The organism is Sphingomonas sp. DMC6 (genome assembly GCF_056314225.1).
Map to the genome: position 1 here is coordinate 1 of NZ_JBQUYT010000015.1, position 49,737 is coordinate 49,737.

General features: G+C 64.5%; 43 protein-coding genes and 4 pseudogenes. 23 read left to right on the plus strand and 24 right to left on the minus strand.

Annotation, left to right across the window (positions count from 1 at the left end):
- From ACT53M_RS19390 to ACT53M_RS19405, 4 genes are all read right to left on the minus strand, one after another.
- A partial coding sequence (locus ACT53M_RS19390) for a DDE-type integrase/transposase/recombinase (protein ID WP_476235532.1) occupies positions 1 to 684 on the minus strand: 684 nt, incomplete at its 3' end.
- A 122-nt stretch (positions 685 to 806) separates the two neighbouring features.
- Complete coding sequence (locus tag ACT53M_RS19395) at positions 807 to 1,712, minus strand: LysR family transcriptional regulator (protein ID WP_476235533.1); 906 nt, start codon at positions 1,710 to 1,712, stop codon at positions 807 to 809.
- A 166-nt stretch (positions 1,713 to 1,878) separates the two neighbouring features.
- On the minus strand, positions 1,879 to 2,934 hold the full coding sequence (locus ACT53M_RS19400; protein WP_476235535.1) for a sugar phosphate isomerase/epimerase family protein: 1,056 nt from the start codon (positions 2,932 to 2,934) through the stop codon (positions 1,879 to 1,881).
- Positions 2,931 to 4,070 carry a Gfo/Idh/MocA family protein gene (locus ACT53M_RS19405; RefSeq protein WP_476235537.1) on the minus strand — a complete coding sequence of 380 codons (1,140 nt, stop codon included), beginning with the start codon at positions 4,068 to 4,070 and terminating at the stop codon, positions 2,931 to 2,933. The genes ACT53M_RS19400 and ACT53M_RS19405 overlap by 4 nt, the downstream gene beginning before the upstream one ends.
- A 463-nt stretch (positions 4,071 to 4,533) precedes the next feature.
- Between ACT53M_RS19405 and ACT53M_RS19410 the strand changes: the two genes are divergently transcribed.
- The 7 genes and pseudogenes from ACT53M_RS19410 to ACT53M_RS19440 all read left to right on the plus strand — a co-directional run bounded on the left by ACT53M_RS19410 (position 4,534) and on the right by ACT53M_RS19440 (position 10,913).
- Entirely contained in the window at positions 4,534 to 5,550 is a 1,017-nt protein-coding gene (locus ACT53M_RS19410) for a sugar phosphate isomerase/epimerase family protein (protein WP_476228173.1), read from the plus strand.
- On the plus strand, positions 5,550 to 5,963 hold the full coding sequence (locus tag ACT53M_RS19415; protein ID WP_476228172.1) for a C-glycoside deglycosidase beta subunit domain-containing protein: 414 nt from the start codon (positions 5,550 to 5,552) through the stop codon (positions 5,961 to 5,963). Before ACT53M_RS19410 ends, ACT53M_RS19415 begins: the two co-directional genes overlap by 1 nt.
- A pseudogene (locus ACT53M_RS19420) lies at positions 5,950 to 7,066 on the plus strand (FAD-dependent oxidoreductase). Before ACT53M_RS19415 ends, ACT53M_RS19420 begins: the two are co-directional and overlap by 14 nt.
- 10 nt (positions 7,067 to 7,076) lie before the next feature.
- Positions 7,077 to 7,979: a VOC family protein gene (locus tag ACT53M_RS19425; protein ID WP_476235539.1), complete on the plus strand. Its 903-nt coding sequence runs from the start codon at positions 7,077 to 7,079 to the stop codon at positions 7,977 to 7,979.
- Positions 7,980 to 7,982: 3 nt separating this feature from the next.
- Positions 7,983 to 9,140, plus strand: a complete 1,158-nt coding sequence (locus tag ACT53M_RS19430; RefSeq protein ID WP_476235541.1) for an alpha/beta hydrolase family protein — start codon at positions 7,983 to 7,985, stop codon at positions 9,138 to 9,140.
- 17 nt (positions 9,141 to 9,157) lie between these two features.
- The gene (locus ACT53M_RS19435; RefSeq protein WP_476235542.1) at positions 9,158 to 9,937 is read left to right on the plus strand and encodes a cyclase family protein; all 780 of its coding nucleotides are present in this window, start codon (positions 9,158 to 9,160) and stop codon (positions 9,935 to 9,937) included.
- A gap of 4 nt (positions 9,938 to 9,941) precedes the next feature.
- Positions 9,942 to 10,913 (plus strand): fumarylacetoacetate hydrolase family protein, encoded by a 972-nt coding sequence (locus ACT53M_RS19440; RefSeq protein ID WP_476235544.1) that lies wholly within the window; start codon positions 9,942 to 9,944, stop codon positions 10,911 to 10,913.
- 32 nt (positions 10,914 to 10,945) lie between these two features.
- On the opposite strand, the gene ACT53M_RS19445 is transcribed toward ACT53M_RS19440, so the two are convergent.
- Complete coding sequence (locus ACT53M_RS19445) at positions 10,946 to 11,620, minus strand: TetR/AcrR family transcriptional regulator (protein ID WP_476235545.1); 675 nt, start codon at positions 11,618 to 11,620, stop codon at positions 10,946 to 10,948.
- 87 nt (positions 11,621 to 11,707) lie between these two features.
- Here ACT53M_RS19445 and ACT53M_RS19450 point away from each other — a divergent pair, with 87 nt between their 5' ends.
- The 4 genes from ACT53M_RS19450 (at position 11,708) to ACT53M_RS19465 (ending at position 16,381) form a co-directional block, all read left to right on the plus strand.
- A complete protein-coding gene (locus ACT53M_RS19450; protein WP_476235546.1) occupies positions 11,708 to 12,811 on the plus strand; it encodes an LLM class flavin-dependent oxidoreductase in 1,104 nt (367 codons plus the stop codon).
- Positions 12,812 to 12,814: 3 nt separating this feature from the next.
- Positions 12,815 to 13,381: an NADPH-dependent FMN reductase gene (locus ACT53M_RS19455; RefSeq protein WP_476235547.1), complete on the plus strand. Its 567-nt coding sequence runs from the start codon at positions 12,815 to 12,817 to the stop codon at positions 13,379 to 13,381.
- Between the two features lie 16 nt (positions 13,382 to 13,397).
- Entirely contained in the window at positions 13,398 to 15,770 is a 2,373-nt protein-coding gene (locus tag ACT53M_RS19460; protein WP_476235548.1) for a glycoside hydrolase family 3 protein, read from the plus strand.
- 449 nt (positions 15,771 to 16,219) lie between these two features.
- Entirely contained in the window at positions 16,220 to 16,381 is a 162-nt protein-coding gene (locus tag ACT53M_RS19465; protein WP_476228162.1) for a hypothetical protein, read from the plus strand.
- Between the two features lie 72 nt (positions 16,382 to 16,453).
- Here ACT53M_RS19465 and ACT53M_RS19470 read toward each other — a convergent pair whose 3' ends face one another.
- The 6 genes from ACT53M_RS19470 to ACT53M_RS19495 all read right to left on the minus strand — a co-directional run bounded on the left by ACT53M_RS19470 (position 16,454) and on the right by ACT53M_RS19495 (position 22,524).
- Positions 16,454 to 17,665 (minus strand): MFS transporter, encoded by a 1,212-nt coding sequence (locus ACT53M_RS19470; protein ID WP_476235550.1) that lies wholly within the window; start codon positions 17,663 to 17,665, stop codon positions 16,454 to 16,456.
- 169 nt (positions 17,666 to 17,834) lie between these two features.
- Entirely contained in the window at positions 17,835 to 18,227 is a 393-nt protein-coding gene (locus ACT53M_RS19475; RefSeq protein WP_476235551.1) for a C-glycoside deglycosidase beta subunit domain-containing protein, read from the minus strand.
- Between the two features lie 12 nt (positions 18,228 to 18,239).
- A complete protein-coding gene (locus ACT53M_RS19480; RefSeq protein ID WP_476235552.1) occupies positions 18,240 to 19,259 on the minus strand; it encodes a sugar phosphate isomerase/epimerase family protein in 1,020 nt (339 codons plus the stop codon).
- 177 nt (positions 19,260 to 19,436) lie between these two features.
- Positions 19,437 to 20,390: a ThuA domain-containing protein gene (locus ACT53M_RS19485; RefSeq protein WP_476235554.1), complete on the minus strand. Its 954-nt coding sequence runs from the start codon at positions 20,388 to 20,390 to the stop codon at positions 19,437 to 19,439.
- 24 nt (positions 20,391 to 20,414) lie between these two features.
- The gene (locus ACT53M_RS19490; protein ID WP_476235555.1) at positions 20,415 to 21,749 is read right to left on the minus strand and encodes an MFS transporter; all 1,335 of its coding nucleotides are present in this window, start codon (positions 21,747 to 21,749) and stop codon (positions 20,415 to 20,417) included.
- Between the two features lie 7 nt (positions 21,750 to 21,756).
- Positions 21,757 to 22,524: a TIM barrel protein gene (locus tag ACT53M_RS19495; RefSeq protein WP_476235557.1), complete on the minus strand. Its 768-nt coding sequence runs from the start codon at positions 22,522 to 22,524 to the stop codon at positions 21,757 to 21,759.
- Positions 22,525 to 22,751: 227 nt separating this feature from the next.
- Here ACT53M_RS19495 and ACT53M_RS19500 point away from each other — a divergent pair, with 227 nt between their 5' ends.
- From ACT53M_RS19500 to ACT53M_RS19515, 4 genes are all read left to right on the plus strand, one after another.
- Complete coding sequence (locus ACT53M_RS19500) at positions 22,752 to 25,067, plus strand: TonB-dependent receptor (protein ID WP_476235558.1); 2,316 nt, start codon at positions 22,752 to 22,754, stop codon at positions 25,065 to 25,067.
- A gap of 61 nt (positions 25,068 to 25,128) precedes the next feature.
- Entirely contained in the window at positions 25,129 to 25,761 is a 633-nt protein-coding gene (locus tag ACT53M_RS19505; RefSeq protein ID WP_476235559.1) for a gluconate 2-dehydrogenase subunit 3 family protein, read from the plus strand.
- Complete coding sequence (locus ACT53M_RS19510; RefSeq protein WP_476235560.1) at positions 25,761 to 27,461, plus strand: GMC oxidoreductase; 1,701 nt, start codon at positions 25,761 to 25,763, stop codon at positions 27,459 to 27,461. Before ACT53M_RS19505 ends, ACT53M_RS19510 begins: the two co-directional genes overlap by 1 nt.
- A complete protein-coding gene (locus ACT53M_RS19515; protein ID WP_476235561.1) occupies positions 27,445 to 28,848 on the plus strand; it encodes an MFS transporter in 1,404 nt (467 codons plus the stop codon). Before ACT53M_RS19510 ends, ACT53M_RS19515 begins: the two co-directional genes overlap by 17 nt.
- Here the strand turns inward: ACT53M_RS19515 and ACT53M_RS19520 are convergent.
- From ACT53M_RS19520 to ACT53M_RS19555, 8 genes and pseudogenes are all read right to left on the minus strand, one after another.
- Positions 28,845 to 29,243: a VOC family protein gene (locus tag ACT53M_RS19520; protein ID WP_476235562.1), complete on the minus strand. Its 399-nt coding sequence runs from the start codon at positions 29,241 to 29,243 to the stop codon at positions 28,845 to 28,847. The genes ACT53M_RS19515 and ACT53M_RS19520 overlap by 4 nt on opposite strands.
- 84 nt (positions 29,244 to 29,327) lie before the next feature.
- Positions 29,328 to 29,519: pseudogene (locus ACT53M_RS19525) on the minus strand (IS3 family transposase); the annotation flags it as partial.
- A gap of 214 nt (positions 29,520 to 29,733) precedes the next feature.
- Entirely contained in the window at positions 29,734 to 30,735 is a 1,002-nt protein-coding gene (locus ACT53M_RS19530; RefSeq protein ID WP_476235564.1) for a LacI family DNA-binding transcriptional regulator, read from the minus strand.
- A gap of 45 nt (positions 30,736 to 30,780) precedes the next feature.
- A complete protein-coding gene (locus tag ACT53M_RS19535) occupies positions 30,781 to 31,962 on the minus strand; it encodes a cytochrome P450 (RefSeq protein WP_476235565.1) in 1,182 nt (393 codons plus the stop codon).
- Positions 31,959 to 33,032, minus strand: coding sequence for a hypothetical protein (locus ACT53M_RS19540; protein ID WP_476235566.1), 1,074 nt, complete (start codon positions 33,030 to 33,032; stop codon positions 31,959 to 31,961). Before ACT53M_RS19540 ends, ACT53M_RS19535 begins: the two co-directional genes overlap by 4 nt.
- The gene (locus ACT53M_RS19545; protein WP_476235567.1) at positions 33,029 to 34,333 is read right to left on the minus strand and encodes an alpha/beta hydrolase; all 1,305 of its coding nucleotides are present in this window, start codon (positions 34,331 to 34,333) and stop codon (positions 33,029 to 33,031) included. The genes ACT53M_RS19540 and ACT53M_RS19545 overlap by 4 nt, the downstream gene beginning before the upstream one ends.
- Positions 34,330 to 35,832 carry a dienelactone hydrolase family protein gene (locus ACT53M_RS19550; RefSeq protein ID WP_476235568.1) on the minus strand — a complete coding sequence of 501 codons (1,503 nt, stop codon included), beginning with the start codon at positions 35,830 to 35,832 and terminating at the stop codon, positions 34,330 to 34,332. The genes ACT53M_RS19545 and ACT53M_RS19550 overlap by 4 nt, the downstream gene beginning before the upstream one ends.
- Before the next feature lie 69 nt (positions 35,833 to 35,901).
- Entirely contained in the window at positions 35,902 to 38,079 is a 2,178-nt protein-coding gene (locus ACT53M_RS19555; RefSeq protein ID WP_476235569.1) for a TonB-dependent receptor, read from the minus strand.
- A gap of 405 nt (positions 38,080 to 38,484) precedes the next feature.
- Between ACT53M_RS19555 and ACT53M_RS19560 the strand changes: the two are divergent.
- Positions 38,485 to 38,776 (plus strand): annotated as a pseudogene (locus tag ACT53M_RS19560) (integrase core domain-containing protein); the annotation flags it as partial.
- A 147-nt stretch (positions 38,777 to 38,923) separates the two neighbouring features.
- Here the strand turns inward: ACT53M_RS19560 and ACT53M_RS19565 are convergent.
- Positions 38,924 to 39,217: a type II toxin-antitoxin system RelE/ParE family toxin gene (locus tag ACT53M_RS19565; protein ID WP_476235571.1), complete on the minus strand. Its 294-nt coding sequence runs from the start codon at positions 39,215 to 39,217 to the stop codon at positions 38,924 to 38,926.
- Positions 39,214 to 39,483 (minus strand): CopG family ribbon-helix-helix protein, encoded by a 270-nt coding sequence (locus ACT53M_RS19570; protein WP_476235573.1) that lies wholly within the window; start codon positions 39,481 to 39,483, stop codon positions 39,214 to 39,216. The genes ACT53M_RS19565 and ACT53M_RS19570 overlap by 4 nt, the downstream gene beginning before the upstream one ends.
- A gap of 161 nt (positions 39,484 to 39,644) precedes the next feature.
- Between ACT53M_RS19570 and ACT53M_RS19575 the strand changes: the two are divergent.
- The 5 genes and pseudogenes from ACT53M_RS19575 to ACT53M_RS19595 form a co-directional block, all read left to right on the plus strand.
- Positions 39,645 to 39,829: pseudogene (locus ACT53M_RS19575) on the plus strand (P-type conjugative transfer protein TrbL); the annotation flags it as partial.
- Positions 39,830 to 39,959: 130 nt separating this feature from the next.
- Positions 39,960 to 40,520, plus strand: a complete 561-nt coding sequence (locus ACT53M_RS19580; RefSeq protein ID WP_476235575.1) for a TetR family transcriptional regulator C-terminal domain-containing protein — start codon at positions 39,960 to 39,962, stop codon at positions 40,518 to 40,520.
- Positions 40,521 to 40,531: 11 nt separating this feature from the next.
- The gene (locus ACT53M_RS19585; RefSeq protein WP_476235576.1) at positions 40,532 to 40,996 is read left to right on the plus strand and encodes a DUF6010 family protein; all 465 of its coding nucleotides are present in this window, start codon (positions 40,532 to 40,534) and stop codon (positions 40,994 to 40,996) included.
- Between the two features lie 22 nt (positions 40,997 to 41,018).
- A complete protein-coding gene (locus ACT53M_RS19590; protein ID WP_476235578.1) occupies positions 41,019 to 41,345 on the plus strand; it encodes a DUF3817 domain-containing protein in 327 nt (108 codons plus the stop codon).
- Complete coding sequence (locus tag ACT53M_RS19595; RefSeq protein ID WP_476235579.1) at positions 41,342 to 41,767, plus strand: CopD family protein; 426 nt, start codon at positions 41,342 to 41,344, stop codon at positions 41,765 to 41,767. The genes ACT53M_RS19590 and ACT53M_RS19595 overlap by 4 nt, the downstream gene beginning before the upstream one ends.
- 223 nt (positions 41,768 to 41,990) lie before the next feature.
- Here ACT53M_RS19595 and ACT53M_RS19600 read toward each other — a convergent pair whose 3' ends face one another.
- From ACT53M_RS19600 to ACT53M_RS19610, 3 genes are read right to left on the minus strand one after another with little or no spacing between them, the layout of a single operon-like run.
- Positions 41,991 to 43,466 (minus strand): efflux transporter outer membrane subunit, encoded by a 1,476-nt coding sequence (locus ACT53M_RS19600; protein WP_476235580.1) that lies wholly within the window; start codon positions 43,464 to 43,466, stop codon positions 41,991 to 41,993.
- Positions 43,466 to 46,612 carry an efflux RND transporter permease subunit gene (locus ACT53M_RS19605; RefSeq protein ID WP_476235581.1) on the minus strand — a complete coding sequence of 1,049 codons (3,147 nt, stop codon included), beginning with the start codon at positions 46,610 to 46,612 and terminating at the stop codon, positions 43,466 to 43,468. The genes ACT53M_RS19600 and ACT53M_RS19605 overlap by 1 nt, the downstream gene beginning before the upstream one ends.
- Before the next feature lie 3 nt (positions 46,613 to 46,615).
- Entirely contained in the window at positions 46,616 to 47,821 is a 1,206-nt protein-coding gene (locus ACT53M_RS19610; RefSeq protein WP_476235583.1) for an efflux RND transporter periplasmic adaptor subunit, read from the minus strand.
- A gap of 167 nt (positions 47,822 to 47,988) precedes the next feature.
- Here ACT53M_RS19610 and ACT53M_RS19615 point away from each other — a divergent pair, with 167 nt between their 5' ends.
- On the plus strand, positions 47,989 to 49,023 hold the full coding sequence (locus ACT53M_RS19615; RefSeq protein ID WP_476235585.1) for a sensor histidine kinase: 1,035 nt from the start codon (positions 47,989 to 47,991) through the stop codon (positions 49,021 to 49,023).
- Entirely contained in the window at positions 49,020 to 49,658 is a 639-nt protein-coding gene (locus tag ACT53M_RS19620) for a response regulator transcription factor (protein ID WP_476235587.1), read from the plus strand. The genes ACT53M_RS19615 and ACT53M_RS19620 overlap by 4 nt, the downstream gene beginning before the upstream one ends.
- Positions 49,659 to 49,737: the final 79 nt, after the last annotated feature.

A 49,737-nucleotide genomic window follows, 5' to 3' on the forward strand; every position in this document is an offset into this window, starting at 1 on the left:
AAGGCGATGCTCGATGCCGTTGTCTTGGCAGGTGCGACCGAAAATGTGGCCAATCCACGTGTGCGACACGCCTTGGTACCGATCGACGAACTGCACACCATTGTCGGTCAGGATGGTGTGGATCGGATAGGGCACTGCCTTGATGAGCACCTTGAGGGACGCGGCAGCCGTCAGCTTGGTCGCTCGGCGATAGATACGGGCAAAGACCAGCTTCGAGGTTCGGTCGACCGCAACGAAGAGGAAGCCTTTCCCGCCCTCATATCCCAACTCGGCGATGTCGATGTGGAAATACCCGATCTCGTAGTCTTTGAACTTCTTGGGCTTCTCGCGATCGGCCTTGGGCAGACGACTGATGCCGTGCGGCTGCAGACAGCGATGCAGGTACGAACGCGTCAACCGCGGGATCACATCCTTTAGCGCGACGAAGACGTCATCCAGTGGCAGCCGGGCCTGCACGCGCAGCGCCAGGATGGCGGCTTCTTCCATCGGCGAGAGCGCCGTGCTGCGGCGTTCCTTCGGCCCCATCGGCATATCTTCCACAGACCGTCGATGCCGCCACTTCAGGACTGTTTTCTCGTTGATCCCGTACCGCTTCGCGAGGTTCGCGGCCGAAGCTTGCGATCGCTGTAGTTCGCCTCGAATGGCGTGCGTGGTCTTGGCGCTGCCGTGAAGAATCTGGCCCATAGCTCCCTCCGCTGCGATGGCGATAAATCCACACCATCACATGCTGGGACCAAACACCTAGCGTGGCCAGCGATACCGGCACCGAAAGACGCGCGCGCTTCAACGATGCCTTTCTAAGCCGATCAGGCGAGCGCTGCCGGCTCGCGGAGGCGTTCGATCATCCAGCGCAGGCCTTCGTCGTTCTTGCGGCTGCTGTGATACTGGATCATTTCGCGCATCGGCTGGAACGGGAAGGGGATCGGCGCGGTGCGCAACGGGAAGGCGGTCAGCACACGCCGGGCGAGCCGTTCCTGCATCAGCGCCAGCCGCTGCGACCCGACCAGCAGCCAGGGAACAACCGTGAAGGACGGAGCCTCCACCTCGATCCGGCGCTCTATTCCCAATTGCCGGACCTGACGATCGGCGAAGGAATAGTCGCGTGGACCACCCAGCCGCACGGCGATATGGCCGGCGCTGCTGAAGTCTTCCAGCGTCAGCACATCGTGGATCAGGGGGTTTTCGGCCCAGCCGACCACGACATAGCGCTCCTCGCACAGCAATTCGCTAGGGTGGTCGCTGAAGATAAATTGCTCGGGCGCAATGAACAGGTCTGCGCGGCCTTCGCGCAGTTCGATACCCGCCTCGGGCCCCGGCAGGGAGATCTCCAGTCGTATGCCGGGTGCCATCGCTGCTACGTTCTGCAGCGCGGGGGCGAGCACGGCGGTCATCACATAGTCGGACAGGATCAGCCGGAAGCGCCGCTGGCTTGTCGCCGGATCGAACCGACCTGAGGTGACCAGCATCGATTCCACTGCATGGAGACATTCGCGCACCTGCGGCACCAGCGCCTCGGCATAGGCCGTCGGGTACATGCGCTTGCCCTTTGGGATGAGCAACTCGTCGCCGAAAAATTGGCGCAGTCGCGTCAGCGCGGCGCTCATCGCAGGCTGGCTGAGGTTCATCTGGCGCGCGGCGGCCGAAACGCTGCGCGTTTCCAGCAGCACATCGAACGCGCCCAGCAGATTCAGATCAAGGCCCTTGAACCGCATGGCATTCCTCTTTGCAGGGTATTTTTGTCGTTTTGATCGATGCTATCGATGGATAGCCGTCCCTGCAAATCGCGGATCAGCGGGTCATGGCATAGTGACAATCACCTGGTGATGCCCTCGCCGACGTCCCCGCCGATAGGGTCGCCGGCCGGCACCAAACCCCTGTTCATTTACGCAATCCCAGGATCTGGCGGTTGGCTTCGGCATCGACGCCACTCGCAGCGAAATCGTCGAAGGCGCGTTCGGTAACGCGAATGATGTGATCGCGGATGAAGGGCGCACCTTCGGCGGCACCCTGTTCAGGATGTTTCAGTGCGCATTCCCATTCGAGCACGGCCCAACCGGCAAAGTCATATTGGGCCATCTTGGAAAAGATCGCTCTGAAATCGACCTGACCATCTCCCAGCGAGCGGAAGCGGCCGGGACGGTCCTGCCAGCCCTGATAGCCGCCATAGACGCCGGATCGGCCATTCGGACGAAACTCCGCGTCCTTCACATGAAAGCATTTCACGCGCGAGTGATAGTGGTCGAGAAATGCCAGATAATCGAGCTGCTGCAGCACGAAATGGCTGGGATCGTAGAGGATGTTTGCCCGGGCATGGTGACCGACTGCATCAAGGAAGCGCTCGAAGGTCACGCCATCGTGCAGATCCTCGCCGGGGTGAAGTTCATACGCGCAATCGACTCCCGCTTCCTCGAACACGTCGAGGATCGGCCGCCAGCGCCGCGCCAATTCGGCGAAGGCCTCTTCCACCAGACCCGCCGGCCGTTGTGGCCAAGGATAGATATAGGGCCAGGCAAGCGCACCGGAAAAGCTGGCATGCGCGCTGAGCCCAAGGCGGGCGCTGGCGCGGGCGGCAAGCTTCACCTGCGCAATCGCCCATTCGGTTCGCGCAGCGGGGTTGCCCCGAACTTCGGGTGCAGCAAAGCCATCGAACAGCGCATCATAGGCAGGATGAACCGCGACTAGCTGGCCCTGAAGATGAGTCGAAAGTTCGGTGATCTCAACGCCGTGCGCGCGCACCCGGCCGAGCAGCTCGTCGCAATAGGCACTGGAGGTAGCTGCCTTTTCCAGATCGATCAGCCGCGGGTCGCAGGGTAGCTGAATGCCCTTGTAGCCGAGCGCGCCGACCCAGGCGGCCAGACTGTCCAGAGTGTTAAACGGAGCCGCCTCGCCGAGAAACTGGGCGAGGAAAATGGCCGGTCCCTTGATCGTCTTCATGCGCAAGCCTCCGTCCCGTCGAGCGACACCCAGGCCATGCCTGCGCGGCTCGCTTCCACTGCACGCTCGACGAACAGCATCGAGCGAACGCCTTCCTCAATGTCGGGCAGTTCTGGTGCGGCGTCGCCGCGAAGGCGCTTGGCGAAGTCGCGATACAGATTGGCAAATGCTTCAAGATACCCTTCCGGATGCCCCGCCGGCAGTCGGGTCGCCGCTGTCGCGGCAGGAAGCAGGCCGACGCCTCCCGCTGTCAGAATCTCGGTGCGGCCGGAAAGGTGATGGAGAAACAGTTGGTTGGGGGTTTCCTGGCGCCAGGCGATCGCCCCCTTGTCTCCATAGACGCGCAGGGACAGGCCGTTGGCCTCGCCAATCGCAACCTGCGACGCGAGCAGGGCGCCGCGCGCGCCACCGGCAAAACGCAGCAGCACGCTGCAATCATCGTCGAGCGCGCGCCCCGGTACGACTGCGGCAAGGTCGGCATTGATTGCCTCGACACGCTGGCCGGTTACGAATTCCGCGAGGTGAAAGGCATGCACGCCGATGTCGCCGATGGCGCCGCCGACGCCGGACTTGCCGGCGTCCGTGCGCCATTCTGCCTGTTTGTTACCGGCGCGTTCGATCGGTGCAGCAAGCCATCCCTGAAGATACTCCACCAGCACCTTGCGCACCGTGCCGATGCCGCCCGAGGCGATCAATGCTCGCGCATGCCGCACCAGCGGATAGCCGCTATAGGTGTAACTCAGCGCATAGGGGCGCGACGTGTTTCGCACCGTGCCGGCCAGTTCCAGCGCCTGGGCGAGGGTCGCCGTCGCCGGTTTGTCGCTCATCACTGCGATACCCGCCTCCAGCGCTGCCTTGGCGATCGGCAGATGGGTGTCATTGGGCGTCGCGATTGTCAGGAAATCGATGCCGTCAGGCCTGGCGCACTCCTGCTCGATCATCTCCGACCAGCTTGCATAGCTGCGCTCAGGCGCGATGCCGTAATGGCGGCCCGCCTGGAAGGACCGTTCGGGCGCACGGCTGAAGGCCCCGGCAACAAGTTCGATCTGCCCATCCAGCGTTGCCGCAATGCGGTGGACTGGGCCGATGAAAGCGCCGAGCCCACCACCGACCATTCCCATCCGGAGGCGCCGCATCAGGCAATGCCTCTGTGAAGGTGCGTGTTTGAACGAGGCGGGTGGATCATGCCCTTGGTCTCTCCTTTGCCGGCCTCTTGCGGGCCCGGCTTTGTGATAGCCATTCGAGGAAATATTGGAAATTTATTATCCAGATTGATTTCCATCCAATTTGTAAATTATGGGTCCTTTGAAATCCATGCGGTCTATTTGAAACGATAGAAACAATCTATTTTTCATATCGCAGTTTATCGACGTAGATTTCTCCCAGAAGCGACAGGCCGTTTTGGGCGGCCCCAAGATCGCTCGATTGCGAGAGGAGTGTCGAAATGCAGCCAGCGATCCCGCGCCCACCGGCGCCGATAGACCTCTCTGCCAAAGGCGCTCGCGTCTCCATCCTATCCTTTGATGTCCGTCCTCGCGCCTGGGTTTTCACCATGGCGCAGGGCGTGGCCCTTTGTCGCCTGTAACTCACGGAGCCATCGTGTCGAAAATCCAGCGGGGCGTGAGCCTCTACAGCTACCAGGAAGAGATGTTCCTCGGCCAGATGACGGTCGAGGACGCGATCGCCCATGCGGTGTCGCTCGGCGCCAAGGGTATCGAAATCCTGCCCGAGCAGAACATGCCGACGTTCCCGAACATCGACGATGCGGAAGTCGTGCGCTGGCAGGAAATGCTTGCCCGCCACGGCGCGCATTTCACCTGCTACGACATGTTCCTTGATACCAAGCTGCGCAAGGGCGAACTGCTCTCGGACGACGAACAGGTCGCCAGCATCCGCCGCGACCTGGTGCTGTGCAACCGGCTCGGCATCAGGAACATGCGCGTGCTGGTGTTTGTGCGTCCCGATATCCTCGCGCGCTGCGTGCCGTACGCCGAGGAGCTGGACGTGCATATGGGGGTGGAGGTCCACGCGCCATGGCATCTGGAGCATGCCTGGATCCTGCGCACGATAGAGGTCGCGGATCGGCTGAACACCCGTCACCTCGGCATCCTGCCCGACATGGGCATCTTCATGAAGCACTTTTCGCCGGTCCATCGCGCGCGCTTCGAGCGTCAGGGCGCGCGGCCCGAGGTCGCCCAGTTCATCGTCGACCAGCACGAGGAAAAGGTGATGGCCGAATACACGATCTACGAAGTTGCGGTGAAGCGGGGGGGCAACAAGGCGGAAATTGCTATGGCCGAAACGCTGCGCCACTCGCCCTATGCCAATCCCAAGCGGCTGAAAGACTACGCCCCGTATTTCCGGCACATCCAGGCCAAGTTCTACGAGATGAACGAAGACTGCACCGATCCGGCGATCGCCTATGACGAGGTGATCCCGGAGCTGGTGAAGTGCGGCTGGGAGGGCACGCTTTCCAGCGAATATGAGGGCAATCGCTGGATCCAGGACGTGATGGAGGTGGACAGTCGCGAACAGGTCCGCCGCCAGCACGTGATGTTTGATCGCCTGATCGCCCAGGCCGAAGCCGCGCTCGGCGCCGAGAAGGAACCCGCCTGATGATGTTCGACAAGTATCTGATCGAAGCCGACAGCGTGCGTAACACCGGCCCGGCTGAAGCGCCGACCGGCTTCGCCTTCGAAGCCAAGCTCGGCTATTATCGCGGCCTGACCTTGTCGATGGTCGAGAAGCTCGACGTCGCGATCGACGGCAATCTGCTGCCACGCGAGGCGGTGCGGTTCGACGAGGGGCGGGGACCGCTAACCCTCGACGAAATGGAAACCGCCTATGACCGGCGCTGGGCGTTCGGCGCCAAGGCGACGATCCTGGTCGAGCGTCCCGGCGGCTTCCCGGCCGGCGAGCATGAGCTGTCGCTCACCGAGCAGCTGCGCATTTCTTATCTGCCCTTCCCCGCCGTCAACGGTGATACCAAGCGCGTGAAGCTGGCCGAGGCGGCCGATGCCGCCGCTTGATATCCTGATCGTCGGCGGCGGGATCGGCGGGCTTACCGCGGCGATTGCGCTGGCGCCGCAGGGCCACCGGCTGACGGTGATCGAGCGCGACCCGAGCTGGTCGGTGTACGGCGTCGGCATCATCCAGCAGGCCAATGTCGTGCGTGCAGTGGCCCAGCTCGGCGTGCTGGACGAATATATCGCGGCCGGCGTCGGCTTCGACGCGGTCGAGATCTTCGCGCCGGACGGCACCAGGGTGGCCCGCGTGCCCCGCCCCCAAGCTGGCCGAGGGCTATCCGGCCAATGTCGGCATTGGCCGCCCCGCGCTGCACAAGGTACTGGGGGACCGCGTGCTCGCCGACGGCGCCGACGTTCGGCTGGGTATCACCGTCAAGACGATGGTCGATGACGGCGAGTGCGTCGCGGTGACTTTCTCCGACGGCACCAGTGGCATCTACGACATGGTGATCGGCGCCGACGGCGTCCATTCGCAAACGCGCGCCGCCATCCTGCCTGAGGCCGAGAAGCCCGAATATACCGGGCAGGCCGTTTGGCGGTACAATTTCCTGCGCCCGGCCGGCATGGATGCGCTCCAGGTCTATAACGGCCGCACTGGTCTGGGGCTGGTGCCGATCAGCGAAGACCTGATGTATATGTTCGTCACCACGCCGGAGCCGGGCAACCCCTGGTATCCGCGCGAGGGCCTGGCCGCGACCATGCGCGCCAAGCTGGCCGAGTGTGCGCCGGCGATCCGCGCGCTCGCCGAGCAGATCACCGACGATGACGGCGTGGTCTATCGGCCGCTGGAAGGCATGCTGGTCACCGGCAGCTGGCATAAGGGCCGCATCGGCCTGCTGGGCGACGCGGTCCACGCCACCACGCCGCATCTGGGGCAGGGCGCCGGCATGGCGATCGAGGACAGCCTGGTCCTCGCCGATGAACTCGACAAGGCCGACAGCGTGGAAGCCGCCTTCACCGCCTATCGCGCCCGTCGCTACGAACGCTGCGCCTATATCGTCAACGCCAGCCTGGCCATCTGCATGGGCCAGCTCGGCAAGGGCCCGGCCATCGATAACCACAAGGCGACCGCGGAGATGTTCGCCGTCACCGCCCAACCGATTTGAGGGAAACCAAATGAGCCGTGTCACTGAAATCCGCTATGTCGGCTATGGCGTGAAGGATCTCGACGCCGAGCGGGCTTTCTATACCGAGCAATGGGGCCTCGAGCCGGTGCCGAGCGAGGACGCCATGGCCTGGTTCAAGACGCAGGGCCATGACGAGCATCATGTCGTCCGGCTGCGCGCTGCCGACGAGAACCGCGTCGACGTAATCGCGCTTGCGGCCGGCAGCCGCGCCGATGTCGAAGCGCTGCACATCAAGGTTGCCCAGGCTGGCTGCCGCATCGTCGGTGCGCCGGCCGAGCTGACGAGCCCCGGCGGCGGCTATGGCTTCCGCTTCTTCTCGCCCGATGGCCTGTTGTTCGAAGTGTCGAGCGACGTGGCGCGCAGCCCGAAGCGCGAACTTGCGCGCTGGGAAGGCGTGCCGCTCAAGATCAGCCACATCGTGCTGCACTCGCCGGACCATCAGGCGGCGGTGAAGTTCTTCACCGACGTGCTCGGCTTCAAGGTGTCCGACTGGCTCGGCGACTTCATGTGTTTCCTGCGCTGCAATTCGGCGCACCACCGCATCGCGCTGCTGCCCGGGCCGCCCTGCCTCAACCATGTCGCCTATGACATGCCGAGCGTTGACGATATGATGCGCGGGGCGCACCGGCTGAAGCAGCACGGCACGATCATCGGCTGGGGCCCTGGGCGGCATACCGCTGGCAACAATACCTTCAGCTATTTCGTTACACCTAACGGCTTCGTCGCCGAATATACGTCGGAGCTGGAGGATGTCGATTTCGAGGCGCACCAGTATAATGTCTACGCGCCGGCGCCGTTGGTGATGGACCAGTGGGGCATCGGCACCGGCGGTCCGCAGACTCTGCCCCACCCGGCGCCCAACCCCGGGCTGTTCGTCGCGGTGGAGGCCTGAGCGGTGGCGTTGTTCGAAGTCTTCCCAAGCTATATCTGGAACCTCTCGGTCGCGATCGCGATGGAGAGCGGCGGCCAGATCGGCGAGATCGTCGACATGTGCCAGCCGATCAAGGATGCGGCCGCCTCGGGCGCCGACGCCGGCACGCCGCAGTTCATGGCGCAGTGGGTCGCGATGGCCGACAAGCTGATCGATATTGCCGCCGAGGACGAGGCGCGGGGCCGCGCCTTCTCCGCGTCGACCAAACTGGAGCGCGCATCGCTCTACCTGCTCACCGCCGAGCGGATGCAGGGCCACGGTCATCCCGGCCGCAGGGAAACCTATGCCAAGGGGCGCGCAGCGTTCGACAAGGCGACTGCCCTCGGCAAGATCAACCGCGAGCGCGTGGAAATCCCGCTCGAAACGGGCACCATGCCTGCGCTCTACACCCGCGCGCCGGGCGCGGGCCCGAAGCCGGTCGTCGTCTATTGCAACGGCCTCGATAGCTGCAAGGAACTGCTCTACTGGTCGCGATTGCCCGAGGCGCTGGCCCGGCGCGGCGTCTCCACCCTCTGCGTCGACCAGCCCGGATCGGGCGAGGCGCTGCGGTTGCAGAACCTGCCCGTCGATCCGCATTCGGAGGCCTGGGCGTCCAAGGCGGTCGATTGGCTGGAGCAGCAGTGCGATGTCGATTCCAAGCGCATCGGCATGACCGGCATTTCGCTCGGCGGCCATTTCGCGCCACGCGCTGTTGCCTACGAACCCCGCTTTGCCTCGGGCGCGTGCTGGGGCGCCAATCACAATTGGGCGGAGGTCCAGCAAAAGCGCCTAAAGCGCGAGGGTGAGAATCCCGTGCCGCATTACTGGGCGCATGTGATGTGGGCGTTCGGCGCCAAGAATATGGACGATTTCTTCACCCGTGCTGCGGACATGAACCTCAACGGCCATATGGACGGGGTGAAGGTGCCGTTCCTAGTCACCCACGGCGCGAAAGACCGCCAGATCAGCGTCCAGTACGCGCATGACTGCTACGAGCAGCTGGTCAACAGCCCGAAGCGCGAGCTGAAGATATTCACCGCGCGCGAGGGCGGGGTCGAGCATGTCGGCGCCGACAACATGTCCTATGGCCGCGATTATATCGCCGACTGGTTCGCCGAAACGCTGAGCGGCCACACGGCCTGATTTCCCGGAGACAGCCTATGGCCCGCCGCTTCATCGACCTCTCCATCACCCTTGAGAACGAGGTGATCACCGATCCCCCGTTCATGCGGCCCAAGATCACTTACCAGACTCACGCCGAGACCGTGGGCGAGCTTGGCCATTTCTTTCCCGGCGTAGCCCAGGAGCAGACGCCTGACGGTGCCGGCTTCGCGGCGGCTGAATGGGTGACTCTCACCACGCATAACGGTACGCATCTCGATGCGCCCTGGCACTTTCATCCGACGATGGACGGCGGGAAACGTGCGATTACCATCGATGAAGTGCCGCTCGAATGGTGCTTCCAGCCCGGGGTGAAGCTCGACTTCCGCCATTTCCCTGACGGCTATGTCGTCACCGCGGCGGACGTCGAGGCGGAGCTGGCGCGGATCGGCCACGATCTCCAGCCGCTCGACATCGTGCTGGTCAATACTGCCGCCGGCGGCGCGGTGGGCAACCCGAACTTCGTCAATATCGGCTGCGGCATGGGCTATGAAGCGACCATGTACCTTACCGAGCGCGGCGTGCGGGTGACCGGCACCGATGCGTGGAGCTGGGACGCACCCTTCGTCTATACTGCGGAAAAGGTGAAAGAAACCGGCGATACCTCGCTGATCTGGGAAGGCCACAAGGCCGGCCGCGATATCGGCTATTGCCACCTGGAGAAGCTGCACAATCTGGAGGCGCTGCCGCCGCACGGCTTCACCGTCAGCTGCTTCCCCCACAAGATCAAGGGTGCCTCGGCCGGCTGGACGCGCGCCGTCGCGATCCTGGAGGACTGACGCGATGCGGCTCGCCACCCGCGCCAATGGAATGCCCGACGGCGAATTAATCGTCGTCTCGCCCGACGGCACGCGCTGCCTGTCAGCGGAGGGCGTCGCGCCGAACCTGCTGGCGGCGATCGAACGCTGGGACGCGGTCGCACGCCCGCTCGGGGCGTTGGCCGATCGGCTGGCGGCGGGGCAGGGCGAAGCGATCGAGCCGATCTTGCTGCGCGCACCGCTACCGCGCTCGTGGCAATGGCTCGACGGTTCGGCCTTCGCCAATCATGGCGAGCTGATGCAGATCGCGTTCGGGCTCGACCCGATCGATAGCGACCGGCCGCTGATGTACCAGGGCATGTCTGATCGCTTCTACGGACCCGGCGACCCGATCCCGTTTCCTGACGAGAGCCTGGGCATCGACTTCGAAGGCGAGTTCGGCGTGATCGTCGATGCGGTGCCGATGGGCGTGTCGGCGGAAGGGGCTGCGCGCCACATCAAGCTCATCGTGCAGATCAACGACTGGTCGCTCCGCGCGGTCGCGCCGATCGAGATGAAGACCGGCTTCGGCTGGGTGCAGGCGAAGCCGGCGTGCAGCATGGCGCCGTTCGCGGTGACGCCGGCGGCGCTGGGGGACGGCTGGCAGGACGGGCGCGTCTGCATCGACCTGCTGGTCGAATGGAATGGCGAGCGCTTCGGCCGGGTCAACGGACGGGAGATGGCTTTCTCCTTCCCCGAACTGGTCGCCCACGCTGCGCACACACGTGATCTCGTCGCAGGGACGATCATCGGTTCGGGTACGGTTTCCAACCGTGACTATGCGGCCCTGGGATCGGCCTGCATTTCGGAGCACCGCGCGATCGAAATCATTGCGAAGGGCGCGCCGGAGACGCCGTTCCTGAGCTTCGGTGACACGATCCGGATGGCCGGTATCGATGCGACCGGAGCGCAACCGTTCGGTGCGATCGAACAACGGGTCGCCAGAACGAGCCACTAGTTTCGACGAAGTGCGCCTTGGGCGGGAGGGATTTAGTTATGCTCGCGCAGATAGGCGAGGCACATCGTGGCGAGCTCGCGCTTCAACATCTCCCAGTCGTAATTCCGTGCTGACTCCGCTGTTGAGCCGAGGCTCAGTTCGCGCGCGAGCGTCGCGAAGATGATGTGATAGGCGGAATTGGCCTTCAGTGCCGGGTCTCCGCCGATTTCATCGATGAAGCGCAGCATCGCGCGGTGGGCACCCGCCGCAGAGCGATCGGCGACCTGTTTGCCCGGCGCCGAGATCAGCGGGTCGAATGCGGCGCGGCGCATCGCCAGGCGCAGCAGGGGCGCATTGACGCGCAGCACCTCGGCATATTCCTCGACATAACGCCGTACGAATTCACCGAGACTACCGGCCTCGTCCGCCAGCCGTTCGAACATCGCCTCTTCGGACGAGACGATTTCCTCGAGCGCCTCGCAGATAACCGCGCGCACGAGATTGTCCTTCGACTCGAAGCGCAGATAGATCGAGCCGATCGAAACATTGCCGCGCTGGCTCACTTCGATCAGCGTGAACTCCTCGTCGCCACGCTCCAGCATCAGCGCGCGCGCGGCCGCGAACATGCGCTCATAGGAGGCCTTGCTGCGGCCCTGCTGCGGCACACGGCCCACCTGCTCTACGGCAAGGGGGGCACGCACTTTCTTCTTGGTCGACTGGGTTGACATTGCGTTCGCACAAACTCTATCAAAATAGGAACGTCAATTCTAATTGTCATGGGCGCGGAGTAATCGCCTGGACGGTGGGAGAGGGTAATGCGCTTCTCGGTTTTTCTGAATGCACGCTCGACGAGTCCTGAGCAGGATGGTCGGCTGATCACCGACCTTATCGACCATTCGGACCGGGCAGCCGCTGCCGGCTTCGACGCGATTTTTATGCCGGATCATCACTTTAACGGCTATATGCCGGTGGCGAGTGACAGCTTCATTCTCGCCGGCTATCTCGCCGCCAAGCATCCCGACCTGCATTTCGGCTTCTCGGTGGTGTCGGTGCCGCTGCACCATCCGGTGCGCTTTGCCGAGCGGGTGAGCATTCTCGACCATTTGACCAAGGGCAAGCTGCTGGTGGGCGTCGGATCAGGCACCACGCCCGAGGAAATGATCGGCTTCGCGGTCAACTACAAGGATGCGGGCGCGATCGCCGAGAAGAATCTGGCGCTGGCCGAGGCGCTGTGGGCCAAGCAGATGGACGATCCCGCGATCGAGATCGACAACGGGCCGCACCAGGGCCGCGTGCTCCAGCGGATCACCCCCTCGCCTTATGGCGAGAAGCACGCCCGGCTGATGCCGGTGGCGATGAAGGAATCGAGCGCGCGCCGCGCTGCGGTGAATGGCTGGCCGGCCTTTATCCCGGCCTTCACGCCGCCGCAGATCTACGGCACCGAGCCTTTCACCCACGTGAAGAAGTATTTCGACACCTATAAGGGCATGCTGCTCGAAGCCGGGCATCCGGACGCGGTGGTGGCCGCTGCGCTGAGCTGGAGCACGCACAGCTACCAGTGCGTCCATCTCGCCGAGACCGACGAGCAGGCGCGCGAGGAACTCGAGATCATCCTGAAGGGCTATCAGGACGCGGTTGATCGCGAGAACGAGTTCAACCGCCGCGCCGAGACCGATCCGGCCAACAAGAAGACCGACATCAACATCAACGCGCTGGATGATGGCTGGATCGGCACCTGGTGCCTCTATGGCTCGCCCGAGACGGTGATCGAGCATTTGCAGCCCTATGCCGAACTCGGCATCGGCAACATCCTGTGCGGCACCACCACCGGCCCGCTCACCGAGCAGCGGCTGGCCTTCGCCAACCAGACGCTCGACCTGTTGTCGCGCAAGGTGATGCCCGCGTTCAAGGGGCGCTGAGCCATGGCGCGCAGGATCGTCGGCATTGGGGGCACCCTTCGCGCCAATTCGTCGAGCGAGTTGCTGGCGCGTGCGGTGCTCGTCGAATGCGGGCGGCTGGGGGCGGAGACGCGGATGTTCGGCGGACCTGCGCTCGCCGAATTGCCGCACTTCAACCCCGAGGAACCGACGCGCAGCCCCGCCCAGGCGGAGCTGGTCGCGGCGGTGCGCGCGGCCGATGCGCTGGTGATTGCGACCCCCGGCTATCATGGTGGCGTCTCGGGCGTGGTGAAGAACGCGCTCGACCTGCTGGAGGACACGCGCGGCGATGCGCGCGTTTATTTCGACGGGATGCCGGTGGGGCTGATCGTCTCGGCCGCCGGCTGGCAGGCGGGCGGGGTGACGCTCGCGGCGCTGCGCGGCATCGTCCATGCGATGCGCGGCTGGCCGACGCCCGTGGGCATCGCGCTCAATTCGATCGAGCAGAAGCCGTTCGGCCCCGATGGCGCGATCGCCGATCCTAGCGTCGCGCAGATGGTGGCAGTGCAGGCGCAGCAACTGATGGCGTTCGCGCTCGCGCCGATCGTCTAGAAAGAGGTACCAAAAGATGCGTGAACCCAGCCTCGAGGAGCGCTGTGCACTCACCGCGGGTGCGGCGATGTGGCAGAGCGTCGCGGTGCCGGAGGCGGGCATTCCCGCCTTCACCATGGCCGATGGCCCGATGGGGGTGGCCAGCGGCAATGTCGACGAGCGCGATGTTTCGCTACTCACCCCGTGCCCGACCGCACTGGGGGCAAGCTGGGACCGCGATACGGCGCGGCGGATGGGGCAGGTGGTCGGCAGCGATGCAGTGGCGCGCGGCGTCGATGCGCTGCTTGCGCCCAACCTCAACCTCGCGCGCAGCCCGCTGGCCGGGCGTGCCTTCGAATATTTCTCCGAAGACCCGCTGCTCGCTGGGGTGCTGGGTGCGGCATGGATCGAGGGGCTCCAATCGACCGGCACCGGATCGGTCGCCAAGCATCTTGTCTGCAACGACAGCGAGACGGCGCGCGACACGGTAGACGCGCAGGTCGACGAGCGGACGCTCCGCGAAGTCTATCTGCTGCCGTTCGAACTGGCGGCAGCGGCCGACTGCGCCGGGATGCTTGCGGCATATAACAAGCTCAACGGTGCCTGGTGTTCCGAGCAGGCGTATGTTCTGACCGACATCGTCAAGGGCGAGTGGGGCTTTCCCTATCTGATCATGAGCGACTGGTTCGGTACCCATTCGACCGAGGGTACGATCCGCGCCGGGCTGGACCTGGAGATGCCGGGGCCGGCGCGCTTCATGGGGCCGAAGATCGCAGCGGCGGTGACGGCGGGAGCTGTTTCTGCCGAACGGGTTGCCGATGCCGCTGCCCGCGTCGCCGCCACGGCCAAGCGCGTGACCGGTGTCAAGGCCGCGCCGCTGCCTGCCGACACGGCCGCGGTGATGCTGGAGGATGCGGCGGCGCAGGGCTTCGTGCTGCTGCGTAACCAAGGCGGATTGCTGCCGCTGGCACCGGGCAGCGTGCGCAGGATCGCCGTGATCGGCCCGAACGCGGCCGCGCCCTGTTATCAAGGCGGCACCTTCGCAAAGATCGCGGTGGCACCTGATACGCCGACGCCGATCGAGGCGATCCGGGCCCGCTATGGCGATGCCTGCGAGATCGTGTATGAGCCCGGCGTCGATCCCCAGCCGCGGCTGCCCTCGATGCCGGTGCAGCCCGCGCGCGATCTGGGCGATGGCTGCACCAGCGGCATGACGCTCGACTATTTCTCCACCACCGATTGTTCGGGCGAGCCGCTGTCGAGCGAGACGCGGGCGACCAATTCGCTCGTCTGGTTCGTGGGGGTACACCATCAGGGACGGTTCAACGAGCCCGGCTCGATCCGCGCGAGCGGCCGTTTTACACCGGCCAGCGACGGCGTGCATCGCTTCTATCTGGGCGGCACCGGCGTCGCACGGATGCTGGTCGATGGCCGCGAGGTGCTGCGCGCCGGTCGCGAACTGGCGGCGGGCGACGTGATGGGCGTACTCAAGGCCGGCGACGCCGATTCGGTCGAGGTCATGCTCAGGGCTGGCCGTGAGGTGCTGGTGACGGTGGAGTTCCATTATGTCGCCGCGCGCGTGCAGGGCCTGTGGTACGGCATCCGCACGCCCGACAGCCCGGAGGCGATGCTCGCCCGCGCGGTGGAGGCGGCACGGTCGGCTGATGCGGTGTTCCTGGTGATCGGCGAAACCTCGGATTCCAGCGTCGAGAGCAAGGACCGGCCGGACACGAAGCTGGCCCCCGAGCAGTTGCGGCTGATCGAGGCCGTGTGCGCCGCCAATCCGCGCACGGCGGCAATCGTCAATGTCGGCCATGCCTTCGACGCCGAATGGGGCGAGCAGGCGGCGGCGCTGCTGGTCGCCTGGTATCCGGGACAGGGCTGCGCCCCCGCGCTGGCCAGCGTACTTGCCGGCGATCGCGAGCCGGGCGGCCGGATGCCGGTGTCGATCGCCCGCGCCGAGGCCGATTATTGCGGTTACATCGTCACGCCTGCGGCCGACGGCAAGCTCGCTTATGCGGAAGGAACCACGCTCGGCTATCGCGGGCTGATCGCCAACGGTACGCCGGCGCGGCACGCGCTGGGCAGCGGTTTCGGCTATGCGCGGTTCGACTGGGCTGATGCGGCGGCTGCGGACGACGCGGTGACGGTCACCATCACCAACATTTCGGATCGCGCCGGCGCCGAGGTGGTGCAGGTCTATCGCGACGCGCCGGAATGCGCACTGGTCGGCTTCGCCAAGCTGCGGCTGGCTCCGGGCGAGCGGCGGGCAGTGACCGTGCCGATCGAGCCCCGCACGCTGCGCATCTGGCAGGAGGGGGAAGGGTGGCAGGCGCTACGTGGCGCAATCCCGCTCCGCGTGGCGCGTTCGGCGGAAGATCTGGGTATGGCGGTGACGCTGCACCGCTGAGGCGCTCCTGCACGCCATTTTCGCACCGAAGGCCGGGGGCATCCCGGGCTTGCGAAGTTTAGGAAGTTTACGCTCAGGCGCGATTGCGCGCGTGTCGAAGGACCGCGCGCGATGCGAGAAATTGACCCGTTCAAAGAGCAGCCCTCGGTTTCACCGGGGATCGAAACATATAGGGAACATGGCGGCGGCCGCAAGGATGCGTCGCACGCCCGTGCAACGTGGACCGTCAGGGCGTTTACCGCGGCGCGCGGCAATGCGGCGCTTGCGCAGCGGACCAGTATGGTCATACGGCGACATGCCGACCGTCGTATAGGTATCTGCGCAGGTGGAGCGTCCGATAGGGGGCGTCGAAGATGCCAGGGGAGGAGGCGGGCGGGGCTTGCCGGGACCGGCCTGGACGGCTTTCCGGGGCGTCAGCACCTCACGACGGATAATGTTGGGTAATAGAGATGATCTGGGTTCCGATTTTATTGGGTACATTCAAGGTTGCCGTGTTCGGAACCGGCATGTTCTTTGCCATCAAATGGCATTACGATCAGGGCAAGAAGAAGAAGGAAGAGGACCGCGCGCGACAGGAAGCCGCCACGCAAGAGGCTGACGCCTCGGAATAGCAGCGCCTTCGACGATCGCTTCTCGGCGGCATCGGAGGACGGCGCGCGCCGATGGCTGCGCGCCTCTCCGGCTCAGGCCGCGGCTGCCCGCAACGGTGCGCGCGTGCCGAGGCCGAAGCCGATAGCCGCGGCGGCAACCGCAACCAGTCCCAGCGCCAGGAATGCCCCCTGCATTGATCCTACCCCGCCGGCCACGCTGCCGACGATGATCGGCGAGATCGCCTGACCGAGGAAGAAGGCGCTGGTCCAAACGCCCATGCCGCGGCCGCGATGGGCGAAGCCGAACTTGGTTTGTGCCCAGGCGATCAGCGCGGGTATCGCCATGCCGGCGCCGGTCTGCTGCAGCGTCATCGCGAGCTGCATCGAGCTCACCGAGCGGGCGAGGCCGATGCCTGCGAGCCCGATCCCGAGAATGCCCAGGAACGCCGCGATCTGCACTGCATTGTTGAAGCGCGAGACGATGCGGAACAGGACCGAGCCGACGACGATGAATAGCGCCGGGATCACGGTGAGCGTGCTTACCTGCAGCGGATCGGTGATGCCGATCTCCTTCCAGGCGATGCTGCCGTTCACGATGAACACGTAATAGAGGATCGAAGCGAACAGCGTCACCGCGCCGACCAGCACGGCCGCGCCGATGGGGAACGGCCCCGGCGTTTCGATGGCCTGCGCGCCTTCCTGCGCCAGCACCTGTTCGCGCTTGGGCTCGAACAGGAAGAAATACATCGACAGGAAGATCGGGAAGGCAATGAGATAGACCAGGAAGCCGCCGTTCCAGCGTACGGCGGCGACGCTCGCCACCAGCACGAACACGCCGGGCTGCAGCGCCGGCCCGACAATTCCCTGTAGCATCAGCCAGTTGCGGCGGCTGCGATCGACCCAGTAATCGGCGATCAGCGTGTTGACGATCGTCAGAATGCCGGCTTCGCACACGCCCAGCGCCAGCCGGGTGGCGATGATCGCATCGAGGCTTTCAAGGAAGAAGGGTGCGGTCCCCGCTACGCCGTAGAAGAAGGTGCAGGCAAGCAGCAGCGGCCGCCGGCCAAAGCGATCGCACAGCACGCCCGCAAAGGGCGCGAGTAGCGCGATGGCGTAGCCCGGCGCAGTGACCATCGCGGGCACCTTCATCGGGGCATTGGGATCGTTATGGAAATGGCCGATGATCGCGGCGACCACCGGAAACATGGCGATGATCGCGAACACGGGCAGGAACCCCGCGATGATCATCGTGAAGCCCTGCGGCTTGAGCGTGAGCTCGTCCCAGAACGCGCGAATCGCCTTCATCATCTCTCCAGTCGCTGGTGCGCCGATCTAGCGTGCGCTTCCTAGTCCTTGGGGAATATCAAAATAGAATACACATTTCAAAATTAAATTTCGAGGCGATAGGGTGCGCGCAAAAAAAAGGGGCGCCGCGGGCAAACCGGGACGCCCTGAGGAGGAGATACGGACGCGCTCAGGCGGCGAGGGCGAGTTCCTTGGTATCGCGGGTGGTCGGGACGAAGGGCAGGTAGCTCACCCGCATCCGCACCGCGAAGGTGATCTTGTGGGCGCCCGGGGCGAGGCCGCCCGGTTTCAGCGCGACGATCCGCGCCTTCTCGCCGAAGTTCCAGCGATCGTCATAGACGGTCTCCATCTCGTCCAGCGTGTAGGTCTTGCCGCGCACCGAGAAGCGGATGTTCTCGCGCGCGATCTCCTCGCCGTCGACGCTGACCTGGATGTCCTCGACCATCGACAGGCCGAGGCCGCGATAATAAGGCAGGCGCCCCAGGAACGCGAACCCGACCGTCTCGCCGCCTTCGACGACATTCTCGAACAGGTCGGTGCAGATCATCTTGTTGTCCATCATGGGCTGCGCTCCTCAGGCTGCGATGGGGGTCTTGAGCGACGGCACGGTGGCTTCGCCGAGCAGCTTTGCCAGCATCACCTGCTGACGACGGACCTGTTCAACCGAGTCCGGTTCCTCGGCATCCTCGATCCAGCGATTGCCCTCATATTCGGAGCAGATATAGCCAGTGTAGCCGCCCTTCTGGAGCACCGCGACGATCTCGTCATAGGGGATCGACGGCTCCACATAATCGGGCGTCATCTCGTAGAACTTGCCGTGGATGTTGTGGATGCGGGGCATATAGTCGAGCATGCGCTTCGGCTCGAACGCGGCATTGTGGCGCATCACTTCGGCCATGGCGATCGCCGGGCCGGTGCCGCCCATCTGCTGGACGTTGAGGATCACATATTCGGATAGGACGCGGTCCTCATAGGCCTTCACGATATAGTCGGCGATGTTCTGCGGCACGCCGACGCGCAGGAACTTTTCCTTCCAGACGCGCGGATAGGCGTGGAGAAACATGCCCATGTCGGGGAGGAAGCCGAGCGTGTCCGAACACGATTTCTCGAAGGCTTCGGCATGGCGGATGATCCAGGGATGGTCGAAGTGCAGCGGCGCGTGCACCTCGATCAGGATCTTGATGTTCTGTTCCTCGGCATAAGGTGCGGCGGCGACCAGCACCTCGGGCGCGATCGAGACGAGCGCACGGATATATTTCATGCCCAGGCGCGCGCCGAAATCGATGTCCTTCTTCACGCTCGCCACCTGCTCGTCGAAGGGCATTTCGCGGCCCTTGTAGCGCTTGTAGTCGAGCATGAAGTCGTGGCTGACCGGGGTGGTGCCATAGGCCTGCATCAGCCGGTGCCATTCGGCGACTGCGGCATCTTCCACGCCCACCTCGGGCCAGCCCCAGAAGGTCTGCTCGCCGATGATCTCGATACCGTTTGCGCCCAGTTCGGCGCAGGTCCGCACGCAATCCTCCAGGGACATCTTCCCCTGAAACGTCTCGTTCTGAAAACTGTAGAGGCTTACGCCCCGCTTGATGCTGCTCATCGCATTCACCTCTTCAAAAGCATCGGGTGCACTTTGGTGAAGCGGGGGAGGTGGCGAAACCCGACCGGGCGGCAAGCGCCGCGCCGTTCATGAACCTCTCCCCTGGGGCCTGAAAGCCCTAATTAGAATGTCCATTCTTCTTAAAGCGGTTTTTGGTCTGACGCAACGCCGGGCGGCTCATTTCGTCGGATAGTCCTTGGCATCTTCTGCCAGCGGCAGAGTAACGTTGCCCGATCCCGCCCATTCTGCTCCGCGCAAGATCAGCGACTGGAGCGGCTGGAAGTGCAGCGAGACTTCGTCATGGCCCAGCGTGATCGAGAAGACACGGCCCTTGCCATATTCCTGTGTCCAGACCTGCGGGTGATCGGCGTCCATGCCCTGCATCGCCTTCAGCTTTTCCGGCGTGTAGGCGGCGGCGGGATATTTGGGGCCGGCGAGCTTCGGATCATAGCTGGCAGACGAATCATGCGCAGTTGCCAGCACATGTATCTTCGCGTCGGGGGCGAAGCGCATGTTGGTGTACATGTCGTCATTGTAGGTCCAGATGAACTCGCGCATGCCCCGGGTGATCGGGTTGTCGCGGTCGACGATATGGACCGGGAATGCCCCGGGCGGTGAACGGCGGCTGGAGCCGGGATCCATCACTGCGCCGACCAGCGCGCGATAGGCTGGCCAGTTATAGCCCCAGGTGAAGGACGAGTGGTAGGCGACCAGCCCGCCGCCTTCGCGCACATAGTCGAACAGGGCCTGTTCCGCTTCCGGCGACCAGCGATGCTCGGTCTTGTCGTCATAAACCCAGCGGCTCGAATAATTGAGCAGCACCACGTCATAGGCCTTGAGCATCGCGAGGCTGCCATGGTCGAAATCCTCGGTCACGCGCACGTCGAACCGGCCGCTGTCCTGCATCAGCGTGCGCAGCAGGTTGTTCACGCCGGTCCAGTCGTGCTCGTAGCTGTTCTGGCCGCTGATGATCAGCACCTTCAGCCGCTTTTCCTGCGGGTCCACCGGAATGGCGACGCGCTGCACCGTCTCGGGCGGCCGATAGGCGGGGTGGACGATCACCTGGCCACGCGCCGGCAGCGCGCCGGCGGCGATGACCAGCAAAGCGCAACGACAGGCGAGTTTGAGCATTGATCCTCTCCGTGCGGTTTTTCGTTATACGGTGGCTACCTGCGAGGCAGGGCGGTCTTCCGGCCAGAACAGGATGCACAGCGCCTGCAGCGACAGCAGCAGCAGCGGGGCGCCATAATAGCTCCATCGTATCGTCTGGACCGCCAGCGGGGTCACGGCGCCGGGCGTGTAGGCGGCATAGGCAAGCGCATAGGCGATCGCAGCCGAGCCCAGCGCCATGCCGATCTTGGTCGCCAGGCTGACGCCGGCCGACAGCAGCCCTTCGTTACGGCTGCCGAACCGCGCCTCGTGATACTCGACGGACTCGGCGATCATCGTGAAGATGGCCGTGATCGTGACCGAGGTTGCTACCGAAGCGCTAAGATACAGCGCGAGAAAGGCGACCGGCGATGCCTCGGCCAAGGGCAGCAGCGCGAACAGCACGAGCGACAACCCGAGCGCGCCGAGCGAGCCGCCCCGGATACCGGTACGCGACAGGATCGGCGGCGCGATGAAGGCAGCGAGCAGCAGCATACCGGAGATGGCGGGTAACATCACCGAGATCATCCAAGGTCGCTTCAGCACCTCGATCGCGAAAAACGCCGTAACCGAGATCATCGCGCCGAACCGGACGAAATAGAGCAGCGTAAACAGGAAGCAGACCCACCATGCCCGGTTGCAGAGCATCTCTCTCACCGCCGCGGCGGCCGGGGCGGGCGCGGCTGCATTGTTACCGACATGGCGTTCGCGGCAGTTGCGGAACAGTGCCAGCATCGCTGCCAGTGCCAGTGCGCCGAATAGCAGCGCGGTGAGCAGGAAGCCCTTGCGCTCGTTGCCGCCGCCGAACAGCCCGACCAGCGGCATCGTCGCGGCAGTGCCGAGGATCACCGAAACCGAGGTGCCGATCGAGCGCATCGAGCCGAGCTTCAGCCGCTGGACGGTGTCCGCCGTCATCATCGGCAACAGCGCAGTATAGGGAATCGACCCGAAGGACATCAGCAGCCCGAGCAGGTTGAACGTAACGAAGGCCCAGGCGAGCTGCCCGTTCACGCCCCAGCCCGGCATCATGAAGATCGCGACGAACACTGCCGCATAAGGGATTGAAGTGAACAGGATGTAGGGGCGTGCGCGGCCCCAGCGGGTGCGCGTGCGATCAAGCAGCACGCCGACGCCCAGATCGACCACGGCATCGAACAGCCGGGCGGTCAGAAAGATCGTGCCCACCGCCGCAGTCGGCAGGCGCAGTACGACGGTGTAGTAATAGAGGAGGAACGCGCCCACCATATTGTACGGCAGGCTGTAGCCGAAGTCGCCGAAGCCGTAGCTCAGCCGTTCGACCAGCCCAAGCCGCGGTGCGGACGGGTTCGCGGCGGGGGGCATGCCGCCCTCAGAGCCCGAGCGCCGCCCGGGTCGCTGCGAGCGACTCGGCCGGCGGCAGGGTGGGGCGATATTCGAGCCCGATCGCACCGGTATAGCCAAGGTCGCGCAGCGTCTGCATCGCCTTGGTCCAGTCGATCGTGCCGGTGCCCGGCTCGTTACGGCCGGGCATATCGGCAACCTGGACGTGGTGGACCAGGTGCATGCGGCCACGCAGCACCTCTGCCATGTCCTCGCCCATAACCTGCGAGTGATAGACATCGTAGAGCAGCCGCAGATGCGTGCTGCCGACCGCCTCGACCAGATCGAGTCCCTTGGTGGTCGACACCAGCCACATGCCAGGGTGTTCGACGCGGTCGTTGAGCGGTTCGAGCACCAGCATCACATCGGCCGCCTCGGCCAGCGCGGCGGCGCGTTTGAGCGCAGTGACCGCGGCGGCGAAATGCTCCTCCTCGCTCACGCCTTCGCGTGTGAAGCCGGAGGCGATGATCATCGGCGGCGAACCGATAGTCTTTGCTGCCGCCACGCTTTCCTCGACGGCTTTAGCGAATTCGTCGTGCTGTGCCGGGTCGACCAGGCTGCGCCGCGGATCGACACAGGCCCCGGTCAGCCGCGCGCCGGTTTCGCGCAACGCCGCAGCCACCGATTCCAGATTCTTATCCCGCCACAAATGGAATTCGCCCGCTGCATATCCTGCCTGGGCAGCGGCGCGGATGCGGTCGCCCATGTCGGGATGGGAGTCGGCAAACATCCATTCGATGCAGGGGGATAGCTGCATGTCATCCTCTCCGGGTCGGTGCGCTTCCGGCTTCTTGCGCTGCTTGTGCCGTCGAATCGCGGCGATTTGATATTAGAACAACAATTCTCTTTGTGGGAAGTCAATGCAATTTTCCGGAATTGCGGATGGCCATTCGAATCCGCTTGACAAAGATCAAAACCGGAGCTGTTTTAGAACGCATATTTTACTTCAGGTGGCAACATAGCCATCGTTGTGGGAGAGTGATGATGAAAGGCAGGATTGTGCTTGCGTTGATGGCGAGCGCCAGCGGAATCGCAGGTGGTGCCGCTCAGGCGCAGACGGTGCAGCAGGCAGCGCCCGCAACGGGGCAGCAGGACCAGAGCGCCACCGATGAGATCATCGTCACCGCGCAAAATCGTGCGCAGAGCGTGCAGAACGTGCCGATCGCGATCTCCGTGATCTCGGGCGATGCGCTGAAAGACAAAGGCGTCACGGATTTCACCTCGGTGCAGAAGGTTTCCCCCGCGCTGCAGGTGACCAACGACACCAACAACACGCGCGTCTCGGTGCGCGGCGTCGGTTCGCTGACCAATAACGAGGCACAGGACCAATCGATCGCGGTCAATATCGACGGCGAATATATCAATCGCCCTACCATTCTGAACGCGGCGATATTCGACCTCGACCGCGTCGAGGTGCTGCGCGGGCCGCAGGGCACGCTCTATGGCCGCAACTCGACCGGCGGCGCAGTGAACTTCATCACGCGCAAGCCTGGTGATACCTTCGCGGTCAATGCGTCGGCGACCCTCGGCAATTTTGCCCAGGTGCTACTCGATGGCGGCGTGGATGTGCCGCTGGGCGACGTGGGTGGAATCCGCGTCGCCGGCTTCTATCGCTCGCATGACGGCTTCACCACGCATCCAAATACGCCATTCAGCCCGACCCCGGCCTTCACGCCGAGTCAGACGGCAGAGAGCGATACCGACAATACTGGCGGCGGCCGCGTCAGCCTGCGCCTGAAGCCGGCGGCCGGCTTCACCATCGACGCGGCGGTCGAGCATGTCGAGCAGACGCTGATCCCAGCGGCCCAGGCCTGGCAGGACATGAGCGCGCCGGGTAATAACCCCGGTACCAGCCTGACGAGTTGCGCCAATGGCTGGGCGGTTGCCTATACCGTTCCGGGCGGCGTCGGCTGCATTCCCCAGAACACCAATACGCTGTCGAAGATCGACCGCAGCAACTATGCCTCGCCGCTGATCGGCGTCGGCTCGCTGCACCAGCTTTCAACGGCGGTGCGTGGCCGGATCGCCTATGATTTCGGCCCGGCGACGCTGACCTATACCGGCGGCTATCGCACCACTAAGACCACCGGCGCGAACACGCTGTCCCCGGCGTTCGAGTTCACCAATTTCGGCGGCCGGGTGAAGACCCAGAGCCACGAGCTGCGCCTGAACGGCAATGCCCATGGCATCGAATGGCAGACCGGCATGTTCTACTTCCGCGAGAAGCAGGACACCAATGGCGGCCTGTACAGCCCGTTCATTGGCCCCAACGGCTCCTATGTGAACTATTTCCGCCATCCCACGCTCAGCGAGAGCGTGTCGGGCTTCGCCCAGGTCGAGGTGCCGCTGACCTCGCAACTGACGGCGGTCGGCGGCGGGCGCTATACCCATGACGTGCGCAGCGCGACCTTCCAGAACTATTTCTTCGCATTCAACAGCGGCCCGATCGAGCTTACCAACCAGCCGTCTGCCAGCACGCCGCTCCATTATTCGGGCAGCAAGTTCACCTGGCTCGCTGGACTGAACTACAAACTCAATGCCGATACGCTCCTCTACGCCAAGGTCTCGACCGGCTATAAGGCAGGCGGCTTCGACGGCACGGGCAAGACGTTCAATCCGGAGAACAACACTGCCTATGAAGGCGGCGCCAAGCTGCGCTTCGCCGGCAACAACACGCTGAACGTCGCCGGATTCTATTATGACTACAAGGATCTGCAGAATGACGTGCTGCTCAATCCGGCCGTGGGTGCGCAGACGTTCAACGCCGGCAGCGCGAAGATCTACGGTATCGAGGCCGAAGCCAATCTTCACCCGTCGCGCGCGGATACGGTGTCCATCGCAGTGAACCTGATGCACGCGACCTATCGCAAGTTCGAAGCGAGCGTCGCTGCCTATACCAACGGTGCCGTGCCTGCCACCCCGCCGACCAGCAACCTGGCCGGCAACCGCCTGCCCCAGGCGCCGAACGCGATCGTCTCGGTCGGCTGGGACCATGTGTTCGATCTGGGCAGCGCGGGCACCATTACTGCCTCGGCATATTCGCGCTACAAGGGCAATTATTACCTCGATTTCTACAACTACAACGACTCGAAGCAGATCGGTCACACCCAGAGCGATTTCAGCCTGGAGTATAAGCCGGCGAACAAGCATTACAGCTTGCAGGCGTTCGTGCGGAACATCGAGAATTATCGTCTGATTGCCTATGCCGGCAACACCGTGGTTCCGGGTGTCGCCAATATCTACAACTGGCAGTTCTCTCCGCCCCGGACCTACGGCATCCGGCTTGGCGTCGATTTTTGACCCGTCTGGGGCGGCGCAGTGCGTCGCCCCCATTTTTTGTAGCGTGCGAGGGGTTCGCGTCATGGCGGAACAACAGGCGGCCGGGTGGAGCCGCCGCGACTTTTTCGGCGGTGCCGCGCTGTTCGCGCTGGCGGTCGGGATACCCGTCGCCGTACTTCATTATTCCAATCTCGACCCTTCGGACGAACCCAGCGACCGCCAGCGGGCGATGATCGCCGGGGTTTCGCAACTGGTGATCCCGCGTACCGACACCGCCGGTGCGGGGGATGTGGGGGTCGGCGATTTCGTGATCCTCGCACTTGCCCACGGGCTGGAGGGGGCGCGCACGCCATCGGCCGCTGCGGCAATGCCGAACCTTGCCGCCTATCGCCGCGCGGACGGTTCGCTGCGCCATCTCGACTGGCTGGAAGTGCAGCTCGACGAGCGCGCTGGCGGGGATTTTCAGAAGGCGGATCCAGCCCGGCGCAGGGCAGCCCTGATGGAACTTGACGGTGAGGCTTTCGCCGACGGGGTGCGGGAGCATCCCTGGCGGACGATCAAGGCGCTGATCCTCACCGGCTATTACACGTCCGAAATCGGCGGATCGAAGGAACTCAATTACGAACTGGTCCCCGGTCGTTGGGACCCGGACCTGCCGCTCAAGCCCGGCGACCGGGCCTATTCGAGCGACTGGACGGCAGTGGATTTCGGATGATGTCGGGGGAAACGGTGCAATTCGATGCGATCGTAGTCGGCTCCGGCATCACCGGTGGCTGGGCGGCCAAGGAACTGACCGAGGCGGGCCTGCGCGTGCTGATGGTCGAGCGCGGCCGCAACATCCGCCACCAGCAGGATTACGAGACCGAGACCAAGGCGCCATGGGAAATGCCGTTCCGCGGGCTGGGGGATACGGCGATGTACCGGCAGGAATATCCGGTGCAGATGCTCAACCGGCATTTCACCGAGTTCACCCAGGGCCATTTCGTCAACGATCGCGAGAATCCCTACGCGACTGCCGACGGCACCGATTTCACCTGGTTCCGCAGCTACCAGCTTGGCGGGCGGTCGCTTACCTGGGGACGGCAATCCTATCGCTGGTCCGATTATGACTTTGGCGCCAACAAGCGCGACGGGCACGGTACCGACTGGCCGATCCGTTATGCCGATCTCGCACCCTGGTACGACCATGTCGAAAGCTTCATCGGCGTCTCCGGCGCGGCGGAAGGGCTGAAGCAGCTGCCCGACGGCAAGTTCCAGCCGCCCATGGCGCTCAACATCGTCGAGCAGCATGTCCGCGGCGTGCTGGCGGAGAAATTCCCCGGCCGATGCCTCACCATCGGCCGCACGGCCAACCTGACCGAGGCGAAGCCCGAGCAGGGCAGGGCGCATTGCCAATATCGCAGCATCTGCGCGCGCGGCTGTTCCTATGGCGCCTATTTCTCTACCCAATCCTCCACGCTGCCCGCGGCGCAGAAGACCGGGCGGTTGACGGTGGTGACGGATGCGGTGGTGGAGAAGGTCGACTATGATCCCGTCACCCGCCGCGTAACCGGGGTGCGCTGGATTGACACCGCTTCGAACCAGCGCCGGTCGGCGACGGCGCGGATCGTGTTCCTCAATGCAGGTGCGTTCAATTCGGTCCACCTGCTGCTCAATTCGGCCAGCGAGGCGATGCCGCACGGCCTCGCCAACGAGAGCGGCGTGCTCGGCACCCACATCATGGATCATGCCAACACCCTGTCGGCCATGGCGATCATGCCGGGATTCGAGGCGCATACGACCTTCGGCAACCGTCCGACTGGTGTGATCGTGCCGCGCTATCGCAATATGGACGTGATGGACGGCGTGGGCCACACGCGCGGCTTCTCCTTCCAGGGCGGTGCGCTGCAATCGACCTGGACCCAGGGCAAGCGCGAAGGTGGGATCGGCGCCGACTACAAGGCGAAGCTCCGTCAGGTCGGTCCCTGGAAAATGGTGCTGGTGGGCTTTGCAGACTGTGTGCCGCGCGCGACCAACCGGCTGACGATCGATCCGGCCAAGACCGATGATCGCGGCATCCCGCTGCTCAACGTTGCCTTTGCCTTCGGCAAGGAGGAACAGGCCGCGCTTGCTCAGGCAAAGGCGGATGCGGCGGAGATGCTGACTGCCGCGGGCGGGCATGTGATCCTCGGCTTCGACCGCCCGGGGCCGGGCGGTACGGCCATCCACGAAATGGGCGGCGCCAGGATGGGCTGGGACCCGGCGAGCTCGGTGCTCAACCGCTTCAGCCAGGCGCACCACATTCCCAATCTGTTCGTCACCGACGGTGCGCAGATGAGCAGCTCGGCGTGCCAGAACCCGTCGCTCACCTATATGGCGCTCACCGCGCGGGCGTGTAACTACGCCGTCGAGCAGCTGCGTGCCGGCGCGATCTGACCCCGGCTCGCTCACCGAGCGGCAGAAGAGCCTCGCCTTCTTCACGCTGATCATCGCGCTGGTGCTGGAGATCGTCGATGTGACGATCGTCAACACCGCGCTCCCTTCGATCCAGGCCGAGTTCGGCGGGTCGGGCGCTTTCGCGCAGTGGGTCGTCGCGGGCTATGTACTGCCCTATGCGCTGCTGCTGATGCTGTCCGGCCGGCTGGGTGACCTGTTCGGCAGCCGGACCTTGTTCCTGATCGGGGTGGCCGGGTTCACTGCCGCGTCGATCGGATGCGGTATCGCCCCCAGCGGCAATGCGCTGATCGCCGCAAGGGTGTTGCAGGGCTCGGCGGGCGCGCTGATGGCGCCGCAGGTGCTGGCGGTGATCCAGCAGCTCTACACACCGGTCGAGCGGATCGGGCGGCTCGCCTGGTTCGGGGTGATCGGCGGGCTGTCCTCGATCGCCGGGCCGATTCTGGGCGGGTTTCTGATCGCGGCGAACATCGGCGGACTTGGCTGGCGCACCGTGTTCCTGATCAACGGGCCGATCGGTCTCCTCGCGCTGCTTGCCGGCTGGTGGCTATTGCCGCGCAGCCGGAGCAATGTCGCGACCCGTATCGACTGGATGGGCACGCTCAGCTTCGGTGTCGCCATCCTCGCGTTGCTCTTCCCGCTGCTCCAGGCGGAGAAGGGCGGACTGCAGGGGCCGTCGCTTGTCCTGTTGCTGGCCGGCGTGCCGCTATTGCTTATCGCCTGGTGGAGGCTCCGGCGGCGTGCGGCGCAGGGCGGGGCGGTGCTGTTTCCGCCGCATCTGCTTGGCAACCGCGTCTTTCGCGCCGGTATCGTGCTGCTGCTGCTGTTCTCGGCGGCGAATACCGGCTTCCTGTTCCTGTTCGCCTATGCGCTGCAGCGCGTGGCGCATTTCTCGGCGTTTGAAACCGGGCTGATCCACATGCCGTTCAGCATGGGGGTGATGTTGGGGATGGGCGTGATCGGGCGGCGGCTGGCGCGGCGGGCAGAAAAGTGGATTCTCGTCGCCGGCTATGCGCTGCTCGGACTGTGCGCAGCGGTGGCGCTCGGTTGGATCGAACGAGGCGGCCTGTCGCTTGCGTTGCTGGTGCCGGTACTGCTCGTCGCGGGGATCGGCATGGGAATGGGCGCCGGGCCGGCGACGCCGCTAATCCTGGCGCAGGTCGATCGCGCCGATGCGGGATCGGCGAGCGGCATCATCAAGACCGTACAGCAGGTAGGTGGCGTGACAGGCATCGCGCTGCTCGGCGCATCCTATTTCGGGCTTGCGGCCGCGCATAGCCTGGTGCCGCCGATCGCTCTGGTTGTGGCGCTTCTCGGCGGGGCGGCGCTGCTCGCAGCACGGCTGCCCGCGCGGATCTATGCCGACTAACGTGCTTCCTTGAGCTCGACGCGGTTGCCATCGGGATCGCGCAGATAGAGCGACCGGCCGGTTCCCTGCGCACCATAGCGGGGCGCGATCGGCGGCTCGATCGCGACGCCCTGCGCCGTAAGATGCGCGACCAGCGCGCCTTCGTCGAATGGCGCGATCTGCAGGCAGAAGTGATCGACGTTGCCTGTGGCGGCGAGGGGCGCGTCCGCGACGACAAGGTCGATCATCGAGGCACCTGCACGCAGATGCACTAACCCGAATTCCGGCCGCCGCCGATCAACGCTGCAGCCGAGGGCGCCGCAGTAAAAGGCAATGCTGCGCTCGACATCGCTCACGCGCAGGACAACGTGATCGATTGCATGCAACTGGAAGGGGGCAGGGGGGTCTGGCTGCATCGTCCTGCTCCTCTCCAGCCTATACGGTCGACAATTCTGGTTGATTGAACCGCGCCGGGTCTGCCGGAGGCGTTGGGTTTTGAGTCACGCTGCCATATCGATGTTGTCTGCGGCAGCATAATATTGATCTTCGGCTTCGGCGGGTGGGATGTTGCCGATGGGCTCGAGCAGCCGACGATGGTTGAACCAGTCCACCCATTCGAGTGTGGCGTACTCGACGGCTTCGAAGGACCGCCACGGCCCACGCCTGTGGATCACCTCGGCCTTGATGCCACCAGCGAGCAGATCGACGCGTCTTGGGACAGGGCAGTCGCTCCAGAGACTCAGTTAAACGGCAGGTCCCATCAGCAACCGACATGCCGCGCTTTATCCAGCGGATGTTACACTTTGCATGTTCCTCGTCCGCCTCCGCCCGCTGCGCGTGAGACAATGCGGGATTACAGCTCGACGCTTGGCGCGGTCTACGGCGACTCGCCGTTATGGCCGATCGTCAGGCACTCTCCCGCGCAATGATGCGGAAGCCGACGTTGATCCTCCGCTCGACTTGGGCAAGCCGCAAGGCGTGGTTGCGGATGGCGGCATTGACTTCATGGGCGATCCGCGTGCCGTCGATCTCGATCGTAGTGATCGTCGGTCGCATGTCGCTCGCCACGCTGGCGTTCCCAAAACCGATCACCGCGAGATCCTCGGGTACTTTGAGCCCGACCGCGTTCGCCTCGACGATAATGCCCTGGGCCAGCGAATCGGACCCGCACACCACCACATCGGGACGCGCCGCCTGCCGTCGCAGTTCGGCGAAGACCCGGCGGGCGTGGCCGAAGCGGGAGGGCGTGTCCACCGTCGTTTCGACGATCTTGCCCCCCGCCACCTCTCCCCAGCCGCTCACGAACCCGTCGCGGCGCAGCCGCGCGCGGCCCAGTTCGGCCGATACGAGCATCGGCCGCCGATAGCCCCGGCCGTGCACGAAGCGGGCGAGTTCGCAGCCGATATCGAAATGGGAAAAGCCGACGGCAATGCCCGGCGGTTCGTCGGGCAGGTCCCAGATCTGGATGAACAGGCCTGGGAATTGCTCGATCAGCGCAGTAGTTTCCGGGCTGAGCGGAGCCGTCGCGATGATTGCGTCGACGCGACGACCCATCGCCGCCCGGATCATCCGTTCCGTGCGCCCCGGCTCCGTCCCGGTGAGCGCCAGCATAACCATCGTACCGGTAGCGTTCAGTTCCTCCACCATCGTCTCGATGGTGCTGTTGAACAGCGAATCGACCAGATGCGGGATCAGCACCGCGACCATCTTCGATCGTGAAGATGCCAGGCCGCCCGCCAGAAGGTTGGGCACGTATCGGGTATGTTCGATCGCCGCCCGAATGCGCGCCGCCGTGGAAGCGGCGACCACGCCCGGATTGTTCAAGAAGCGGCTGACGGTGGCACTGGACACCCCGGCATGCGCGGCGACATCATCCAGCGTAGGATTTCGGGGGTTGTTGCGCGACATAATCGCGCAGCACTTTCCGGCTTTACCGCGAAGATGCAAGCGCTCTCATGCGAAGCGCAGCGGCACGGTCAGCGGTCCAATCTCAGGCCAGCGGCTGAAGGTGATGGCTCCGTCGAGGGAAAACCCGCGCGGCGTTGCAGCGAGCAGTTCGGCAAGGGCGACGCGGAGCTCCATGCGCCCCAGATGCAGCCCCGGACAATTATGTGGCCCCCGACCGAAAGCCAGATGCTCGGAAATGTTCGGCCGATCGAGAATGAACCGATCGCCATCGGGAAATACGCTCTCGTCCCGATTGGCCGAACAATAGAGCAATGCAACCGGCTCATCCGCCCGGATCGTGCGTCCGCCGATTTCGGTGTCCCGCACCGCCGTGCGCGCGAAGCCGCGATACGGCGTGTAGAGCCGCAAAAACTCCTCCACTGCCGCTGGCACCAGGGACGGATCATCGCGCAACTGCTGCTGCAGGGCGGGATCGCGCGCGAGATGCACGGCCATGCTGCCGACCATCACCATCGGCGCGACGATGCCCACCACCAGAATCTGCCGCACGGCACCGATCAGAAGATCCTCCGGCAGGGGCTTGCCCTGGTGCACCGCTGCGAGCAGCGCGCTGGTCGGATCGATCGCCGGATCTTCCGGTGCCTCCCTGCGCAGCCGCACGAGATCGCGCGCCATTTCGTAAAGGCGCAGGCTCGTCTCCTTCATCAGTTCCGGTTCGTTGCGGTGCACTGCCAGCACGAAGGCGCGGCCGTCGTCGTGCAGCGTGTCCAGCCACTGGGCAGGCATTCGCATCCAAAGGCCGAACACCCGAACCGGCAGGAAGGAGGAGAATTCGGTGCATATATCGCCGCCGCCGCGCGCCACCAGCGGCGCCAGCATCTGACGCGCGAAGGCCCGCGTCTCGGCTTCGAGTCTGCTCACCCGCTCCTGGGACAGCAGCGGATTGATAGCCTGGCGGAACGGCGTGTGTTCGGGCGGATCGAGGTGCAACGGCGGCCGCCGACCGGTAAAGGCGACCTTGGGCACGACATTTTGCGTCCTGGTCGAGAACTGCGCCCAGTCGCTCGCCACGCGCCGCACGTCCTCATAGCGACTGACAGCCCAGAAACCGCCCAAGCCTTCCGTATGCGCGACCGGGCATTCGCGTCGCAACCGGGCATAGTCGCGGTGGGCGCTGTCGAAATCCTCGGGCGCCTCAGGATCGAAATCCGACGGTATCGCAGTCATGATCCACTATCCTTCAAGCCGCGGTATGCGGAGGCTCGCAGGGAAAGGCGCGCCGAGATCCGGGGAGCAACCGACAGCAGCGCGATGGCAGCGATCAGAATGGCCGCGCCGGTCAATTCGGCACCACGGGGGAACGGCATGCCCCAGCCCCAGGCCAGCAAGATGGCCGCCACCACGCCAGCGATCAGGCTCGCCGCCCGCTCCAGCGGCACGCAATAGGAGTTTTCGCGCGGATCGAGCAGGATGAGGATCGAGAGGATCGACACCGCCGTTAGCGTGAGGCCCATGCCAAGGAGCTGGGGCAAGACTCCCAATTGCCATATCCCGACGAAGCCGCGCGCCAGTTCGTCGGCCTGGCCGCCCAGCCCCAGGCCCGAAATCGCCGCCAGAACCGCCAGCGACATGGGCAGGGCGATGATCTTCTCCTCGACGAAATAGGCCCGCACCGTCTCCGGGTCGCCGGTCTTGCCGACGCGCGTCATCACGATCAGCCGCAGGAAATATCCCAGCGTGTACAGCGCCACCGTGAGGATCGCGAGCGGCGGCAGGTGGAGACCACCGCGGTCGCTCAGCGTGATCAGCAAGGCGCCCGAAACCATCGCCAGCGCCAGCCAGCTCCACCAGCGGACCCGCCGGCCGAAGAGGATATCGACGAGCGGCGCGAGGATCAGGATGTCACCGCGCATGACCAGCTGGATGAACGGGATGCTGACGCCTTTGAAGGTCAGCGACAACGGCACGGTGAACAGGATCAGGGAGGTCGCCATCCCCGACAGGAAGGTGGCGCGACGTGGAAACGGGACGGACCAGCGTCCGATCGACACCTTCCGGGCAAACCGGTGCCAGCCGGAAAGCCAGATGAAGGCATAGGTCATCATGAGATTGAGCAGGAGCGATCCCGGCAGGATCTCCAAGCCGGTCAGCGGCCGGCCCAAGGCGGCGATCGGGGTCGTCGCCATGAAGCGCGTCAGCATGATGCTCGGCAGGTAGGACAGCAAATAGGCAAGCAGCAGCAATTCCATCGGCACGGCGCGCGTGCCACTTGCCGACGAGGGGGCGGCGACGTTCATCGGCAGGGACGTCCTTGCAGGCAGGGGCGCAGCATCGGCGCAGGGGTGTGATCGACGAACGGCCCTGTGGGCTGCGGCCAGCGACTGCGGTCGAGCCGCGACTCCAGGGTCTTCAGCGCAGCCATCACCGCCTGGGGCGGGAAACTGCAGTGGCCGGCGCCGTCGTACCACAGGCCCTTGACCATCGCCCGCGACGCAGCGGTGACGTAGCCCTGCTGCAAGGAGGGCGACGTCAGGCCATCGCCTACCCCCTGCAACGACACCACTGGCGCCCGGGGGATCGCCTTTGGCGTGTAATGCTGCATCATATAGTCGACGGCCGCCGGCGCTGCGGAAATGCGTTTCCCAGCATCCAGCCTGGCAAGGTCCTGGTCGAGGTCGAGACCTGCGCGGGCATAGAGGGCGGAAACGAACGCGCGGCGGCCGGAAAGCGCCAGTTGCTGACGATAAGATATGCCGGTGTTCCAGGAATAGACGCCGCCTGCGCGCCTTTCCTGATCGTGCCGGGGCGGGAAGATCGCCATGGCGAAGGTGGTGGCCATGTTCTTTGCCTGCGCCTCGACGTCGCCGGCCGCCGGCTTGGGCTGATCGGCCGCGGTCCAGCCCGGCATGCCGCCGAGCACGCCCGCCAGCGCGAGGCGAGCACGCCCTTGCGGCGTCGATGTCGCGGCCCGTACCGCCGCCTGCACGCGCGCACCGTTCTCTGCATCATCGGCGATGCCGGTCAACGCGATGCCCTGATCGGGCGCCTGCAGGGTGCGAAAGGCATAGGCGCCATCCAGCGCCATATTCATCATGCCGACGGCACCGCCGATCGAGGGGCACAGGGCGATCGCACCATCGATGTGTGCGATGCCCTTCCCGGGCTGTTCGGCGAGCGCGATCGTGACGAGGCTGCCCATCGAGGCACCCCATGCGATGGTCCGCTTTGGCCTGCCCTGCGCCGCAATGAAGGCAGCGATGGCGCTACGCTGCGCCGGTACCGCCTCCGCCAGCGCCCATCCCCCCGAACCATAGTCTGACGCAAGCAAGGCGTAGCCGCGCGCCAGCAAGCTGTCGCGCATCTCCGACGGAGCAGGATCGGGCAGGTTTGCGTCCGGAGCATAGCCGCGCGCCCAGACCAGCAGCGTGCCGTTCCACTTGGGCGGTACGAGTGCCTGCCACCGGGCACCCATGGGCAACGCCCCGCCAAGAAGGCGGACACCAGCGGCACGCACCGGCGCTGCCGCCTGTTGCGGCTGTGCTCCGGCGCCGCCACTCGCGAGAGCCAGCGCCATCGCGCAGACATGGCCGAGCTTCATGGCGCCACCACGCGCGCGTTGCGGCGGATCGTCCAGTTCGGGTCGCTGCAGAGGCGGCAGTCGGGGCCCGCAAAATCAGCGGCGGCGTCACCATCGCCCTTCAGCTGCCAATCGAGCCAGCGCCGGGCAACGATCGCCCATAAGCCGCCATTCGGCTCGAAAAATGTTCCCGAATGGCCCATGTCGCGGCTGGCCAGCACGGCGGGCACGCGATCGATCCGGGCGAAATCGTCGGTGCCGTTGGTATAGGCGACGTCGGTGATCCCGCCCAGCAGATAGAGGATCGGCGCATGCAGCCGACCAAGGGTCGACTTGTCGACCGTCAGCCCCGGCATCCCTGCCTCGCCCGCAGGAAACAGGCCGGAATCGAACACGATCGTGGTGCGAATGCGCGGATCGGGCGCCAGTCCCAGCGCCAGCAACCCGCCGCAGGACCACCCCGCCACGCCGATCCGCTTCGCGTCGACAAAGTCCGCCCAGCCACCATTGGCAGCGGCCGAACCGCTGGCCCAGTCCAGCACATGCACCATGTCGGCGGGCGACACACCGCGCCCCGGCTGATCGGCCGGAACGTTGGCACCTTCCGGATAGCCGCGCAATCCGCCGGGCCCTTCCAGCATGGCGCCCGGCGCGATCACCAGATAGCCGTGCGAGGCGATCTCGGTAAGCAGCAGGCGCGCGCTATTGCCATCCGCCATGCATCCGCCATTGGCGAAGATCAGCACCGGCAAACGCCTCTTGGCGAAGAGCGCGAGGTTGGCCGGACGATAGACCACCGCTCCCGGAAGTGCCGGTTCGGTGCCATGGATCGCGGGATAGGGGCCGCTGCCGGGGCCATCCGGCAGCGCATTGAGCCGTTCGCGCTCGCGCTGCGCCACCGCATCCCCGGTCATGCCAGGCACCGCTCGAAACGCGGCATCGAGCGCGCCACGCAGCGTGTTGCTCACGAGCCCAAGCCGGGCCGGGGAGTCCACTGCAATCTCCGGATGGAAGTCGACATGACGGTAATCGGCAAATTGATAGCCCCGCGCGAGCGCTTCGGCCCTCATCCAGCCGGCCAGAGCTTCGTCGTCGCGGGAGGGAGCCGCTGCAAAACTGAGGGGACGCGCCAGAACCACCTTCATGCCCGCCGCCTCTGCGGCACGGGCGAGCCGTTCCACCGCAGCACGAACCGGCTCGAACTGTCCCGCCCCGTCCGGCAGGTGGTCGGGCTGCACGTGCAGGATCTGGTAGCGCCCCTCGGCAATCCGCGAGAGCGCGGCGGGCACTTGCGCGGGAATGCCTCCCTTGCCCGCAACCAGCGTCCCGATGCCCGGCGTGGCGAAGAGCCCGGGATCCGCCTTGATCCAGCCCGCCAATGCGGCGCCGCCAACGAACAAGGGGAGGCGCCGCACCACCGCCGGCGCCGCCGCCGCGCCGGGCGTGGACGGCACCGGCTGGGCCACCGCCGGGCTCGCCATCAGCATCGCGAGCAGCGCAATATGAAGTGCGCGTGGCATCTTTGCCTTGGGTGAAACTGGAATCATGGTTGGACCTCTCTCGCCGACAATGCCGCGAACCGCGCTGACTCAAAAGTTGTACGAGAGGACGACGCCGAATTCGCGCGGTTGTCCAAGGATGTAGGACCCGATCCCGTTGGTCGATTGGTCGACGGTGGCCACGTATTTCTCGTCGAGCAAGTTGTCGACATAGGCCGCCAGCGACCAGTTTCGCGCCGCCTTGTAGGTCAGCCGTGCGCCCAGCAGCGTCCTGTCCGGGATCCGGTTGTAGGGGGCCTGGAAGAAATTGACCCATTGCGCGCCCTGATAGCTCAGGCGCACCGAGGGCGTGACGGTGGCGTCTCCCACCGGCACCGCATAGGACATGCCGGCTGCGCCCGAAAATTTCGGCGCGAAGGGAATGGTCCGTCCCGCGATGTTGATGCGCTGGGCCGTGGAAGGAAGGCCGTTGCCGAACAGGCCGGCGGGCTGGACGATCGAGAAATCGCCATAGGTCGCGTCGAGCACCGAAAAGGACGCGTCGGCAGCGAATCCGTGGGTCTTGAGGTCGATCTGCCCTTCGACACCCTTGATCTTCGTGCCGTTGACATTGCGCGTGATCGCCGCGGCAGGATTGTTGATGTCGGTCGCGTACGTCGTCTGGAAGTTCTTGTAGTCCATGTAGAAGCCGCTGACCGAGGCAGTGACGTGCCGGTCGAACAGCCGCGTCTTCACGCCACCTTCATAGTTGATCACGCGTTCCGAGTCATAGTCGATGCCGAACGGAGTCGTACCTCCCGGCTTGTAGCCCTTGCTGATCGTCCCGTAGACGAACCAGTCCTTGTCGATTTGCCAGTTCAGCGCGACGCGGCCGGTGAATTCGGAGAAGTTGCGCATGCCCGGCGTCAGCGGGATCTTGAAGCCGCTCGGGCCGACCGGCGCGATGTAGCTGTCGGCGAACCCGACATGATCCCAGCTGTAGCGACCGCCCAGCTTGAGCTCGAGGCCGCCGCCGAGCTTGTAGCCCCCTTCGGCGAAGACGGCCTCGTTGCGGCGCTTCGCATCGGTGAAGATCGTCAGGCTCTGCGCGTAGGACCCGCCGTTGGCGATCAGCGGCACGGTGATGCCCGGCTGGCGATAGTTGAGCATCGTGGCGCCCGCCGTCCACGAAAACCGGCCCGTATCCGGGGAGATCAGATCGACTTCACCCGTATAGTAGCGATCGTGCAGGGCGATCTTGCTCCAGTTCCCGTTGGGAGCGGTGGAAAAGTCGTTGTCGCGCACCATCAGCTGATCGGTGGTCTGATAGGTGCCCATCACGCGCACCTTGAATGCCGAGATGCCCGTGTAGTTGAGAACCGCTGTGGTGCGATTGTAGCTGGTATTGAGCGCTTGGTCGGCGTCATAGGCGACCGTGCGGTTGCCGACCGGTGCGAGGGCGAAGCTCTGCGTCGGCAAGCCGTCGGTGCGGCGGTCGCTATACTGATGAATGAGCAGCAGATCGAGATCGCTCGTGGGGCGATAGAGCAGCTGCGCCCGGCCCAGGAATCGGCTGAGATTGCCGGGCTGGTTGCCATAGCGGACCGGCTGGGGAGCACCGGTCGGCCCGAGATTGGTGAAGGCGGAGTCCTTCCGTTCGAGCTGGCCCGACAGGCGGATCGCAAGCTTGTCCGATAGCTGGGTGGTCGCGCCGGCTTCCAGCTGCTTGCGGCCCAAATTGCCAAGCGTCGCGCTGGCAAAGCCGCTCGTGCCGTCGAAATCGGGGTGGGCCGAGGTGATGTAGATCGCACCGCCGCTGGCATTCTGGCCGGTATAGGTCCCTTGCGGACCGCGCAGCACCTCCACGCTCGCCACGTCGAAAAAGGAATCGCCGAAGACGAACTCGCGCGCGACATAGGTGCCGTCCCAGTGGATCGCAACGCCAACCGACTGATTGGGCGCCCCCTCGGAGATACCGACACCACGAATATTGACGAACTTGACGTTGCCGTAGTCGGCAAAGCTCAGCGACGGAACTTGTGACTGGAGGCTGTTGAGGTCGCTGACACCCCGCGCCTTCAGCATGTCACCAGTAAGCGCAACGACCGAGATGGGCGTGGTCAGCACGCTCTGGCTGCGGCGTTCGGCCGTCACGATGATTTCGGGCGCCGGATCGGCCGCCACAGCCTCCTCGGGCTTGGCTTCCGGCGCTCCGGTTTGCGCATGCGCAATTCCCAGGAACGACGAGCTCGCGAATAGGGACGCCGCAATCCAATATCTGTGCCTCATGCCACCCTCTCCTGACGCCGGCCTTTCGGCGCCACAGGGGCGCGACCCAGCCGATCACCTCATCTTAGTTCCCTGCCTGGCGGCGGGACTGAAGCGATGTAACCAGACGATTCTAAAAATGCAAGCGCTTGCATTTTTGGTCCCTGCACCATGACGGCTTCGTCACGCACGGGACGTATAACTGAAGCTCTGCTGCCACAGGTCAAAGGCATTATAATCTATTTTTATCAATGTTATATCTGTTTTGGTCAGCAATTGACGCACACGCAACCCCTGCAAGAGTCAGTGATAGCCCTTACTGTAATCGCTTGCAGTGGCGCGATTTTTGCTCCGTCGTGGGAACTTTGTGCTGCAAATGCTCGAGAAACGGCCGCGTAGCGACGCCTGCCCACGACCCGCTTACCTGTACGCGGCGCTCCGATGCATTCCCAGACTCAGCGCAAGATCGAACGCTGGCACCAGACTCTGAATAGCCGCATCCTGCTGGAAAATTACTTCCTGCTCGGCGACCTCAAGGCCCGGATCGAGGCCTTCGTCGAGCACTACAACCACCAGCGTTACCACGAGAGCCTGAACAACGTGACACCCGCCGATGCCTACTCCGGCGGGGACACCGGCCATCATCGAACGACGAGAAAGCATCAAGCGAAAGACCATCGAACATCGACGCTTGCTGCACTGCAAGCTCGCCGCCTAATACCAAACCCCAGACAAGGCCTGCTCTCCGCTAATCTATGCCGCGATCTGCGCCAAATGTTCTGGCGACGGACAGCGTAGATAGGGGCGCGTTGCGGCCTTCCCGCGTTTCACCCTTACGTCGGCATGGCCTTGGGTCGCCATCGCCTTACTCCTCCGACTCGAAGCTGCGGTTTTCGCGGCAATGCCAGAGGCGTAGGATAAAGATCTTGGCGTTCGCGATCTCGTACCGCAGTTCGTAGTTGCCCACGATGATCCGGCGAACCTCGCGGGGCTCATAGGCTTCCAGCTTTTCGCCGATCCTCGGATAGTCGATCAGCCGATCTGGAGCGTGAGCGAGTTGCTGGACCACGCGCGCCGCTGCGTCGGGGGCTACCGGGCTCAAGTGTGCGTGCAGGCGCACGAGGTCCGAAGACGCCTTGCTGGTCCACTGAATCTTCATTTTACGGGCGGCGGTAGCGGCCTATCCGTGCCGAGGCTGTCCGCCCATGCCTGAATCGCCTGGTGGTCGATGACGCGGCCGGCATCGACATCCTTCAGAGCTTCGAGCGTCATGCGGTGGCGCTCCTCTTCTTGATCGACCCAGGCGGCGAGCGCCTGCTTCATCACCCAGACGCGCGAGCGTTCCAGCCGCGAAGCCATCGCTTCAACCTTTTCAGCGAGTCCTAGGGGGACATGCGCAGTCAGCACTTTCGTCTCGGTTGCCATGTTTATCACCTGCTATCAATCCGATTAAAATATAATCAAAATCGCTTAGAAGCGCTAGTAGGCAGCATACGAAAGACGCGCCGCGTTGCTGCAAGCGACAAGGCGCCCGCTCCCGGTACCGCTTATGAAAGCCCGTGCTTCACAAGAAGCGGCGCGATTGCGTCTGCGCCAACGCCGCCCTGATCCTTGTGCTGCCGATCGACTGGCTGATCGTGGTCCTGGCGTTCTTCATCATCGCCGTGCAGGTCTTCATCACGCTGATCGAGTTCAAGCTGGTGAAGCTCGCGGGCTTCGTGCTGCTGCCCTTCGCCCTACCGCTTTCATGGCCGGGCGCGCGCTGGGCCATAGACGCTTCTTCCTCTCGCGCAGCAAGGCTTGTCCGAGTTCCTACTTGAATTTAGCACGATCGGTCGTACTATTTATGCATGAAAGGACACGACACCAGAGAACGACTCTTGCGCGTTGGACTCGACCAGATGAGCGTTCACGGCCTGTCGGGCGTGACATTGGGGCAGCTTGCCACTGCGTCAGGACTGTCGAAGAGCGGGCTGTTCGCCCACTTTCGCTCGAAGGAACAGCTTCAGGTCGACCTGCTCGATGAGTCGGCTCATTTGTCCGAGCGAATGGTCGTGCAACCGGCAATGCGGGCAGCCATTGGGCTGCCACGCCTCCAAAGCCTTGTTCGCCTGTGGTTCGGCTGGTCCAGACGCGCGGGGCTCAGCGGCGGTTGTCCCGTTGCGGCCGCCTTGTTCGAGCTGGATGACATTGACGGCGAGGTTCGCTCCCACGCGCTTGGGCTTGAAGAGCATTGGCGCCAATTGCTGGGCCAGCTCGTCCGCGAGGCGGTCGATGAAGGGCATCTGGCTGGCGATATCGATGTCGAGCAGTTCGTATGGGAACTGTGTGGCATCTACCTCAGCCATCATGTGTCGCTGCGCTTTCACCGAAATGGGGATGCCGACGCCCATGCGGAAACAGCATTTGACGCCCTCCTCGGACGTTTCCGTGGCCCCCGGTTCCCGGAACGCGCGCATTAGAAAGTCCGCACATGCCTGCACAATTTTTCGCTCATTCCTCACCCGTCGAACTGATTGCTCCGGTTCTGGTCGCGCTCGTGCTCATCGGCTTGATGTCGTTGCTGCGCGAGCCGGCCAGGCATAAATTCAGTGCGGTCTTCGTCGCGGGCGCGGGTGCGGCCTATCTGAGCGGCGGCTTCGGGCTTTGGGAGTTCGCTTTCTGTGCGATGATGACGGCGCTCGCCTTTGCTGGCCTGTCCCACTACCGGGCCATTGCGGCCGCTTGGCTGGCGCACACCGTGTGGGATTATCTCCACCACCTCTACGGCAATCCGATCGTCCCCTTTCTGCCGACCTCGTCCTTCGGCTGCGCGATCTGCGATCCGGTGATCGCGGCCTGGTATGCCATCGGCGCTCCGTCGATCTGGTCCATCTTCAAGCGGACTGCACCGCGGCTCGGGGACGCCGCCCCGCAGTCGGGAATTATCGATGACTGACCAGACGGCACGCGCCCGAGCGGTGGACGGACTGGAGCGCGAGCAGCTCAAACGGCTCGAAATATTTTCTCTCATCGAGGCATCGACGCTCGTCCTGCTGGTTTGCGTTGCGGTGCCGATGAAGCATCTGCTCGATTGGCCGCTCGGATCGCGCATCCTCGGTCCCATCCACGGGATCGCCTTCCTGACCTATAGCTGGACAGCGTTGCAGACGGTTGCTGCCGGCGGCTGGCGCGGGCGCGAAATTGCGCGGCTGTTCGTCGTCGCCTTCGTGCCGTTCGCCGGTTACTTCAACATCCCCTGGCTTCGCCGGAGGGCCGAGGCGCTCATGCGCAGAGGGCCGAAATGACGGCGATGGCCTTCTATCCCTATCTCATTGCCGCGCATTTGACGGCGGTGGTGGTCTTCGTCGGCGGATTGCTTGTCCACGACAGAGTGGTGAGCGCTGTGGCGCGACACCCCCTGCATCAGCAGGCCGCGCCCCTCGCGATTCTGTTCCAGGTCGATCGCCGGATCACGACACCGGCGATGCTGTTGACCTGGGCTCTCGGTCTGTCGCTGGCGGTGTGGGCAGGCTGGTTCCCATCGGCATGGCTCATCGTAAAGCTGATCTTCGTCCTGGCGCTGTCGGCGCTGCATGGCATCCAATCCGGGCGCCTACGCCGCTTCGTGCAAGGCGGAAAGCCTGCGACGAGCGTCCCAGGCGCGGGCATCGCAATAGTTGCCGCCATGCTGACGATCGCCGTTCTGGCGGTGGTGAAGCCATTCTAGGTGTTTGGTCCCAGCATTTGATGGCCTGGTTTGACGATACTTTGATTTCCAGAGCGCGTTGATGGCGTCATCGCTCGCCTCGAATGGCGTGCGTGGTCTTGGCGCTGCCGTGAAGAATCTGGCCTATAGCTCCCTCTGAACCGGTTCACCTTGGTCGTTTCGCGTCTAACATATAATACGGTTCGATTGATAGTCAGGAGCAATCGATCGCGGAGACCAGTCCCTATTCCGCCTGTTGAGGGACGGTCCGGTTCCACCATCCCCCGCCCAGTGCCTGATAGAGTGCGACGCTATCGCTCAGGCGTTGGGCACGGGCCTGTACTAGCGAGACTGCGGCATTAAGCCGGGCGGCCTGGACAGCGAGCGTCGCGCCGCCGCTGACCTGCCCTAGCCGGCCCTGCGTCTGGGCGATGTCAAATGCGTGTGCCGCCGCTGCATCCTGGCCGACCGCGCTTTGCAGCCCGTCCGCATCTGCGGCGATCGACTGGAGCACGTCAGCGACGTTCTGCATCGCGGACAAGACGGTGGAGCGATATTGCGCCTTGGCCTGATCGAGCGTCGCTTCGGCAGCGCGCTGGCGCTTCAGCAGTGTACCGCCGTCGAAAATCGGCTGAAGCAGATTGCCTGCGAGTGACCAGAAGGGGTTGCCGTTGCGAAACACGGTCGACAGCGACGTCGAGTTGCCGCCTGCCCCCGCATTAAGCGAAAAGCTGGGAAGCCGCGCCGCAATCGCCACCCCGAGTTGTGCCGATGCGGCGTGAAGATTGGCTTCCGCGGTGCGGATGTCGGGCCGCTGTGCTACCAGCTCAGAGGGTAGCGACACGGGCAGTTCGGCCGGCAGGTTGAGCGCGGCGAAATTTGGGGCGTCGAAGTGTTCGGCCGGAGCGCGGCCGGTGAGAACGGCGAGGAAATCGCGCGCCTGGTCCCTCTGCTTGACGAGCGGCGGCAGACTTGCCTCGGCTTGGGCGAGCGCCAGTTCTGCCGCCGCGACGTCGGCGCCGCTTGCTGCGCCCCGTCGCTGTTGCTCGACGACGATGTCGCGATAGCGTCGATCGAGTCCGATCACCTGGGCGGTCAGCGCGATCTGCTGTTGCAGCCCCGCGAGCGTGATCGCGGTGTTGGCGACGTTGGTGGTGACGGTTAGATAGGCGGCTTCGGTCTGGAAGCGCTGTGCCTCGGCCTGGGCTCGCGCTGCTTCCACCCCGCGGCGGGCGCCGCCGAACGGGTCGGGGACATAGCTGGCCGTCGCGCCAGCGGTGTAGAGCGTGAAGACTGGCGCGTTGTCGTTAAGCGTCGGCGATAGCACGCTGGAAGTTTTCTGGCGCTCGACGCCGGCATTGACGCCGAGCGTCGGGAACAGGCTCCCCCGCTGCGCAAGATACGTTGCCCGCGCCGCGCGCAGCGCCGCCATCGCGCTCTCGATGTCGGGATTGTGGCGTAGTGCGTCGGCTTCCAGCGCATCGAGCTCGGGCGAACCGAACGCGCGCCACCATTGGGCGTCGACCGGGGCGCCATAGCGGAAGTGCGGCACTTCGCCCTGTGCGGTCGTGGCGTCGAGGGTTTCCTGCGGCGTCGTGCCCGGGGTGTAGCCGGTGGCGACGGGGGGGGCTGGGCGGTGGAAGTCGGGCCCGACTGCACACCCGGCCAGCGGCAGGATGACGAGCGGCAGGCCCGCGATCAGCAAGCGTGCGTGGCGCATCAGTGCGTCTCCTCGACCGCCGGTGCCTCGGCGGAAGGCTTGGCCCGCCCGGCCGGCGAGAACATCTCGATCAGTACCGGCAGCACCAGCAGGATCAGCGCCGGCGCCAGCAGAATGCCGCCGACCACCACCAGTGCCAGCGGACGTTGGACCTGCGCGCCGATCGCCGTCGACATTGCCGCGGGCAACAAGCCCAGACAGGCGGCAAGGCAGGTCATCAGCACCGGCCGCAACCGCGTTTCCGCTGCCTGGAGCAACGCCTCGGCGCGCGGAATGCCGCGCCCGACCAGTTCGTGGAAATAGGACAGCACGATCACGCCCTCCATCGCTGCGATGCCGAACAGGGCGATGAACCCGATCGCCGCCGACACGCTGAACGGTGTCCCGGTGATCGCCAGGGCGAAAATGCCCCCGATCACCGTCATCGGCAGCACGCTCGATACCAGCAGCGTTTCGGTAATCGACGAGAAGTGGAGGAAGAGCAGCAGTCCGATCAACGCCAGGGTGATCGGCACGATCACGGTCAGCCGGTCGAGCGCCTCCTGCAGGTCGCCGAACTCGCCGACCCATTCGAGATGCTGGCCGTCGCCCAGCGTCACCTTGCTGGCCACCGCGCGCTGCGCCTCTGCCACAGCGCTCCCCAGATCGCGGCCGCGCACGCTGAACTTGATCGGGATGTAACGGCTCTGCTGCTCGCGATAGATGAAGGACGGGCCGGAGACGAGCTTGACCGTGGCGACATCGCCAAGTGGCACCTGAGTCACGCCGCCGCTGGCATTGGGGGTGCCGATCGGTATCGCCCGCAAATCGTCCAGCGTCGCCCGCTGCCCGGCGGCGAGACGCACGACGATAGGGAAATTGCGATCGCTGCCGGGCTCATACAGATTTCCGGCCGATTGGCCGCCGATGGCCGCCTGTACCACCGTGTTCACGTCGCCCGGGGCGAGCCCGTAGCGCGCCGCCTTCTCGCGATCGACATCGATCTTCACGGTCGGCTGGCCCAGCGAATTGAAGATCGACAGATCGGTAATGCCGGGCACGGTCGCCATCGCTGCCTTCACGGCCTCGGCGGTGCGCTGCAGGCCTTCCAGATCATTGCCATAAAGCTTGACCGAGTTCTCGCCCTTCACGCCGGACGCAGCCTCTTCGACATTGTCCTCGATATATTGGGAGAAATTGAAATCCACGCCTGCGAAGTTCCGGGAAAGTTCGCGGTTCATGGCCTCCGTCAGCTTTTCCTTGGTCATGCCGCTCGGCCATTCACTGCGCGGCTTCAGCGGTACGAAGAACTCGGTGTTGAAGAAGCCCGTGGCATCGGTGCCGTCATCGGGCCGGCCATGTTGGGAGACGACCGTGGCCACCTCGGGATAGTGCGCCAGGATCTTGCGCATCCGGTTCACATATTCGTCCCCGGCCGCCAGCGAGACCGATTGCGGCATCGTCGCGCGGATCCACAGATTCCCTTCCTCCAGATGCGGCAGGAATTCGAGACCCAGGCCATGCGCTGCGACGAGCGCCAGCAGGAACAGGCCGCCGCCGATTCCCAGCGTGACGGCACGGAAGCGCAGCGCCTGCCGCAGCAGGGCGGAGTAATGGCGGCGCAACCAGCGCACTACCGCCACTTCGCGCTCTTCCAGATCGAGCCCCAGCAGGATCGCCGACAGCGCGGGCGATACGGTGAAAGTGGCGATCAGGCCGCCGGCGATCGCATAGGCATAGGTGCGCGCCATCGGGCCGAAGATATGGCCCTCGATCCCGGTGAGGGTGAACAGCGGGAAGAAGGACAGGATGATGATGGCCGCCGAGAAGAAGATCGCGCGGTTCACTTCCCCGCTGGCCTCGGCGATCACGGCAATCTTGCGTGCCATCTTCTTGTCGCCGGGCAGCGTGACCTTCGGCGCCTCCGACAAATGGCGGAAGATGTTCTCGACCATGATCACGGTGGCATCGACGATCAGGCCGAAATCGATTGCGCCCACCGACAGGAGATTGGCGGATTCGCCGCGCGCCACCAGGATCAGCACCGCAGTGAACAGGGCGAACGGGATCGTCGCCGCCACCACGATCGCGCTGCGCAGGTTGCCCAGGAACAGCCACTGGATCAGGAAGATCAGCACCACCCCGAACAGCAGGTTGTGCAGCACGGTGTGGGTGGTCAGGTCGATCAACTGGCTGCGGTCGTAAATGCGTTCGATATGCACGCCCGGCGGCAGGATGCCCGAGGCGTTGATCTTCTGCACCTCCGCCTCGACGGCGGCGATCGTCGGCGAGCTCTTTTCGCCGCGGTGCATCAGCACGATGCCTTCGACGATGTCGTTGTCACCATCCTGCCCGGCGATGCCCAGCCGCGGCAGATGGCCGATGCTGATCCGGGCAATGTCGCGCAGGAAGACTGGCGAGCCGTTGACCGACTTGAGGACCGTGTTGCGTAGCTGCTCGGGCGACTGGATCAGCCCTATGCCGCGCACGATGGCCGCCTTCGGCCCCAGATCGATCGTCTGGCCGCCGACATTGATGTTGGCATTGCCGATCGCCTGCAGCACCTGCGCCATGGTGAGGCCGTTGGCGACCAGCGCCTGCTTGTCGACCTCGACATCATAGGTCTTGGTCTTGCCGCCCCAGCCGGACACGTCGATCACACCCGGCACCGCCTTGAAACGGCGTTCGAGCATCCAGTCCTCGATCGTCTTGAGGTCGGTTACCGAATATCCCGGCGGACCGACGACGCGATAGCGATAGATTTCGCCGATCGGGCTTTCGGGCGACAATTGGGGCTGTGCACCGCCCGGCAGCGGCGACAACTGGCTCAGCCGGTTGATGACGCGCTGTTCGGCCTCGTCATAGCTGAAATCATAGGTGAACTGCACCTTCACGTCGGACAGGCCGAACAGCGAGATCGTCCGCACCGTCTTGACGTGCGGAATGCCGGCAAGCTGGATCTCGATCGGGATCGTGATGTTGCGCTCGATCTCCTCGGCAGACTGTCCCGGGTATTGGGTGATGATGTCGACCAGCGGCGGCACCGGGTCGGGATAGGCTTCGATGTTCAACTGGGTGAACGCGAAGATGCCCGCCCCGAGCGTGAGGATCAGGAAAAGAACGATGATCCAGCGGCGCTTGAGCGCGAACTGTACAAGCGGGCCCATGGGTCAGTTCGCCCCGTTGGCACGGTCGATGAATACCGATCCGGCGGTGACGACCTGTTCGCCAGGGGCCAGCCCTTGCGTTACCGTCACTACATCACCCGTGCTGATACCGGTGCGGATCTGGCGCAGTGCCAGACTATGGCGTTCGGGATGAGCCACCCAGACATGAGCGGTATCGCCTTCGAACAGGACCGCCTGGGCCGGCACTTCGACGGCGCGAACCGCGCCGCTGCTCGCCAGCCTTGCGGTCGCGAACATATTGGGTCGAAGTGCGCCGTCGGGATTGGCGATTTCTGCCCGCACGGCAATGCGCCGGCTGTTGGGATCGATGAGCGGCGCGACATAATTCACGCGCCCGTCGAAGCTGCGTCCGGGGAAGGCCGTTACCTGTACCGTCAGGTTCGCACCGCGATGCAGTTTCGCCGCATCAGCTTCCCGCACATTGGCGACGAGCCACACATGTGACAGGTCGCTGATCGTGAAGAGGGGCGTGGTGGAACCTGAGGCGGCGCTCTCAACATATTGGCCGATGCCCGCCTGCCGCGCCGTAATAGTGCCGTCGATCGGGCTGCGCACGATCGCCTCTGCACCGCCGCCGGCCGTCGGTGTGACGTTGCTCAGGTTGAGCACGGCAAGACGTCCGCGTGCCGCCGCCAGTTGGGCCTGGTTGCTGGCAAGCGCACTGCGCGCTGCGGCGAGATCAGACTGGGCCTGCTGCACATCACGCTGGGCAGCCCCCTGGGCTGCAAACAGCGCCTGTTGCCGTTCGGCGTTCGCTTCCGCGACGCTCAGTGCGTGCTGTGCCGCTGCCACGCCCGCCTGAGCCGTGGCGAGATCGCTGCGGCCTTGCACCAGTTCGGACGCGGCGATTGCGTAGATCGGCTGGCCGCTCCGGACAGTATCGCCCGGCTTGACGAATATCCGTGAAATCCGGCCCGTGAACGGCGAAAAAAGTTGCGTCGTGTGATCGTCGTCGGTCGCGATCATCCCGTCCGTCGCCACCGCATCGGCGTATAGCGCACCGGCAGCGGGCGCAAACCGCAGATTCGACCATTGCTGCGGCGTCGGGCGGAACTCGCCCGGGGGCAAAGCCGCCGCCTGCGCGGCCGGAGCCTCATGGGGAGAGCAGGCGGCGAGCAGGGCGGCAAACGCCAGGTTCGCCGCGACAAGGGCGGTGCGCAACCGCTGGTCATCGCGAAAGCCGATCATGGCCGCCGCACCTAAGGAAGCGGCAGGTTTACCGGCAAGCGCCTAGCGGTATCCACGAAATATACATTTGTATATACACTTGGCCTGGGCATGCCGCTGCGTTCGAGGCGCTTGGTATCGGCCCCGCGCGGGAGTACGAAGGGGCGATGCAAAGGGAGCAGCACTCGTTGCGCTGGCTGGCTGGTCCGCTGGTTGCCGTTCTCATCGTCGTCGTGTTCATCGTCGACCTGTTGAGCGACTGGGTCGTCGCCGCAGCGGTGCTGTATGTGGTGCCGGTCCTGCTGTCGCTGCGCTTCTTTCCGCGGCGGCGAGTGATGGCGGTCACCTTGATCTGCGTCATTCTGGCGACGCTGGGGACGCCCTTCACGCATTTCGGGTCGCTGGGGGCCGGCATGGTCAACCTGGCGATCGGCATCGCGGCGATCGTGACCACCAGCTATCTGGGCCTGCGGATGCTGGCGCTGGAAGCCGCTTCGCACGAAGCGCGGGCCCATCTGTTGCGCGTTTCGCGAATCGGTAATCTGGGCGAGCTGGCCTCGTCGATCGCGCACGAAGTCAACCAGCCGCTGGCGGCCATCGCGAGCAGCGCAGGTGCCGGCCGCCGCTGGCTGGAACAGACGCCGCCCGATCTGGCGCATGCGCGGGAGTCGCTCGAGCGGATTGCGCGCGAAGCGGCGCAGGCGGCGGATGTGCTTGCCGGGATCCATCGGCTGGTCAGCCGCAAGGCGCCGGTCCGCGAGTGGACGGCACTGGACCCGTTGGTTCGCGAGTGCATGTCGATCGCCCGTGCCGAGTTGGAGCGGCAGCAGATCCGCTCCTTCGTTCAAATCACCGACGACCTGCCGCCCCTCTGGTGCGACCGCGTCCAGATACAGCAGATCATCGTCAATCTTCTGCTCAATGCGATCGAAAGCCTTGCCGAAACGCCGGCGGCGGACCGCTGGATCCAGCTCTATGGCGAGCGCGATGGCGAATGGCTCTCGCTCACCGTTTCCGACACAGGGGCCGGCCTGTCCAAAGAGGCAACGCAGCATTTGTGGGAACCGTTCTGGACCAACAAGGAGGGCGGCGTGGGGTTGGGGCTGACGATAAGCCGCACGATTGCGGAAGCGCATGGTGGCTTGCTGCATTGCCCGAAGCAGGCGCGTACCGGGGCGGTCTTTGAGCTGCGCCTGCCAATCGGCAAGGGAGCGGACCGATGAACCCGACTGCACAGCCGGCACCGCTGGTACGGATCATCGACGATCAGCCATCGGTACGCGAATCGCTTGCCGATCTGCTCGCCTCGGTGGGAATTGCAACCAAAGGTTATGGCTCGGTGCTCGATTTCCGGCGCGAGGACGATCCGACCTGTCCCGGCTGCCTGTTGCTGGACGTGCGCATGCCCGAAAGTAGCGGGTTCGAACTGGTCGCGAGCTTCGCCGGGGATGCCGGTGCCTTGCCCTTCATCTTCATCACCGGGCATGGCGACGTGGCGATGGCGGTTCGGGCGATGAAGCTGGGTGCGGTCGATTTTCTCACCAAGCCGTTCAACGACCAGCATCTGATCGATGCGGTCAACGCCGGGCTTCGGCTCGATCGCGAGCGGCGTGCCGCGGCGAAAATTGCCGCAGAAGCGCGGGGCCGCTTCTCATCGCTAAGCGAAGGAGAAATGGACGTTCTCAGGCTCACCATCCGTGGCCAGAAGATCAAGCAAATCGCGGCCGCGCTCGCGATCAGCGAGATCACGGTAAAGGTCCGCCGCGCCAGGATTTTTCAGAAACTGGGGACGATATCTTTTCTCGATATCGTGCAAATCTTCATCGCGGCGGGGATGGAACCTCAGATGTCACTGTAATACTAGGGTCAGGCCCCATTGATGTGAGGTGCGCGATCTGATTCATATGTGGACGCCCCCTTGGCAAGGGCATTTTGTC

Coding starts and splice junctions, on each gene's coding strand:
- ACT53M_RS19395 (WP_476235533.1), bottom strand. CDS start 1,712: ATGCGGTTCAAGGGCCTTGATCTGAATCTGCTGGGCGCGTTCGATGTG.
- ACT53M_RS19400 (WP_476235535.1), bottom strand. CDS start 2,934: ATGAAGACGATCAAGGGACCGGCCATTTTCCTCGCCCAGTTTCTCGGC.
- ACT53M_RS19405 (WP_476235537.1), bottom strand. CDS start 4,070: ATGCGGCGCCTCCGGATGGGAATGGTCGGTGGTGGGCTCGGCGCTTTC.
- ACT53M_RS19415 (WP_476228172.1), top strand. CDS start 5,550: ATGATGTTCGACAAGTATCTGATCGAAGCCGACAGCGTGCGTAACACC.
- ACT53M_RS19425 (WP_476235539.1), top strand. CDS start 7,077: ATGAGCCGTGTCACTGAAATCCGCTATGTCGGCTATGGCGTGAAGGAT.
- ACT53M_RS19435 (WP_476235542.1), top strand. CDS start 9,158: ATGGCCCGCCGCTTCATCGACCTCTCCATCACCCTTGAGAACGAGGTG.
- ACT53M_RS19440 (WP_476235544.1), top strand. CDS start 9,942: ATGCGGCTCGCCACCCGCGCCAATGGAATGCCCGACGGCGAATTAATC.
- ACT53M_RS19445 (WP_476235545.1), bottom strand. CDS start 11,620: ATGTCAACCCAGTCGACCAAGAAGAAAGTGCGTGCCCCCCTTGCCGTA.
- ACT53M_RS19450 (WP_476235546.1), top strand. CDS start 11,708: ATGCGCTTCTCGGTTTTTCTGAATGCACGCTCGACGAGTCCTGAGCAG.
- ACT53M_RS19455 (WP_476235547.1), top strand. CDS start 12,815: ATGGCGCGCAGGATCGTCGGCATTGGGGGCACCCTTCGCGCCAATTCG.
- ACT53M_RS19460 (WP_476235548.1), top strand. CDS start 13,398: ATGCGTGAACCCAGCCTCGAGGAGCGCTGTGCACTCACCGCGGGTGCG.
- ACT53M_RS19465 (WP_476228162.1), top strand. CDS start 16,220: ATGATCTGGGTTCCGATTTTATTGGGTACATTCAAGGTTGCCGTGTTC.
- ACT53M_RS19470 (WP_476235550.1), bottom strand. CDS start 17,665: ATGAAGGCGATTCGCGCGTTCTGGGACGAGCTCACGCTCAAGCCGCAG.
- ACT53M_RS19475 (WP_476235551.1), bottom strand. CDS start 18,227: ATGATGGACAACAAGATGATCTGCACCGACCTGTTCGAGAATGTCGTC.
- ACT53M_RS19480 (WP_476235552.1), bottom strand. CDS start 19,259: ATGAGCAGCATCAAGCGGGGCGTAAGCCTCTACAGTTTTCAGAACGAG.
- ACT53M_RS19485 (WP_476235554.1), bottom strand. CDS start 20,390: ATGCTCAAACTCGCCTGTCGTTGCGCTTTGCTGGTCATCGCCGCCGGC.
- ACT53M_RS19490 (WP_476235555.1), bottom strand. CDS start 21,749: ATGCCCCCCGCCGCGAACCCGTCCGCACCGCGGCTTGGGCTGGTCGAA.
- ACT53M_RS19495 (WP_476235557.1), bottom strand. CDS start 22,524: ATGCAGCTATCCCCCTGCATCGAATGGATGTTTGCCGACTCCCATCCC.
- ACT53M_RS19500 (WP_476235558.1), top strand. CDS start 22,752: ATGAAAGGCAGGATTGTGCTTGCGTTGATGGCGAGCGCCAGCGGAATC.
- ACT53M_RS19505 (WP_476235559.1), top strand. CDS start 25,129: ATGGCGGAACAACAGGCGGCCGGGTGGAGCCGCCGCGACTTTTTCGGC.
- ACT53M_RS19510 (WP_476235560.1), top strand. CDS start 25,761: ATGTCGGGGGAAACGGTGCAATTCGATGCGATCGTAGTCGGCTCCGGC.
- ACT53M_RS19520 (WP_476235562.1), bottom strand. CDS start 29,243: ATGCAGCCAGACCCCCCTGCCCCCTTCCAGTTGCATGCAATCGATCAC.
- ACT53M_RS19530 (WP_476235564.1), bottom strand. CDS start 30,735: ATGTCGCGCAACAACCCCCGAAATCCTACGCTGGATGATGTCGCCGCG.
- ACT53M_RS19535 (WP_476235565.1), bottom strand. CDS start 31,962: ATGACTGCGATACCGTCGGATTTCGATCCTGAGGCGCCCGAGGATTTC.
- ACT53M_RS19540 (WP_476235566.1), bottom strand. CDS start 33,032: ATGAACGTCGCCGCCCCCTCGTCGGCAAGTGGCACGCGCGCCGTGCCG.
- ACT53M_RS19545 (WP_476235567.1), bottom strand. CDS start 34,333: ATGAAGCTCGGCCATGTCTGCGCGATGGCGCTGGCTCTCGCGAGTGGC.
- ACT53M_RS19550 (WP_476235568.1), bottom strand. CDS start 35,832: ATGCCACGCGCACTTCATATTGCGCTGCTCGCGATGCTGATGGCGAGC.
- ACT53M_RS19555 (WP_476235569.1), bottom strand. CDS start 38,079: ATGAGGCACAGATATTGGATTGCGGCGTCCCTATTCGCGAGCTCGTCG.
- ACT53M_RS19565 (WP_476235571.1), bottom strand. CDS start 39,217: ATGAAGATTCAGTGGACCAGCAAGGCGTCTTCGGACCTCGTGCGCCTG.
- ACT53M_RS19570 (WP_476235573.1), bottom strand. CDS start 39,483: ATGGCAACCGAGACGAAAGTGCTGACTGCGCATGTCCCCCTAGGACTC.
- ACT53M_RS19580 (WP_476235575.1), top strand. CDS start 39,960: ATGAGCGTTCACGGCCTGTCGGGCGTGACATTGGGGCAGCTTGCCACT.
- ACT53M_RS19585 (WP_476235576.1), top strand. CDS start 40,532: ATGCCTGCACAATTTTTCGCTCATTCCTCACCCGTCGAACTGATTGCT.
- ACT53M_RS19595 (WP_476235579.1), top strand. CDS start 41,342: ATGACGGCGATGGCCTTCTATCCCTATCTCATTGCCGCGCATTTGACG.
- ACT53M_RS19600 (WP_476235580.1), bottom strand. CDS start 43,466: ATGCGCCACGCACGCTTGCTGATCGCGGGCCTGCCGCTCGTCATCCTG.
- ACT53M_RS19605 (WP_476235581.1), bottom strand. CDS start 46,612: ATGGGCCCGCTTGTACAGTTCGCGCTCAAGCGCCGCTGGATCATCGTT.
- ACT53M_RS19610 (WP_476235583.1), bottom strand. CDS start 47,821: ATGATCGGCTTTCGCGATGACCAGCGGTTGCGCACCGCCCTTGTCGCG.
- ACT53M_RS19620 (WP_476235587.1), top strand. CDS start 49,020: ATGAACCCGACTGCACAGCCGGCACCGCTGGTACGGATCATCGACGAT.